Origin of the sequence: Phascolarctobacterium faecium DSM 14760, assembly GCF_003269275.1 — a bacterium.
GTDB classification, from domain to species: Bacteria; Bacillota; Negativicutes; order Acidaminococcales; family Acidaminococcaceae; genus Phascolarctobacterium; species Phascolarctobacterium faecium.
The window spans coordinates 1-57,671 of record NZ_QLTS01000011.1 but is presented as its reverse complement, the minus strand read 5'-3'; the positions used below and the strand labels follow the sequence as shown (position 1 = coordinate 57,671).

Sequence of the window (57,671 nt, the reverse complement as noted above, 5' to 3'; positions counted from 1 at the left end):
TTACAGGCCTTTTGTACTGTTGACGTAACTATCGTAGCATATGGATGAGTTGCATCAATCACACAATCCGGTTTATTTACTGTAATAAAATTCCGCATTGCAGCCAAATCCATACGCTCTACCATTACATGAAGATTAGTTTGTGCTTCAATCAGACTTGCACCATAATCAGTTGCCACAGAAACATAAAGGATTATATCAAGTTCAGCCATAAACTTAATCAGATTACGACTTTCACTGGTTCCGCCAATCAACCAAACTACCGGTTTCATTACAGTTTATAACCTCTAGGAGTTACTAATTTACCATTAATAACTTCTGTTTGCGAATTGCCGATGATAACAGTAGAAAACATATCTACTTCTTTATCACGTAATTCCTGTAAAGTAGTGATTTCATAATTTTCACCATCACGCCCAATGTTGCGTACAATGCCTGCAGGAACATCAGGACGTTGATTTTTCAGCATGATATCACAAGCTTTCTGTAGATAATCATGACGTTTAAAACTGGATGGATTGTATAAACAAATACAGAAATCTGCCTGTGAAGCACAATCTAAGCGCTTTTCAATTTTTTCCCATGGAGTAAGCAGATCGCTTAAAGAAATCAGGCAAAAATCACTGATAAGCGGAGCTCCTAAAACAGCAGCGCCTGAACAAGCAGCTGTAATACCAGGAACAACTTCAATTTCCAATTCTGGATGTTCTGCTGCTACTTGATACATAATCCCTGCCATGCCATAAACCCCGGCATCACCACTGGAAATCATCGCTACGGTTTTGCCTTTTAATGCTTCTTCTATAGCAAGCTTGCAACGATCTACCTCTTTACGCATACCAGTAGTAAAAAATTCCTTGCCTGTAAAATCATTTTTAATAAGATCGATATATACATGATAACCTGCAATAACATCACAACTTTCCAAAGCAGCTTTAGCTCTTTGGGTCATTTGTTCGATACCACCTGGTCCAAGACCGACAACATAAACTTTTTGCGTCATATTAATTCTCCTTCAAATATACATTCAAGATAATTTTTCAAAGTCAAGTACAATATCGGCTTCAGCAACAGCTAAGGTTACTCCATTCAAACTGCATTTTGATGAAATTATACTGCCGTTATTGGCCGCCAATACTGCTGAACGCTCGCAAACATTACTTACGCCTACAACTGATTTCACAAAATCAGAACTACTGAATTCACCTGCTGCATTTTGTAATTCTTCAGCAGTAAAAAAACTAATTTCCCAATTATATTTAGCTGCGAAATTCAACAGGCCAGCCTCATCTTTTTTTAAATCAACAGATGCCACACCAACGATAGTACGTAAGTCTATGCCAAGTTCTTTCAGTTTCGGTAAAACTAAAGTTTCTATACTTTCTAACGTTGTTCCGCGACGACAGCCGATTCCCAAATAAATATTTCTGGGCCAAAGCTGAACCGTTAAATCAAAAGGATTCACATTTCTATTTTTTGTAATAGCCAAACCTGTAATCCCTTTGTCTTTAAGAACAATCTGGCGTGGTAAGGCACTAATAATTGGATAATCGGTAAAAAGTCCAACTTCCTGTCCATCTACTAACGCAGCGGCAAAATCTTTCGCTGCTTTCATGCTGTTAATAATCATATTATTGCGTGCCGCCCACTCGTCTACAGCAAAAAGCTTATTCACATCTGTAGCTGTAGTAACTACGGGAGTAGCTTTTATTACTTTCGCTAAGACTTTTGCAAATCCATTAGCACCGCCGATATGACCTGATAATAATGGTATAACGAAGTTTCCGCCTTCGTCTACAGACAATACAGCAGGATCAACTAATTTATTCTTTATATATGGAGCTATCGTCCTCACTGCAATTCCTACCGCTCCAACAAATACAATCAGCTGGCACTCCTTAAACGCATACTCACAAGCTTTATTATGATCGTCCATCGCTTCCAAAAATATTTTTTCTTCAGCAAATTTTGGCATAGTTAAACATCGCACTTCAAAATCAAACTTTTGCAGTGCTTCACCAATATTTATACTTAGCATTGCTCCACGTCTGGTAAAGGAGTATACTACAGCCTTCATTTTATTTTACCTCTGGCTTTAAATCCAATTTGCTGGGATCAGCAGCACGATATCCATGTGCAAAAGTAGGATTATAGAGTTCGCTGCGGTCATAAATATTGCCTAAAAAGTTTCCTACTGTAATCAAAGCTGTTTTAGTAATATTATGTTCTTTCGCAGTTTCTGCCAAAGTTCCTACTGTGCAACGGCATACTTTCTCATCAGGCCATGAGGCTTTATAAACAATAGCAGCCGGAGTATCAGCAGTGTAGCCGCCTGCAATCAATTCCTTCTGCAATTTTTCTAACATACCGCTGGAAAGAAAAATAACCATTGTTGCTTTATGAGCTGCATAATCAGCGATTTTTTGCTTATTAGGTACCGGTGTACGTCCTTCCATACGGGTAATAATAACAGATTGACTAACATTAGGCAAAGTATACTCTGCATCTAAACAGGCAGCCGCCGCACAGAAAGAACTTACACCCGGAACAATTTCAAAATCAAGATTATAACTGCGCAAAAGATCTATCTGTTCACGATGAGCACCATAAACACTTGGGTCACCAGTATGCAAACGCACAACCAATTTACCGGCCTGTGCTGCCGGAACCATAGCTGCAATGACCTCTTCCAAAGTCATTTTAGCACTGTCCATAATAATGCATTCCGGTTTTGCATAGTTCAAAAGCTCCGGATTAACCAATGAACCGGCATAAATAATAAGATCAGCCTTTTCCAAAAGTTCTTTACCTTTAACAGTAATTAAATCAGCGGCACCAGGCCCTGCACCAATAAAATAAATCATTATTTGTCAAACTCCTTTTCTTTAACCAAGATTACAGAAAAATAGCTGCTGTTAGGATCAATCTCATTAAGATCACGGTACACTTTTTCTCCCGGTAAACCACAGCGTTCAACCATGGCTGCATTCTTAATCAACCCGCGTTCTTTTAATTCGTCACGTACTCTGGCAATTTCACTGGCAGATTTCATTAATACCTTATTACCAGGTCCATCAAGAAATTTAGATGCTTCTTTATAACTGCCAGGCAGCACAATAAGCGGTTCTGCCCTTTCACATAAAGACACATTCAGCTTTGCCGCGACAGCACAAATAGAAGTTACACCTGCAACCAATTCGGCATCATAGCCAGCTTTTAAAACAAGCTTATGCACATAAATGCAGGTTGCGTATACTGTAGGACAACCAAGAGTAATGAAAACAACATTTTTGCCTTCATCAAGCAATTTTATTACAGCATCGGCGCCCTCCTGATGAGCTTTATCCATTACTACCATATCTTTTGTCATCGGCATATAAATAATAAGCTGTTCTTTTTTATCAAGATCAACTACCTGATTGACAATATTTTTAGCAGTCATGACATCGGTATCACCTTTAGGCAAAGCAACAACGTCACATTCTTTGAGCAGACGCACTGCTTTTAAAGTCAATAATTCCGGGTCCCCCGGTCCGATACCTACACTGTACAATTTACCTCTCATGTTTTTCATCCTTCCTGTTTGTCCTTTAAATGTAATTTAATTAGTTCGTCAGCAGCTGCTGTTTTTCCTAAAATACCATATACGTTAGAAAACATCAGTGCTGCCGTTTTTATTTTACCATGCACGCGATGCTGCATGTAAAAATCAATACGTTCAGTAACACCACTTATTACTTCTTCAAAAATACCTTCACGCTGCAAAATCTTCACTACTTCATCTGTAGTCGGACAATCGATAATTTCTTTACCAACTTCCACTTTAGCACCGGTAAGCAGTGCCAAAAGAGCCATTAACTCTGTGCGGCAATCAGCATATTTTGAATGGGTATTCATCACACCTTGCCCTAGTTTTACCAGCTTTCCTGAATGGCCTATTAACAGCAAGGTCTCAAAACCCTTATAAACCGCATAATCTAAAAGTTCCCCAACAAAATTACTGCAGGTCACGGCATCATCAATATTAAGTCCCAGTACATCACGAGTAAAGTCTTCTCCATAATTGCCAAAAAACACCAGCAAATTTTTATTTCCAGACGCTGCCTGTGTATCAATTTCCACATACATTGTTTCTATCAAAGCTTTTTCACTCATTGGTTCAACAATTCCACTGGTTCCTAAAATAGAAATGCCACCTAAAATACCTAAACGTGGATTGAAAGTTTTCTTGGCAATTTCAACGCCTTCAGGAGCTGAAATAGTAACTTTTAACCCTTGTTCATATCCTGCAGACTTCATTACTTTTTCAAGTTCGTAAACAATCATTTTCCGAGGTGTCGGATTAATGGCAGGTCCATCAACATTACAGGCCAATCCTGGTTTAGTTACATAGCCAATGCCAATACCGCCTAATAAATTTATCCCCTTTTCTGCTGTTTTTTCTACAGTAGCATAAATCAATATCCCATTCGTATCATCAGGATCATCGCCACTGTCCTTACGAATAGCGCATGTTACGCTCATTTCAGTAATAACAGCATCTTCTGGTTCCAAATTAAGTATAATACCTTTTGGGGTATCTATCTGAACAAAATCAACACGTTTACCTGTCAGAAGCATCATTGCAGCAGCCTTGGAGGCTGCAGTCGCACAACTTCCAGTTGTATAACCACAACGCAAACGTTTCCCTTGAGAAATCTGATATTCTTCCATGCGTCAACCTCTTCCTGAACAAACATCTTGCTAAAGACATTCTGCCACCTAGTATTTTTTACTAATAATTAGAAAAGACTCCTGCCGTTTCCGACAGAAGTCACAAAGATACAAGCGCATACTTATCCTTAAAAGATACAGCTCTCTTGCCATCTCCATCACTCGTGGATACAGCTTTCACACATAGGCAGGCACCTGACTTAAACGCCTCAGCGTTATTACAGTGGCGGGACCGTGTCGGATTTACACCGATCTTGCCATTTACGCCCTCACGGGCACCTAATAATATCAAATTACCGTATCATTATAGCATAAAATTCAGAAAAAACCAATGGAGATTCTTATTAAGTTTTAAATTGATCTTAGCCTAAAAGTAATAGGAACATATGTATAGCAACGTATTTTTTGTCCAACACCATTTTTAGCACCGCTAAAACGCCAGCCATAGCATGCATCAACAGCAGCAGCATCTAAAGCAGCATTACCAGAAGATTCTGCGACAATGACAGATTCAACTTCACCATCGTAGCCTACCAAAATGCGCACTGTCGTCGTTCCTTCAATGCTGGCACTTCTGGCGCTGCTTGGATAGCTAGGTTGACGACTTTTTAACAAACGCGGAGGAATAGCAGGGTTTGCCGAAGGATCACCGCCAGCATAGCCGCCACCCTCTCCAGTACCCATTCCAGAACCTGTTCCGTCACCTATACCAGTACCCATTCCAGCACCATGTCCGCCGCCTGTTCCAGTTCCACTGCCAGAACCACTGCCACTTCCATATCCACTGCCTTGGCCAGTACCATAACCACCACCACTGCCAGTATTTTCTTTCACATCAGCACCGGCAATATTTTTACTTTGGGTCTGTAATTCCTCAGATACATTTTCATTGACTTGATTATTCTGCTGTTGTTGATACACTTGCTCCTGACGAGTAGTTTTTTCAATTATATCGTCAGTATTTATTTGGCCGGATTTTTTTATCTGCTGTTGTGGCTGCGAAGCACTATGCTGTTTATTTTGCAATGCATTCGCTTTCGCTGCTGCCAAATCTGCTTCTGTAGCATCGACTGGCTTCATACCGCTGCCGCCTCCTCCGCCGCCTCCTCCGCCACCGCCAAAAACTGCTATTTCGACGATCTTATCATCAACATGATTAGCAGCGAATAGACCGGCAAACGCCAAAACAAGAAATACAAATAAATGAAATCCTAATGAGCCAATAAAACCTATTTGGAACCTCTTTTTAGAGTCATCCATCATTCACCAGCTCCTACATCCGTTGCTAAACCAAACCTTTGAACTCCTGCACCTTTTAATCTATCCAGCAAAGTTATGACTTTACCATAATCTGCATCTTTGTCTGCCCTAATAACGATTGAAAAACGCGGATTGTTTTTCTGTTCCATTTTTGCCTGCATAGTTAAACTGGCAATGTCAGTCTGTTTATCACCAAGCCAAATGCTACCGTCCTTTTTTACAGAAACGGCAAAGGTTGTCTGAGTGTCAACTGCCGAAAATTCCGCTTTAGGCAACTTTATAGGAATTGTTTTTAAATCAACCATATACATCGTACTAAGCATAAAAAACACCAGCAGAAAAAACATAATATCGATCATTGGTATTATCATTAGCTCAGGTTGTTTAAGGCTTCTGCTATCACGCAGTTTCATTAGATGTCACCTCTGCTTTCAGCCTCCAGCAAAGCCGAAAAGCATTGTTCCATATTAGTTATGGAAGTATCCAGACGCTGCGCAAAATAAGAATGTGCACATAATGCTAAAATGGCCACACATAAACCGCTGGCAGTTGCAATTAAGGCTTCACCAATGCCACCCGTAATTGCCATTGGTTGTCCTTCCTGCAGATTAAAAATACTGAAAGAACCAATCATACCAATAATAGTACCTAATAATCCAAGTAAAGGAGACATTGTAACGATAACACCAAGATAATGCAGGCGGTTACGCAATTTAGCTATAACAAGCCCAGCTTGAGATTCCATATAGGCAGAGTGCCTTGTACAGTCGCCAGACAAAACCATAGTCTCACGAATAATACGTGCGCACTCACCAGCAGACGCTGACGCCAATTGTTCAGCACCTACTACATCACCTTTACTGATTAAAGTACAAAATTCCTGCGTAAATAACGAACCAGAATCAGCAGTTTTATAATACAAATACCGCTCTATAGCTATCGTAACAACTATTATTGAACACAATAACAGTGGCCACATTACCAGCCCGCCTTTATGAAAATACTCAACAGCTTCCTTAATTGATTCCATCAAAAATGCCTCCTAAAATTTTTATATTATTAATAATACCAAATTTGATCGAGTTTGCCAATGCTAACTTACTAAACGAATTAAAATTTTACATTTTATTAAAAAATAAAAACCTTTCCGCAAAACAGAAAGGTTATACCTACTTCATACTACCTGTTCCTGTCACTCGCTGGATTACAGTAGAAAAATCTAGGCAGTTCTTCTGACTCTGCTTCATTGCTTACCCCGCCTTCCCAGTTTCCCAGTGGCAATCATTGAGGTTTGCTCGACATTACAGCGGCGTGACCGTATTGGCTTCCAACCAATTTTTCTATTAAGTATTCACACCTAGATTTCCGCTTATTAAGTTTTATTACTGATTGGAATTATATCACGTTAGATTAATATTTGCAATAAAAACTATAATATATTCAACACTAAATATTTAAAAAACATCACTCTATTCCTCTTTTTTCATTTTCAGCAAATGACAGGCATAACTAAAAAATATGAGAAAATATATCGCCATAATAACCGGCCAATGCCATTCTACAGGCATTTTATTTGCCGCTGCTCTTAATGCACTACTAGCAGGAGTCAACGGTAAAATACTTAAAGACCACTTTATTATTTCAGGAAAACTGTCAGCTTTGAAAAATGTCCCACATAAAAAAGACATCGGCACTAAAACATACGTGCTAAAACTACTCATCTCTTCATGGCTGTCAATAGTCATTGCCGCCACTACTGCCAGTGCTGCAAACACAAAACAGTTAAGGACCAGCACTGGAATAAACCAGCCTCCCAAATATAAATGTACCCCTAATAATTCCGCAATAAGCACTATAATTACAGAAGAAATCAGTCCACGCACTGTACCTGATAAAACCTTACCAAAAACGAATGCAGCTCCTGAAATTGGCGAAATCAAATATGTTTCCAGAGTATGATGATAAATACGTGCCATATTAAGAGGAGCAGCAATAGTATTAAAAGAAATATTCATCGAATTAAGCGCGATCATACCTGGAATGAGAAAACTCAAATAACTCCCACCATCAACAGAAACATTTCTCCCCAACCCGATCCCAAATGCAAAAATATACAAAAAAGGCGTAATCATGCGCGAACATAAGAATTTAAAAAATATTTTTTTAAAAACCACCCAATCACGCCAAAAAACGGTATAGACATCATAGCAAAAATTACTAATCATTTACTCGCCTCCCCGTTAATTCAATAAAAACATCTTCTAAATTTGCTTCGCGCACAGTTGCATTAGAGTTTAATCCTGCCACATAAGATGCAGCCTGCTCACGATTATCAAAAAAATTATTAATCATGCCGTCTGCTTCCATATGTTCAACAACAACCCTGCCAACTTTTTCTTTCAGCTTCTGCGGTGTATCAACAGCTATAATACGACCTCTATTCATAATTGCAACACGCCTGCATAACTGATCTGCTTCTTCTATATAATGAGTAGTTAAAAGCACTGTCATTCCAGCTTCATTCATTTTACGGATCAAATCCCACATCTTACGCCGTACTTGTGGGTCTAATCCAACAGTTGGTTCATCTAAAAATAACATTTTAGGTTTATGCAAAAGTGCCATGCCAATCATCAAGCGCCGCTTCATTCCTCCTGAGTACCTTCTGGATTTGTCATCAGCCCTATCTGTAAGTTCCACAAATTCTAAAATTTCATTGATTCGCTGTTCCATAGCAGCTTTATTCTTCAAATGATGCAGCCTTGCCTGCAAAACTAAGTTTTCCCTTCCCGTAAGATCCTGATCCAAACTCATATGCTGCGGTACAACGCCAATTAGTTCCTTAATTCTCTCGCTGTCTTTTTCAATATCGTATCCGCATATTTTTACAGAACCGGATTTTTTCTTGGAAAGTAAGGTTAATATCCTGACTGTAGTAGTCTTCCCAGCTCCATTAGGTCCTAAAAGGCCAAATATCTCACCCCTTTTAATTTCCAAATCTATTCCTGCTACTGCAATACGCTCGCCAAAACGTTTAGTTAAATTTTCTATTTTAATCATCAAATCACCTATTTGTCATCAGTCTGTTTCTGAGCATTATATAGATTATAATACAGACCACCCCCTGACATCAAGGTAGAATGTGTTCCAATTTCTGCAACTTCACCATTATTCAAAACGATTATTTTATCTGCATTTTTTATTGTCGACATTCGATGAGCAATAATAAGAGTTGTTCTATTCTCCGCCAACTTGTCTAACGACTCCTGTATTAATTTTTCTGTATAATTGTCTAAAGAAGAAGTCGCTTCGTCTAGAATTACAATAGGCGGATTTTTCAAAAATACTCTGGCAATAGCAAGACGCTGTTTTTGTCCCCCGGATAGTTTCACGCCACGTTCACCAATTTCAGTAGCATACTTATTGGGGAGCTCCTCAATAAATTTGTCAGCCGCGGCCAGCCTGGCAGCGTTTTCTACTTCACTTTGCTCAGCTTCAGGTTTTGCATATGCAATATTATGCGTCACAGAATCTGAAAATAAAAAAACATCCTGCTGCACTATTCCTATATTACGACGCAGTTCCTGTTGTTTATACTGACGTATATCGATTCCATCAACTAAAATCCTGCCGCTAAGCGGATCATAAAATCTTAATAATAGGCTTGCAATCGTTGTCTTACCCGCACCTGTTTCTCCAACAAATGCTACAGTTTGGCCCGGAGCTATTTTTAAATTAAATCCTTTAATTACCTTTTTCTGATCAGAATAACCAAATACTAAATTATCAAATTCTATTTCTCCACGTATTTTTTTACAAACAACCGTATCTTTCTGATTGATAATTTCAGGTTTCATTTCCATAATTTCATAAAATCTCTGGAATCCAGCCATTCCACGTTGGTACATTTCAGTAAAAACCGTTAGACGTAAAAGCGGTTTCATAAATAAATTGACATATAACAAAAAAGCAACAAAATCACTCAACGACAGCTTATCCTTGGCTATTAACAACCCTCCACAAGCCAAAATAAGTAAGTTGGTAATATTTGTAAAAAAATTTACGCTGCCAGAAAAATAAGCCAAAATTTTATAAGATTTTCGTCTTGTTTCCAAAAAATCCAAACTTTTTTCCATAAATCTCGCCAGTTCATATTCCTCTTGAGCAAACGCTTTTACTAACCGTATTCCACCTAAACTTTCTTCCGCCCTGGCTGTTATTTCACCGCTTTTTATCCTGTTCTCTCTAAAAGCTGCTTTCATTTTTTTATTTACATACACAGTATGCAGCGTTTTAGCAATTAATAAAACAGCAATCAAAATCCCCAAGTAAACATTCATCCAAAAAAGGATGCCAATTGTACCAATCATAGTAATACAGCAAACAATGATGTCATTGGGTCCTCTGAATGACAATTCTCCTATTTCAGCTATATCACTGGTCAATCTTGACAACAGCTGCCCCGTCTTGGCATTGTCAAAATACTTAAACGACATTTGCTGCAAATGCTCAAACAAATCGCGGCGCATATCATTCTCTATCTTTGCACTCATCAAATGTCCATAGTAATTAACAAGATAGAGCAAACCGTAATTGCCCAAATATAAAATAAACAGTATACCTGTATCATGTAATAATCTATCAGTGTTTTTTTGTGGTAAGACTTCATTCAATATTTGCCGCACCAACATAGGAAAGACCAAATCCAGTAATGCAGCAACAAGGGAACCAATTACCACACCATAAAGTATGCTCTTGTACGGTTTATAATAATGTAAAAAATTATGAATCATGAAATACCCCTTTGTTTTCAACGCTGCCAGATATGCAGTCTATAGGCCCCAATGATCTTACCTTCAGGAGTTACAGCAGGAGCCTCTATTCCAGCTATCTTTTTTCCATTACTACTTATTGCAACTGCTTGTAATGGTCCTTCAGTATGAAAGAAATTCAATTCTGTCCCATCGTTTAAATCAAGCACTACCGCTCCATGAGCAGCGTAATTATGAGTTCTAACATTGCGTCCAACAGCACACGCCGCCATATTATTAGAAAAATCTATCTGCTCCATTGTCCCCAAGGCTCTATATTTATATTTAAATGTTCCATCATAATTAAATACGAACATACTATTATTACTTGGATGTTCAACCGGAGTCGGTAACTGCCAGTTTTCTCTATTAAATGTATTGATCGTTGTAAAAATAACGCCAGCCTCTGCAGCAAACCCATCTCGACCAGATGCATTAATCCAAACATTATCTATTTGAGCAGGTTTAGATAACTCACGCTGCCATAAAACTTTTCCAGCAGCATCAAAAAGCATTCCTCGTCCGTCACTGCAGGCTGCAGCCAAAAACTCTCCATCTTCAGAAAAATTAGGGCTGCCACGCATAACAGTGTTCTCGAACGGAGCAACAGGCGGTACTTCAATAGAATTAATCAGTTGACCTGTTTTTTTATCTATCAAATACATTGTATCACGGTATTTCATATCAGGTCTGATTTCATAAGCAGAAGTTGATAATACGACTTTATCGTTATTATCATTAACATCACACCAATTGATCCAACTATCAATATTTTCACTCTCTGGGAATTGCCAAAGCTGCTCACCGTTTTTATTAAAAGCAACAGCTTTACCATTATAGCCGCGCCCTCCATCTTTCGCTGTAACAAATCGATAAGCATTTGCGTAAACATTATCATCTTTATCAATACAAATATGTACGATGCTTGGATAAGAACGTTTGTCAGGTTCAACGCCAACAACCTTTTCAGCAGCAAATTTCCACAATATATCACCGCCATCAAGATCGATTGCATATAAGTTACCAGCCGGACTTTGCTCACCTACAAAAGTAATTTTTTCATCATGAGATACACACAGTGATACCAGTTTGCCAATCCCCAAAGAACGTTTCCATATCTGCTTGCCACTATTATCAAATAAAAATAATTCACCTCTATCGGTTCCAACTAACCATGCATTTTTAGAAACAATATATTCAATTAACCCTTTAGTAAAACCCATTCGATCATAATTTTCACTTGGAATATCACCTAAAAAAACACTTACTCCATCGCCCTTGTCTGTAGAAGAAAAAGCTTGCCATGGTGTTCGGTTGCCTGTTATCCAAAACATCAGACACCAGGAAATTATTAAAATGACAATTGCAATAATACTTTTTATTTTGCTCATAAATATAATTTCGTCCAATCATACACTATTCTTAAATTACCAAAATACAGACCTTGTTCAGAAAGTAAATATACTATTTTACTAAAAGTTATACCAATAGTAAAAATAATCAGTAAGCAACAGACAAATTTTTCTTTGGTGTGCCAAAACTCATCTTTCCGCGCTGTAGCCAGAAAGAACCCTCTGCTGACAACAGAAAGTGCCAAAGTCTGAGCTCTTCTAAGACAGCGAGCCAATAATGGTTTGGCAATATAAGGTAAATGCCTGATAATACTTTTGCGGCCAACTCTTGTATCAGAACGTAAACGTAAAGCGATAATAACCTCCCCTGCTTCAGCAGCCAGCACTGGCAAAAATCGTATCGCCGTCACAAGCATAAACGCTATCTGCGGAGATAGTCTCCAGGTGATAAGAGCTTTCAGCAATTGACGTGGATCGGAAGTCCAACAGACAAATAACCCTAAGGACAACATCATAGCTGACCTTAACCCCTGTACAGCTCCGTAAATAACCCCTTCGCGGTAAATATACAAACCGCCTGTTATTTGTCCTAAAACAGGCATAGTTGGTTCAATTATAACAAATAAAGGAGTCCTTGGTGTTTGCGCAAAAAACAGCGCCTGGCTAAACATAGACCCCCATAAACCCAGTAATAATAAAATTGCTAAAACCTGCCACTTATAAATAGATGTACGAGCTGACAAATGCAGTAATAACGTCGCAGTAAAAAGTAAAAACAATGTTCTGGGGTTATCAACAACTATAGCCAGTACCGCAACTAAAAACAAAATAAGCAATTTAGTTCTTCCATCCAATTTCCGTGCCCATACTGCAGCATCACAACCTTCCCATAACTGCCGTACTGACATAACGTCCAACCCCCTCTACTGTAATACATTTGGGTAATAACAACGCCTCGGAAACTTCTAATAATGGCGGAACAGTTAAACCGCCAGCTGACAGTATCCATCTATCAGATAGAATAACTTCCGGCGCTCCATTTGCAATAAGTTTACCGTTTGCCATAATAATCACTCTATCTGCAATTTCTGATGCCAACTCTATATCATGCGTACAAAAAAGAACGCAGCCGCCCATTTGAGAAAAATATGCTATGAGTTTTTTTATTTCTTCAAGACTTTGTTGATCTTGACCCGTTGTTGGTTCATCCAAAAGCAGTAGTTTGGGATTTCTTGCCAGCAAGGCTCCCAAAACTACCCTTAAACGCTGCCCTTTACTTAATGCGAGCGGAAAATCATTCGTATTATTTTCCAGTTTTAGTTTTTCAAGAAGCTCCCATACAACCTCTTTCCTAACTTTTTTATTTTTCCATGTTAATTCTTCCCAAACACTGTCAGCCAACAACATTAAGTCAGGTTCCTGACGTAAATAGCCTATTTCATATGCTCGTTCTCCAACCGTTCCACCCAACAAATCCAGTTCGCCTGACGACAGTTCTGCTAATCCACCCAACAAATTGATCAATGTGCTTTTTCCTGCACCGTTAAACCCCATCAGCGCTACAGTTTCACCTTTATAAAGCTCAAAATCTATACCTTGCAACGTATCGCTTGTAGAACCAGGATAACGATACCTTATGGCCTTGCCAGTTACGATTGCTTCACTACAAGCTTTTTTTGATCTTACGGTCAGTGCTGTTTTTTCTATTTTACATTCGCTTTTGATCAAATCAACAACTTTACTCGTTTCGTCTATCAGTTTAGACAAATGCAGAAACCGGCACAATTTAACTTTTTGCGGCTCTCTCAAACCATATTTCTCTGCAGAACCAATTTTTTGCCAGGCTAGTTCTATTGGACCATCATAAATAACTTCACCTTCAAACATCACTGCCAGACGCGGAAAATATTTTGCAAGTTCATTGACACGATGTTCAACTACAATGATAGTTATACCGTCTATACGATTTAAAGATACTAATAATTGCAAAAAATCCTCAACACCCTGTGGATTCATCTGACTTACCGGTTCGTCTAAAACCAAAAGCTTAGGTTTCGTGATGAGTACTGAAGCTAGAGCCAATCGCTGCCTTTGTCCTCCTGATAAAGTATGAATACTATTTTGTTCAAAACCGGCAAGTCCAACTCGCTCTAATACTTTTTGTACTTCAACTGAAATTATATTCTCATCAAGCCCCTGATTTTCAAGCGCAAAACCTACTTCGTCAGAAACAGTCATCGCAAAAAGCTGATCATCCGGCGATTGATAAACAGTACCAACCAATATTCCAATATCTTCAGGCGTCATCTCCGCTGTATCTTTATTATTCAGATAAATTTTCCCATCAAGTTCACCGGCGCCGGCAGTATTTAAAAGACCGCTGACAGCTTTAATGAGCGTAGACTTGCCGCAACCGCTGCAACCGGCCAAAAGCAGCATTTCGCCTTCTGTTACATGCAGAGACAAATGTTTTAATGTAGGAATTTTGCGTGTTTTATATCGGTATGAAACGTCACTTATTCTCAGCATATCATTCTCCCATAACCTGCTGCAATTTTATTCCAACCTTATAGCCAAGCCACGAACCAATACTGCTGTAGAGTAAACCGTTGATAAGCATATAAAGACCGATATACCAATCAGCATAATATAATCTGTAAAAAAACATCATTTGTTCTAAATTAATCATCGTTATAAATGCATCCGCAGTACCAATCAATATAGCAACTATAAAAACATATCCCGAGGTCAATTCTTGTTTTCTATAAAATCCACTGATATACAAAATGCTTTCCAACACAACTATATATACCATATAACTTAGTATACCAAGAGGAGTAAAGCGGCCAAACATAAGTCCTGCTAACATCCACTTCAATAAAAACATGAGTGCCACTATACCCGGCTTTCTGTAAATAACCAGTAAAGACATAACTAAAAGGTATAACAAAACCCCGTTCAATACTCCTGTAAGCAATCCGGAAAAAGGCCCTAAAAACACATGCAGCAAATCACCAAATAAAGTCGTCGGCACAACAATGCTGCCAAAAGCCACAGCCGCAAACAACGCAATAGTAATAGCGCCTTTAGCGCCAATATCAAAAATACATTTTTTTAATTGACCAATTGTTAAACAGACTAAAATAAAACAACCAAATGAAAAAGCTACAGCAAATAAACCCATACTACGTTTTTTAGCAATAGTTATGGGTACCTCCTGTATTTTTTCCTGCCCATTACCGAATACAGTCACACGTAAATTATATTCACCTTCCACAACTCTGAAATAATCTACATATAAGGGTATAATAAAAGCCTGACTTTTCTTGCCGTCTAATGATATCATCGCCGTAGACGCATCTTCTATTCCTGATTTCCCAGACCACCCATGCTCAGTTTCATTATCACTCTGACTGGCAGTACATAATCCAGTAGCTAGCTTGCCAGTAGCTTTATCTATCAACTCAGCTCTAAATTTCAAGATTCTTGTATCCTGCTGCGGATTACGCATCTCTAACAGCAGATGTGCTGCCGGATGATTAAAAACAGCCGCCCAATTAGTAGCACCATCCCCAGTCATTCTATTACGAAAAGATTCTAAGGCAGTGTCTTTAATATAAACAGTTCTCTCTTGGATACGATCATCTTTATTTCCCAAATTATCTACAGGCAAAGTAACAGATTGGATATACCAGTTAAATTTGGAACTGTCCAACTGTTTTTCTTGTAGGTTTATAGCATCTACGTTTTTTTCTCCAAATTCATGAGTAAAGGTAATATTATTATTCTTTTGCCAACTCTTGCCGCTAACTTTAACAACAATGTCATGTTTTCCTTCGGTAAGTTTTTCATTAGCCCTTAAATAAAGTAAATCAAAATTCTGTCCATAATTAGCTGGTAAAGTCCAACTTCTTTTAATAATCAGCCCTTTACCTGTTTTCACTTCCTGCCAGTCATCGTCTTCATTAAAAGTCAAACCTTCCGGCAATAGAATTTCTACATTGACATCCTGAGGTTCAGGTGCATCATAGCTTTCAATATTTATATAGAATGGATTAGTTGCACTCCCCACAGTTTTATAAATATTTTTATGTTCCAAACTATAAGGATAAACGGTTTCTAAATTTATACCTTCTGCAAACGCAGTCTGCGAAAGCATAAAAACAGCTATCACAATCCAACAAAAATTCCTTTTTATCATACATATCCCTTGCAGCAAATAAGTTCCAGCAATTCTCTATCGCGCTGGTATCTGCTGCTGTCCTCTTTTGTACTTATTTCAATTATCTCATTTGTGTTGTGGCTACGAATAACTCTGACTTGAGCATGATAAGCTTTACTCAAAACAGTCTCCGTAAATACATCGTCAGGCTTTCCGTCAGCAATAACAGTACCGTCTCCCAATAAAATTATTCTACTGCAGTATTTAGCAGCCAAATTCAATTCATGAACTACCATTAAGATAGTTTTTCCCATTTCAGTTAATGATTTACTAAAGCGAAAAATCTCTTCCTGATAAACCATATCTAATCCTGTTGTAGGTTCATCTAAAAATAAAATCGGCGTTTGCTGCGCCAAAACCTTAGCCAGCAAAATCCGCTGTTTTTGCCCGCCGGAGACTTCATTTACTGGCCTCTCTGCTAATTCTCTAGTACCGGTATATTCCATACATTTTAGCGCTAATTCTTCATCGGCGATACTTTCGCCTTTCCACCACTTCATATAAGGATAACGTCCTGCAAGCACTATATCTTTACCAGTATAGCCAAACCCAACTTCTACACTTTGCTGCAAGTAAGCAACCTCACGAGCCAGTTCTTTTTCAGCAAAGCTTTCCAGATTACGACCAAAATACAAAATATCACCGCTTTGCTTTGACAGCAAACCGCGGATCGTTTTCAGCAGTGTACTTTTGCCAGCGCCATTACAACCAATAATACCTACTATCTCGCCTTTATTTATCTTGGCATTAATATTTTGCAGAACTTTTTTATTTCCATAGCCAATCGATAAATCTCTCAGTTCAATAATAGTTTCTGTCATAATAGCCTCCTGATTTTATAAAACTATTTTAAGATAAGTTTATATTAAAAGTAAATCTCTGCTATTTCCTAAATCAAATGTTATATTAAAACTTATGTCTGAAATCAAGTTATATAGGCGGCTTTCAACGCCGCCTATAATATTTTAAAATTTATAATTATAGCTCAGCAAGAAATTGAAAGGAGTAGAATAATATTCTGATCCACTATGACTTAAATTGTCTTCTCTATTAAGCAAATTATCCAGTGTCAGCGAAATAGAGTTTTGTTTATCAGCATTATAGGTAGTTGTCAGACTTGTGAGAAAATAAGGTTTTTCACTAAACGACTGCTTACTGCTAGGAGTCTCAACCCTTTGAGCTAAATAAGTACCTTGTAAACTTGTTATCCATTTATCTTTTGTATAATTAATGCCACCATTCAATTGCCATCTTCCATACTTTCTATCCCAATAGGGCTTTTTAGTTCCCTTAACCTTAGGATCACCATAATTTATGCCCCAATTATAAGTAAATCCATCTTTACCAATAATATCACAAGTTATTTCCACACCTGTATTTTTAAAATCTTCATTAGTATATTTATATTCCGTTTTACTACTATCCCAGGTTGCAGTAATATTATCTGTGATATCAATATGATAAATAGCTGCTTTCCAACTATGATTGTCACTAACCCGCTTCCATCCTAATTCATAATTAGTTCCTTTTTGCGGCTTTAAATCGGGATTAGAGACAGCACTGTCACTAGCACCATACATTTGTGAAAAAGTAGGCATAATAAATGATTGTCCAACAATAGCATACAATGAATCATTTTCTGTTAATTTATGCAAATACTGACCAGACATACTAAAATTATCATAATTCTGGTCTTTATACCCACCAGTAGTCCATGTTTCACGTGCCCCAAAAATAAATTCATTTTTTTCATCAAATTTGTAGTCATATTGCCCATAAACAGCATAAATATTTCTTGACGTTACTTGATCAGGAGATTTATGGCCATCTTTACCATAATCATCATAAAACTCATTTTGATAACTGCTTCCCAAAATCAAATTGGCTTTATTTCCAAACTCCCACTTTTTTTGTATATCAGCTCCATATGTACGATTTTTCTCATCTGTATCATACATTTTTCCAGAATAAGCACCGCTTGTTGTGTAATTAGTATATCCATCTGCCATTAATTTATTCTGGTTATAATAGAAATTCCCCTTAACACTGTCATCTTGATATGTCATCTGCATTAAATTTTGCTTTGTTACATATTCTCTATTCTGTTGCAATGCTCCGCCTTTGGGAACGCTTTTATATCCATCATCAAACCATGTATCATATTTTACATTTGTTTCAAAATAATTATATAAAAAATTCCAGTTATCATTAATTTTATAGTTCAAAAATAAATTATTTTTATGAGAACTGTTCATATCTGTATGTTTGTCACCTTTATCATGTGAACGTGAAATTGTATCAACCTTTCCCCATTTTTCTAAGTTATAACCAACGCTTAATTTATCAGCATTAACAGTAGCATTGTATTTTTGTTGACCGTAATTACCAACTCCGGCAGTTACTGAATTTTTAAAATCTTGTTTAGTTATAATATTAATAACACCGCCCATTGCTTCACTACCGTAAAGCACGGATCCCCCACCTTTTACTATCTCAACTTTCTCAATACTATCAATAGGTATAGCATCTAAAAAATATTTTCCTCTCAAATTCATAGGAGATCCATTTAGCATAATCAAAGTACCATTACTTACACCTCTAATGGCTATTTCATTAGCCATTGTCCCCATAGCACCACCACCAGGTGCAAACGTTTTATAAACCAATCCAGGCACACGCCCCAAAGCAACCTGCAAATTCTGCGCACCTGTTGCTTTTAAATCTTCACTAGTCAGGATTGTAGTTGATGCAGGTACATCAACATCTCTTTTTTCTGTCCGTGTTGCAGTTACTACCATTGGATCTAACGTAAATACTTGATTTGGTTCCTCAGCACGTACTGCAGTACCCCCCCCAGATGACATTTCCAGTTACCAGTGCTATCATCAAAGCACTTATACCCATACTCTTTTCCAACATACGCTACTTCCTTTCAGAATTTTTTGTATTTATTGAAATAAAAGCATTTTCTATACCCATTCTTTAATGGCCTTATAGTATTTACTTTTATTAACAATCGGCTAATAAAAATAAAAATGCCTCCTGCTGAAAGCAAAAGGCATAAAACAGCTTAACTACAATAGAAAAACTGCTACATTACCTTACTGTCACACGCAGTAGTAACAAATAATCAGGCAGTTCTTCTGACTTAGGTTCAACGTTTATTCAAGCCTTCCCAGATATTTCCAGTGGCATAAATTTGAATTCACTCACCATTACAGCGACGGGATCGTATGGGATTTACACCCAACTTCTCTATTAAGACTAGCGTCACCTGATTTACGAAATATTTAATTTAATTAAGTATAATATAATTCTATTTATTTTTCAATATATACTATCAAATTCATATTGTGTCTTATTAGGGCAATATTTCTGTATTTATTTTCAAGAAATAAGTACTGGATTTTCTGCTGCATCGTTTTATCTACATTTTTTATATTAGTGGTTTTAAAATATTTTATTTATAGTTATAATAGGCAGCACAGTGTGCCGCCTATTAATTTTAGTTTTAGAAAGAATAATTGTAGGTTAGTGTCCAATTGAATGGTAATCCATAATTTTCATAATCGTTCACGACATCTTTTTTATCTAAAATATTATAGAAATTTAATGCTACAGAATTATTCTTATCTGCACTGTATTGTAATGTAGCATTCATTATATTTCTATTTGGAAGAGCATAATATCTATTACCACTAGAAGTAACTTCATGATAATAGCTATCATTCCTGTCTCCTAAGAAAAGATAGTTTAATCCTGCATTAAACTTATTCTTCTGATATCCAATTCCTGCCACAAATTGAAGTCTGGCATTGTCCTGTACCCATTCACCAGAATCATTTATTTCTGGATTAGAATAGGTAACACCAAGATTATATCGCCAATTATCGCCAACTAATTTTGTATATTCAACTTCAATGCCTGTATTCCGAAAATCGCCTTTATTAATTTGTATTTCAGCCTTAGTATTCGTACCTATACCTAATTCTTCTTCGCTTGCCCATCCAAATTTATTACTGATATCCATATTAAACACGGCAAGTTTTAAAGAACTCGAATTAGTTATCGTTTTCATTCCAGTTTCATACGTCCAACCTTCTTGAGGCTTTAACCCACGTGATTTTTTCAAGTTGTGTGCATCTTTATCTGTCGTATAGAATTGGCTGTTCATTGCAGGCATAATAAATGATTTACCTATATTTGTATACCAAGTCAAATTTTCATTAAATTTATATAATGTTTGTAATTGTGGCAAAAATACATTTTGGTCTGTATCAAAATCATTGATGGCTTCCCCACGCAATCCCAAAGTAGCACTAAATTTAGGTGCAAATTGGTGAGTATAAGACGTATAAAGTCCTAAACTTGTTCTATCAGACTTTTGAAAAGTATATTTATAATTTTGATAAAAATCACGTTTAATTGCAATACCCGCAATTAAGCTATCTTTATCTCCATTAAAAGACCAACCCTTCTGAGTATCTGATGTTATATTGAACATTTTATAAGATCCACCAGATACTGAAAATTCTTTTTCATTACTCTTTTTTTGATTTGAAGTAAACCAGCGGCTATTAAAAGAAAATACAGATTTTAATTTGTTACTTGTATCATCATAAACTAAACTAGCTGTGTCACGATTATCGTCATATTTATATGATGTTCCTAGCTTATCAGCAGCTGCTTTAGAACGAGTTATCTGAAATCTATTAAGATCTGATTTTGAATGGTTATAATTTAACGTCAAATTCTTCCCTATATTACCTGTAATAAAAATACTTTCTTTTCTGGATTTTCCTAAAGTATTATAATTATTTTTTTTGCTTCCTGATGAGCTTGCATATTCTCCATAAGGAAATTTACGGGTTTGAGGATTAACTTCATCATAATAATCTTTATCATAATAAACTGAAAAATATTCATTTTGATGGCCAACTGACCATTTATCTGTATAATTACCAATAGTTCCGGATATTGTTGTTTTTGCAGAACCAGAAGCTTTTTTTGTTATTATATTAATTACCCCACCCATAGCTTCGGCCCCATACAAAGTTGCATTAGAGCCACGAACAATTTCTATTTTCTCTATGCTGTCCAGTGGAATATTGGATATCGCATTATAATTTAACAAATTCATCGGAGCACCATTTACTAATACCAATGTGCCTTTATCCAAACCACGAATTTTTGTTCTACTAGCTGAGCCACCATATTCTTGCCCATTAGGACCATATGACATTCCATTAAACCCAATTTGTTGGGCTAAAAGAGTATCAACATTTACTGCACCGCTCTTTTTAATTTCTTCTGAAGAAATTACTGTTACAGCAGCTGGTGTATCTAAATCACGCGTTTCCATTCTCTGCGCTGTTACTATCATAGGATCTAACGTAAATGCTTGACTTGGTTCTTCAGCATGTACTACAGTGCCCCCCCATATGACATTGCCAGTTGCAAGCGCTACCATCAATGCACTCTTACTCGTACCTTTTTTCAACATACTCAACTTCCCTTCACAACTTTTTTATATTATTGAAATAAAGACGTTTCCTGTACCCTTTCTTTATGGCCGCACAGTACTTGGCCTTTAATTGCAATAAACAAATAAAAAATACCTCTCACCTAAGGCAAAAGGTATTAAACGACTTAATTATAAAAACAAAAGAAGCCGACACATTACCTAACTGTCTCACGCAGTAGTAAAGTAATCATCAGGCAGTTCTTCTGACTTAAGTTCATAGCTTATCCAAGCCTTCCCAGATATTTCCAGTGGCATTAGTTTGGATTCGCTCACTTTTACAGCGACGGGATCGTGTAGGAATTACACCCAACTTATCTATTAAGACATACGTCACCTGACAATAAGTATTTAGTTATGATACTAGATTATATATGATATTAAGTATTATTTCAAGTTAATGTACCAATTATTTTTCTTATTAATTTCATATTTAGTTTTTTGATATTTTATATCATTAATAGGATTTATATTTTAATTTTCGGATGTATTATTCACTGCTTGCAAACAAATTTCCAGCATCGCCTCTGCAAACGTTTTCTCTGGCACAGGGATAAGTTCTCCGTTATTTATTTTAGTTTCAAGTTTCGTTCCTTTGCTGCCATAAACGTCCATTTGTTTTACACCATAGGTTTTATCTGCCACATTAAATTGCATCAGCATTTCACAATACTGAACTTTTTCTTTTTTCGCCAGTTTTTCTGCATAGGTTTTATTCATTCTTTTTAGTAATTCTTTGTCTGTAAAAACAGTTTTCACAATAACATTAACTAAATCTTTGTTTACAACCCCGTTTTTTTCTTCTGGGAAATACAGTGAATCCATGTCATATGCATAAACGCCCATAGTGTTTTCTAAAACAATTGACCAACGTGCTGCTTCTATTTCCTCAGCCGTAGGCTTGGGCATCATGCTAATTTCCCAATTGATAGGTGGTGCTTCATCATTCTTTTCTGCAGCACTGGCTGAAACCGCCAATAAGCACATCATGCAAATTGTCAGCAGCATTATTAACTTTTTCATCATATTACCTCTTACCTCCTGTTTAAACATCTAAATTACGTACTATTCTTAAAATCTGTTCCTGAGATAAACTGCGAAGGCTATAATAAGTTGCTCCCATTGCTTTGGCAACAGCTTTGGCCACACCCAGTTTAATAAAATCTGTTTCAGTATCGATAACAACGGAGGTAATTTTAGCCTTCCGAATTTTTTCAGCCATTTTTAAGGCACTCTCTACCGGATCACCACTGTTTTCTTCTATGGCATTAGCTCTGCCATCAGTTACTAAAATCAGAATCGGTTCTAACTCGCTGTCTTTTTTATTCAACATTCCCAAAGTTACCAACGCAGTTGATAAACCGTCTGCTAAAGGAGTTTTGCCGCCAGTAGGCATTTCTGCCAAACACTTTTGTGCAAGATCAACGCTGCGTGTTATAGGCAGCAATAATTCAGCCTTTTGCCTGCGAAAAGCAACCATACCAACACGATCACGTTTCTGATATGCTTCCTGCAGCATATAGAAAATAGCGCCTTTTACGGCCCGCATCCGTTCACGAGCTCCCATTGACCCACTGGCATCAACTACAAATAAAAATGTATTGCCAATACGTTTTTCGCGTACTTTTTGCCGTAAATCTTCACTCTTAATATTCAGGGCGCAACCGTTATCTTCACGCAGACGCTGAAACGGCGCCGCAGCCCTGATTGTAGCATCAAAAGCCAAATCTTCCACTTTTATTTTCGGCATTTCAGCCCTAACATAACGCCCTTGTTTAAGATCTGTTTTAGTCGTGCTGCGTTTGCCACTGCCACGCCGGACATTGCGATCTTTGCCTAAATCCAGAACCATTTTAGGAAACTTAAAATTTTTATCAATATCTGCAATCTGTTCTTCCGGTGCTAACTGATTTTTGTCATTGTCAGGACTCTGCTCTTCTTTTTCTTTGTCGTCATCCTGATTCTCATCATCGTCACTGTTATCTTCCTCATCACCATCGTCTTCATTATCATCAAGCGGTGGTGGCGCCAACGGTGACTCCTTTGAGTCTTCATCATTATCCTCGTTTTCATCTTGATTCTGCTGTTCATTATCATCAGGCTGTTCTTCTTCCTGCTGCTCCGGATTTTCCTGTTGTTGTTCTGGTGGCTTCCGCATACGATGCGGCAGCACAAACATGGCAGCTTCTTCCACATCCTTAGGTAAAACATAATTTCTTTCCGCTAAAGCGGCTATAGCTTTAGCGGCTTCCAAAAGATAAATTTCCGCTCTATGACCGGCACAAAAAGCCTGTGCGCACATTTGTGCCGCCAGCTGCATCATGGCTTCTGATACTTCAATTTCTTCTACAATGCTCCTTGCCAAAGCAATCTTTGCCGCTAATTTTTCTGTTTCATTAAAATAACTGTTTCTGAAGCTTTGTATATCAAAGCCACAGGCAAGAGAACGTCTAATTATTTCTGTGCGTATTACCACATCTTTCTCACTTTGGGCATCAACATACATACCAAACCTATCTAATATATGACCTGGCAGAACTCCTTCTTCGGGGTTCATTGTTCCAATAACAGTATACGATACAGAATGAGTAAAAGAAATGCCATCACGCTCAACCTGATTGATACCAGAAGCGTTAACATCCAAAACTGCAGTCAGCAATTCCTGCCGCAATAAATTTGCTTCATCAATATACAAAATATTACCTGTAGCTCTGCTTAATATCCCAGGCAAAAATCTGCGTTCGCCTTTACTAACAGCATATTCAATATCGATACTACCAAAAAGCATATCTTCCGTAGCATTAAGCGGCAAATCCACTATCTTCTGTGTGCCAATAATCTCTTTAGCAGCGCGTACCAAGGTGGATTTAGCAGTCCCTTTTTCACCGCCAATCAAAAGGCCACCTGCCTTTTGATTTACTAAAGCGATCTGCAGAGCTTTTTTTAACTGCTCCTGCCCAACTACTGCCACAAAAGGATAAATAGCATTAGTCAGCATTTATAACGCTCCTTTAGCCCCAGAGGACAAAATACTTTCAACCTTATCCCAATCCAATTGTCCTTCTTCAAAAGGACGACGACGCATACGATGCGGCAATACTAATTTGGCAGCATTTTTTACGTCTTCCAGTTCCACTTCTTTGCGTCCATTAAAAGCCGCCAGTGTCAAAGCTGTTTTAATTACAGTAATATCGGCGCGATGCCCGTCAACACCAAGTTCTACAGCTAATTTAGCAACAGTTTCCAAAAGTTCCTCGTTGATATCTACCTGAGGTAACAAACTGCTGGCTTGTGTAATTTTTGCAGCCAGCTCTTCCTGATCATGCTGATAACCGGCAATAAAAGTATCGGCATCCTGCTCATAAGCCAAACGACGTTTAATTACCTCAACACGCTGCGCGGGATCATGCTCACCTGTAACAACTACTGACAAGCCAAAACGATCCAAAAGCTGCGGGCGGATATCACCCTCTTCAGGATTCATTGTACCAACCAAAACAAAACGAGCCGGATGAGAATATGAAACGCCTTCACGCTCAACTGTATTGATTCCCATTGCTGCAGCATCCAACAATACATCTACAACATGGTCATCAAGCAAATTTATTTCATCCACATACAAAATATTACGATTGGCTTGAGCTAAAATACCTGCCTCAAATTTTTTCTCGCCATGCTTAATCGCATGTTCAATATCCAAAGTACCAACAACGCGATCTTCAGTCGCGCTTACAGGCAACTCGACCACACGCATTTTTACGGTATCGGCAACTAATTTATTATCCTCAGTATATTTAGATGCACAATCTTCGCATAACAGATTGGGATCTGCCGGATCACAATGAAATTTACATCCATGTACTGCTTCCATAGCCGGCAGTAATTCGGCCAAAGCACGTACTGCTGTTGACTTGGCAGTACCTTTTTCACCTTTTATTAAAACACCGCCTAATGACGGGTTTATTACATTTAATATTAAGGACATTTTCATATCATCCTGTCCTACAATAGCTGTAAATGGGTATACTGACATTCTTTTCACTATAACTCCTCCTAAAAGCACAATAATAGCAAGAAATATCCATAAGAATTTCATTACAATTAAATTACTATATCATATTAAACTATATACCAAGTATATAGTCAAATTTTAAATAAAAATAACTTCAAATTTTTTTGATATAACTATTCCTGTAACTTCATCCCACTCGAATAATAAAACTGCCTGTTTCCCATTATAACTAAATTTTACTTTGCCATGCTCTATAACGACGCTTTGGCCAATAGTCATATCCATCCATTCAGTTTTTCCGGTTTGATTGCAAACCAGCACTGGTAATCCTGTAACAGAGGAACATTTTTCCCATGCTCCTAACGGATTGCCACAAACTTCCGTTGGAGGCCACGCTGCTATATCAATAATTATCTGTGCGCCTTTTTTCTGCATCTTTTTAGCATGTTCACTGTACCATGCATCTGCACATACAAGCACTCCAACTTTAATATTCAAACAATCGATAGGTTTTAGTACATCTGCAGTTCTCGCCCAAGACTCAGCACCGATACCATGAGAAATAATTTTTCTATGTCTGCCGCATATTTCTCCACTTGGTTCAAATACAATACAAGAATTAAAATTACAGTTCAATTCGCTATCGTATTCACCACACCCCAAAAACAAAAATAAACCATAGTCTTTAACTAATGATAATAAGAAACTTAATTTAGAAGACGGTTGTTTATCTACTTTTGTTTCTGGCTCTAATTTATAAAAGTAATACCCCTGCACTGCTGTTTCCGGAGTAATTACCCAATTAGCTCCTTTTTCAGCAGCAATTCGAACTGCTTTTTCCAATAGTTCTATATTTTTCTGCTCAGGACCATTGCTAAGTTCTAAATGACATAATGCTACTTTCATAAAAACTCCTTCAAATTATATATGAACCGAAGCTTATGCTCCAGTCCATATATTTGCGTTTCATTATTTAAAATGCGTATTCCATACCGATAAGGAAAGAGCGTCCTGGCATAGGAAAAGAATACTTGCCATTAGAAACACCACCTGTTTCAGCATAAGAAGCATTAGTTAAATTATATGCTTTGGCATAAATTTTATAATCTTTTTGAACTTTATATTGCAAAGAAAAATCTAAAGTCAAATACTTAGAATCTACATATTTACTTTTATCAGCACCACTAGCTCCACGTCCATATAATTCTGCATCCCATTTATCTTTATTAAAGCTTATGCCTATTTTATACTGATTAGGTGATACATTAGTATCGCGTTTAAATCCATTTCCATCCTTATTATCTTCCTCAACTTTTACATAGGTATAACTGCCATTTATTGAAAACTCATCCGTTAACTTATGTTTGACATTAAACTCCATACCACGTTTTTTCTGTTTAGCAACATTAGCAACTGTCCAATCACTTAAAAAATTATTTGGATCTAAAGCTGCCCAGTTTATTGCATCATCAAGTTCACTGTAAAATGCATTGATCCCCAATTGTATTTTATCGTTAAGTTTTGTATCATAGCCAATAGTCCAAACTTCACCAGTTTCAGGTTTTAATTTGGCATTACCTATCATCGCGCCTGACACCCCAGGGATTGATGGCGAATAATAGAATAAATCATTAGCCTGTGGCGCATTAAAAATTTGCCCCCAAGAAAGATATGCATGACTGTCTTCACTAAATTTTTTATTTACTGCTACACTTGCCGTAGTTTTATTTCCAAAAAAATTATGTTTATCATACCGAAGCCCCGCATTTAAAAGCCAAGAATCGGCAAAATCCCAGCTATCCTGTACATAAATAGCCTTATTGTTGATTTTAGCAATTTTACCGCCATATGTACCAGGATTATTTACCTCAGATTCTCGCCAATCAGCACCAACAACTACTTTATTATTTTTTGATAATTCCCAAGTTTGTTGAATTTCTACACCATCTTTAGTTTCATAATAATTGCTGTCACTATTATTATCATAAAAATTGCCACTATAATAATTTCTATATATTTGTATAAACCCAGTATTTTTTTCTCCACGTCCCCATTCAAATTTTCCTGAAATATTATTGTTCAAATCAGTACCAGATGCTCCTGGTTTAATAGTATTCCACCCACCTAAACCCGTAGCATAATAAGGTTTGCCACCATCTTTAAATGAGTGCTCAAAATATAACGTTGCTAATTTATCATCGTCAAACTCCTGATCAACTTTAATTGTGGCGCCTATAATATTATTAGAAGAATTAGGCCACTTAACATTATCCCCGGAATCAGCTTCTTTGTATTTTACATAATTTTGCTTTTGTTTGTTTATCGTTGTGATTACGCCAGTTTTACCTTTTTTCACACTTACTAAAGCACTGTAATTTTGCGAACCCCATGAGCCGGTATTTATATTTATTTTTGCATAGTTCTTATTGGCACTTTTGGTAATAATATTTATAACACCACCTACTGCATCTGAACCATATAATGATGATCCTGCACCTTTCAAAATCTCTATTTTTTCAATAAAATCAGGAGATGGCAAATTAGTTATATCAAAACCAGAACGTCCAGAAGTTCCCTTATCCTGGTTAAGTCTTCGCCCATCAACCATAATTAATACTCTATCATCACCATTTAAATAAATATGTTGATCTCCACCTAAAAATCCACTGCGTTTTACAATAACACCAGGAACATTTTCTAAAGCTTCACTTACGCTTTGATAGTTTCTTTTTTCAAACTCCTCTGATGTTATGACCGACATATTGGCAGGAGTATCAACTAATTTATTTTCCATTCTTGTAGCCGTTACAACATACTCATCCAATAAAAACTGCTGCGGTTCCTCCGCGTGTACTACCGTGCCCCCCAGATGACACTCCCAGTTATGAGTGCTGTCATCAGTACACTTTTACCCAAACTCTTGTTCAACATGCTCAACTTCCTTTCCCAAATTTTTTTATTATTTTTATAGAAGCAATCATCTGCGTCCAGTCTTTCATGGCCGCGCAAATAATACCTCTAACAAAAATGCCTTTCTCTGCAAAAAGAGAAAGGCATAAAAGCACTTGGTAAAAACTCAAGCGTAACCTTCCTGTCGCTCGCAGGAATATCACTTTATTCAAACAGGCAGTTCTTCTGGCTCAGGATTCAACGCTCGTGCTGCGCCTTCCCAAGATCAATCTCAGTGGCATTTGCAGCAGGCTCATCTTTACAGCGGCGGGACCGCATCGGCTTATACCGATTTCTCTATTAAGCTTACGCACCTGTTTTTATTAAATTATTAAAATTAAATTCTACTTATCTATAATTTTATATGATATAATATCTTATATAATTCTATGGTAAACTATATAGTAAGTATATTGTCAATAAATAAAGGAGTAATTTATGAGTAAATCAATAGAAGATTTTTTTACAGCCGGAGAATTAGCGACTCTTTTTAATATTCCTAAACAAACACTGCTTTACTATGACAGAATAGGGCTTTTAAGTCCTGAATTCATAGCGGAAAATGGCTATCGCCACTATTCTTTAACACAATATTTAATTTTAGAAATCATAGTAAATTTAAGAAAATTAGATATTCCTATTTCACAGATAAAAGATTATCTTAACCATAAAAGTTCAGATAAATTTAACGAATTGATACATAAAAAATCTTGTGAATGTGATGAAATAATCAATAAGCATATTAAAATTAAACATAGTCTGGCATTTGTTGATAAGCTTTTAAGCAATATTGAAAACTTAGCTTTAAATCAGATAACGCTAGAGCATCAATCTGAACAGATAATTTTTATAAGTGATTTGTCTTCTGTCGCCGTTGGTAAGAAACGTCTCGAAATAATGGCAAAACACAACCAGAAAGCTTTTAATAAGCAACATTTTAAAGAAAAAGCTGTAGGTTGGATCGTTGATCAAAAAAAATTTTTAATGGGAGAAAAAAGTTATTCACTAGCATTTTTTACAACTGTTGGTCATCCTCAAAATATTAATAAAAACCATATGATATTACCAGAAGGACTCTATTTAAATATATTTTTTAAAGGTACTTATCACAAAAATTCAAAATCTATTTCAAAAAAAATTGCCTCATTTCTCAATAGTAATGAATTGCAGCCATTAAGCAATATTTATGTTATGCCCTTAAAAAATCATTGGTTAACATCAGATCCAGATGAATACATAAATAAAATTTCATTACAAGTAACATATATAAATCAAGAGACCTTGTAAAATACAAGGTCTCTTTTATTTTTCAACTTCTGCAACAACTGAAATATGACAGTTTTCAGGCTGATCAAATAAACTGCCATACGCAGCACGAGCTACTTCCTGTACACCAAATACTATATCCTGCGAAGAATTATAAATATAACCCTCCCGCGGATAGAAAAACCGCTTTTCTTTTACTGCATTTAATGTTTTCAATGCAGGATCCTCTAAAAATTCTTTGTTATATTTTTCAATATCAAAAGTTTTGTGATCATTGTAGACAGGCATAATCAGAAGATCAGGATTAATATCAACCAACATCTCTTTTGTTAAAAGCTGTCCATTATGCAATCCGGCATCAGAAACGCCATTTATAACACCTGCATACTTACAAATATCATCAAAAGTACACCCCTTACCGCCATAAGATGTCATCAATGATATCAAAACGAGCTTCTTCCTTCGTTCAGGCTTAATATTATCCACCTTTTCTTTGATTTCTGCTAATTTATCATCCATTTTTGCAATCATAAGATTACCTTTATCTTCCTCGCCTAAAGTTTTTGCTATCAATTTCACATTCTCTTTAACATCAGCAATACTTTTAGGTCCCTTTACAACAACTACTTTAATTCCCAGTTCCCGTAAATTATCAACCATTTCGGCTTTGCCCCAATTATAAATAAATACAACATCCGGCTTTAAAGATAAAATTTCTTCAGCAGAAGGATTTTTTATTTTTCTAGTAATTCCATTCGCCTTATCTACGATATTGGAGCTTACAGGATCATCAGCCAAAGAATTAATTGCAATCAATTTCTCTTCAGGGAGTATCCCTAACACAATACTGTCTGTTCCCATTGCCAACGTCAGTATTCTTTCCGGTTTATGCTCTAATTGGATCATGGCCCCCTGATCATCAATTATTTCGTAAGCGACTTTTTTTACATTGCCACCATTAGAGCTTCCACAGCCAGAAATAAAAAAAACTACTATAAGCAGCATCACTGCCAAAAAAGTTTTCGAAGCCATCTTTCTCATTATCTTTAGTTCCTTTGAATATTATCTGCAATAATATTCACAAACAACTCACTCCAGGCTTTCATCATAGCTTCTACCGAAACCTCATTCAGCGCGATACTTTCTGTATCATATTCTCCCGCAATGTCACTCAATAGCTTTTCTGCTGCATTCATGACCTCATCTTTATCAAGTAATCCCCATAAAAACTGGTCCAACAAATGTATATATAAAGAAGTATATGTCAGCATTACAGGTTCTTGTGCAAGCTTTTCTGCCGCTTCTAAGAAATCAGGCTTTAAGACAGCTAACTGCTGCTGGAATAAAAGCCAGATACTTTGCGTTGTCACTTGAAAACGTTTTAGGCGTCTAAACACATTGTGCTGTGTTCTAGGATTGAGTCCAGACTGTTTTGATAATGCCGCTTTAACTGCTTTAGTAACGGTTTTTCCAATAAGCTCACCCATTTTAGAATGTTTTCCGGCTCCTTCAAAATACAGCTCAGAATCCGAATTAGCAACAATTATTGTTTGGTCCGTCCCTGATCCTGTCGCAAGTCCTGTAGAATAGTTACTGCCAGCCAGCAGTTCCTGAATTGCAGCCGTCTTTGCTTCAGTACATGTAACCAATGCTCTGGCCAGCGTTCCAGGAGGCATATCTGCGTCTAGTATCAAAATAATGTTAATAGTACCCAATTTATCTGGTTTTTCCGCAGGTTTATAATAATCGGCAGGATCACCGACACGTCCTCCATTTGTTTCAATCCCGCCTGTTACTATAGCAGTAACAGTAAGTTCTTTATAATTCAAGGATTCTATAGCCACATTTTCCATATCAGCAGCAGTTCCCATTCCAGTTACAAGCTCTGGCTCTAAGCCTATACGCTTGGCTAATATCCGCATATGTTCGGTATAAGTATCAGCTAACATCTCACATGGCATCCCTGAACCAACCTTACCATCGTGGTTAAATACAGCTTTATAATTTTCATGATAACCGCCATTAAAAACCGAAGTGCTAAGTACTTTACGCGCACCCTTAAAAAACACTACGATACTTTTTTCATAACGATAAGCTGTATCGCCTGTAGACACTGTATATAATTTCATTCTAACAACTCCCGTAAAAAAAGTGTCCTCCTGCCCAGGCAGGAAGACACTAATGTTTTTTATTCCGATCATATCGGTCATTAATCTCAATCCTATCGCTCGTAGGTTATCCAGAGATCGAAAATGGCTGTTTCCAGGGATTAAATAAATACCCAGCGACGGGATCGCGGCTTAACGCACTTCTAACAACCAGATTATGAAATTTTAATGATGACCGCAACCGCCGGTTGCTTCACCAGCCATGATTTTTCTGTATAATTCATGCGCTTCTTCGCTACTTTTACCAGCAGCAATTGCTTTTTGAGCATGGATAACGGCACTCCTATATTTGGCATGCGGTCCATCAGCAGGTAATTTTTCAACATCTTTGATGTCAAATTCCATTACTTTTTTGAAAATAGCATGAATTTCTTCAGAAGATTTGCCAGCAGCTTTAGCAGCCTCTACATGCTTCATAGCGCTTTCATAACGATGTTTGGCATGCGGAGTATTCGGCAATTCATATTTAGGATGTTCTTTACAAGTCATTTTAATCACCTCTTAAAATATTCTTATTTTCTTTCATTATCATTTTAGACTATATACCTGTCATATGGTCAAGCATTTTCTATATTTTTATTTGTTTAATAGATACCTGTTTTAATACACATTCGCTGAGATATGCTTCTTTAACTCCACTGCCATACCAGCGGGCAAAACAGCCGCCACCACACAATTTAAAATCTTCACACTGCTTACAAAAAAACATTGAAGTTCTGATTTGCTCCTGGACTTTCTTTACCAATATAGTGTCCAGCCCATTTTTTACATTACCAATATAAAAATCTTTATTACCGACAAGGGAGGAACAGGCATAAATATCGCCTTTGGCATCAATAAAAGCTGCTTCTCCATTCATCGCATAACAGTGGCCAAATTCATGGGAAGAATCAGCACAAAGTATTTTAACTCGTTCCTGTTGGGCAAAATGAATTTTATAGCCTGTTAAATATGCTAGCTGACGTGCTTTTTCGTAAACCTGTTCCATTGCCTTACGCATAGCTGTTTCGGAAGGCGGTTTGAGGACAGCTCCTCTTCCCTGCCCTCTCAACAGGTCAAAGCCTATCCTGCGTATATTCCCTATAAAATAAGCAAATTCTACTATACCGGCCAATTCGCTGACATTTTCGTCTGTAACTACGCAGGTAATACCAACTGCTATATTATTACGCTTTAAAACTTCTAAACCATATAAAATTGAACTTGTTGCTCCATCTCCGGCTTTAGTCAGGCGCAGCTTATCATTGATATTCGGTCTGCCGTCTAAACTGACACCAATTGCAACTTTATTTTTGAATAAATATTCTGCTATTTCATCCGTCATCAATGATCCATTTGTTTGTATCTGTAAAACAGCAGGCAGGTTATTATCCTGAACATATTTAACAACAGCTTTCAAACATTCAAAGTTCAGCAGCGGCTCACCACCGCTGAACTGAATAACAAATTTTTCTCCGCTGCCTGCCGCCAAATTCACAGCTTTAATGGCATCATCAACTTTAAGCATACTGCCGTCATGTTCTGCTGCATAACAGTACTTGCAGGCAAAATTGCACTGACCGGTCAAGCTGAGAACAAGCATCTTGATTTTAGGAATGTTCATCACTGCGTTCCTCTAATTCGCCTTCTACTGATAAATAGATCTTTTGCAATTCTGCTTTGGTTTCAGGTTTCGCCTGCCACAGACCACGCTGATCCGCTTCCAGTAAAATCTCCGCCATGCGCTGCAAAGCCCATGGATTAACATCACGCAGCCATTCCTGTACTTTGGGGTCGAATGTATATTTTTCGGCATATTTTTCATACATCCAATCTTCCATCACAGAGCTTGTAGCATCCCACTGGAAACTGTGTGCAATATAGTTAGCCATATCGGCAGCACCTTTATATCCATGCTTCATCATACCCTCGATAAATTTAGGATTAATAGCTTCACTGCGGAAAATACGTTTAGCCTCTTCCTGTACACTGTGCATGACGACCTTGCTTTTATCAGTACTGTCGCCGCAGTACGAACGCGGGGCAGAACCTTTGATACTGCGTACTGCAGCGATCATACCACCATGATACGCGTTATAATCATCTGAACTGAGCATATTAGTTTCATGATTATCCTCGTTTTTAATTGTTACGTCCAAGCTTCCCATTCTTTTACGGAACTGCTGCGGTAAAAACTTACCCTTGACCTTGCCGCCATAAGCATGCGCGCCCCAACGAACATACACCTCGGCAATATCATCAATACTTTCCCAATTTTTTGCCTCTAAAAGCGCTGCTACGCCAGCGCCATAAACACCCTGCTCATCTCCAAAAATACGAAAAGCAGCCTGCCGCCAAGCATCTTCTTTTGTTAAACCCTCCGCTTCTAGTTCCAGACTATCAACAAGTAAATGCTTACGAACGTAATTTTGCTCTTCATCTTCTTCAAGTTCCCCTACCAGTAAAACAGCTTTGTCCAGCAAATTCATTACACTGGGCATAGTATCTCTAAACAAACCACTGATCCTGGCAGTGACGTCAATACGGGGACGTTTCAATTCCATCAGCGGTATGACTTCAAGACCGATTACTCTTTGACTGCCATGCTGCCATTGCGGCCGTACGCCCAAAAGATATAAAAATTCTGCTACGCACTGACCGTGACTGCGCATATTGGCACCTGACCATAAAACTATACCAACACTTTCAGGGTATCGTCCTTCTTCACTGATATACCTTTCGATTACCTGATCGCCCAAAGTTTTTCCTATTTCCCATGCAGCAGGAGTTGGCAGATTTCTCGGGTCAATACCATAAAAATTTCGTCCGGTAGGTAAAAGATCAGCACCGCCGCTGCTTGGAGCTCCTGACGGTCCCGGTTCGATATATTGCCCTTCCAATCCTCTTAGCAGGTTTTCTCTTTCCTGTGAAGTAAGCATCAGATTGGGATAAATATTATTACAAATATAGCAGCAGATTTGTTTGAGCGCTAACTTAAATTCGCTGCTTCCATCACATACCCACTCAAGATTTTCTAAATTATACAGTTTTTCTTCATCAAAACCGTGCTCAATCAAAAGTGCTATGATATTGCGGCTGCGGGCACGTAATTTATCTATTAAAGCGCCATAAGTAATATTTAAAGGTTCGTAAATTAAGCCGCTGTTTTCCAACAGGTCATAATAGTCAAAACCATAATGTTTTGCCAATACCTGCATCAAAGACGGAATATCACCATTTTCCAGCCGCGTCAACAGCATTAGATACTCACGCAGATTTTCGTCCTGAGGCGGTTGTCCCAAAATATGTAAGCCTATCCTAACCTGCATATTTTTCAAATCAGTAATATAGTTATGCAGACCCATGACGTAATCATTAAAAGGCTTTTCTTCATCAAAAAAAACTTCATCCTGCAAATTTGCCTGCACTACTTTTTCTAAAATCAAGCTTTGAAGTTTTTCTAAATTTTCCGGCTGAGTAGTCTCAAAATGACAATATTCATCCATCAGTTTTTCAAGCTCTTCTAATTCGTCGTAAACACCGGCATCAGTCATAGGCGGCGGCAAATGTTCTATCAGACAGGCAGCACCACGTCTTTTGGCCTGAATACCCTCACCGGTAATCGTGATAAGATAAGGATAGATATTAGGCAGATCGCCCAAAGAAATATCCGGATAACAGGTATTATTGAGTCCGGCATTTTTACCAGGCAGCCATTCAAGGGATCCATGAGTACCAACATGCACTACCGCATCAGCCTGCCAGATATCGCGCAGCCAGTGATAGAAACCCAAATAATGATGCGTGGGAGCGCAGAAAGGAGAGTGATAAATTTTGCTTGGATCTTCACCAAAACCACGCGGAGGCTGCACTGTAACAAATATATTTCCGTTCATTGTTCCGGGAATAAGTAAATCGTCATCATAGTTCATAACTTCACCCGGAGCTTCGCCCCAATCTTTTACCAGCTGTGCTTTTACGCCCTCCTCCTGCAATTCAAAGAATTTTCTATAATCAGCACCACTTAACTTATTGGCAGCTGCCAGCTGCTTTTCCGTAAGCAAAGCTCTATCATTAGTAGCATTTGCCGTCAATTCATTGATAAATTCTTTCCCGTCTTCAGGGATAGTATCAACTTTATAGCCACGTTCTCTCAGCGCCTGCAAGACAAGTCTGATACTTTCTATAGTATCTAACCCGACAGCACTGCCAATATTAGAATTACGCGGTGGGTAATTGTGAAAAATGATCGCAACTTTTTTATCAGCATTCTTTTTTCGCCGCAAAACAGCCCATTTCCGTGCTTTATTTACCATACGCACAATGCGCTCGTTGATAGGCAGATAACGTACATCGCCATTTTCCAGTAGTTTTTTATTAGCTATAGGCACACCATGGATCGCGCCGTCAAATTCCGGCATCGTTACGCTGATAGAAACTTCCATAGCATTCATGCCTTCAAAATCATCACGCCAGTTTTCGTAGGGTGTCAATAAAGTATAAGCCTGTAAAACAGGTACATTAAATTTCTTCAGAAAATCTAGCGTCATTGATCGTGCACCTGTCAACGAAAATTTCATTGTATTGATAAAAACATCTATTGACGGCACACCATTTTCACAAAAATAATCTTCAAAAATTTTGATCAGGCTTGGCATTCCTAATTCTAAAACAGGCATACCGTTACTAAATACGCAAACAGCATTCATTCCTTGACGTTCTATTTCTTCAATCAATGCCGTTTGATAGACAAGGTCATCCCATACCCATTCGTCACGATAAAATAAAATACCAATAGTCGGTTTTGCAGCATCGCAAAAATCTTTTTTATATGCTGCCAGATCTGTATAAACAGTTTTAGCTTTCGGATGATAAATCGCGCTCCAATACATAGGATCTGGTAGTTCGATATCCGTTTTACCGGTCAAAATACCATTAGCATATAAAAACAAATTACGATAATTTTTCATACCGCTGTACAAAGCATACGCTTTTAATTTTTCTAAATCATTTTTTTCTATTCCGCTTACCAGTTCTTCCTCTTCAGTACCGGCAGCGTCAATATAATATCGCAGTTGATGTTTTTTAATAAATGGCAGCAGTTTTTTGAAAAAATGGGTGTCAAGTCCTGCTCCCATCCATTTAAGCAATAGAATATCTGCATCTTCTAAAAGCTTCTGCCATTCGTCATTCCAGACAGTATTATCGGAAAGCTTAACGCAAACAGAATCATTACTCAATAAATTTTCCTGCTGCAGCTGCTGCAAAGCAACCTTCATCATTGCAAAACGTCTGTCGACATTACTTAAAAATACTACTTTGCTCATTTTCTTCCTCCATATTTCTCACTTTAAAATACCTGTTTCTGCATTCTACGCAGCAAATAAAGGAAATAAGGCGTTCCTAAAAGGGCAGTCATAATGCCTACCCTGACTTCTGCAGGTGGAATAATGATACGCCCTAAAGAATCACAAACAACCAAAAATGCAGCTCCCGCCAAAGCACTGGCAGGTAACAGCACGCGGTGATCAGGTCCAACCAGCATACGCATCATATGTGGAACAACTAATCCTACAAAACCTATATTTCCACTGACACAAACAGAAGTGGCAGTTGTCATAGCTGCAACAAACAGTAAACCCATTCTAAATGGTAAAACAGGCATACCAACTGCTCTGGCTTCTGTTTCTCCAAGTACCAGAATATTTAGATGTCTTGATAAAGCAAGCATTATTATCACACCAATACTTACAGGGCCAATTGCCATATAAACATGTTCCCAGCGTCTGTAGTCAAGACCGCCAACCATCCAGAACAGATACTGCTGTAATTTTTGTTCATTCATAAATGTCAACAATCCAGATGTCACCGCACCAAGCAGCATCCCCACAGCGACGCCGGCAAGCAGCAAAGTCATAACAGGTATTTTCCCATTACGCATTGCTAAAAATACTGTTAAGGCAACAGCACAAACAGAACCGCAAAAAGCAAAAGCAGGCATCACAAACATACTTTCCGTCGCCCAGCCCAATGCTATCGAAAGTACTGCCCCTGTCGCAGCGCCACTTGAAACGCCTATAATACCAGGATCTGCCAATGGATTACTGAAAATCCCCTGCATAACGGCTCCCGATATACCTAAAGCGGCACCTACCAAAAGTCCCACGACCATACGGGGCATCCTTATATACCAAACAACCGCCATCTGCTCCTGTGTAAAATCGTTTTTATCAAAAAAAGGCAGACCTAGCTGATAGCCAATGGCTGATAAAGTATTATGCAACGGTATTTTTATCTGCCCGCAGGTCAAAGATATCGCCGCTACAATCAGCAGACCTATAAATAATAAGAAGATAAACTTTTTGCCGGATTTTCGATTAAACAAACTTATTCCCCCTTGGCAAACAATTCAGGATAAACGACCTTTGCAACAGCTTCTATACTATCTGTAACATGCTGTGACGCAACATAACGATAACGGTCAGACACAAACTCAAGCCTGTTGTTTTTTATCGCTTTGATATTCTTAAAGGCAGGATCAGCAGCCACCTGCTGTGCATATTTTTGCACATCATTATTAGAATCAAAATTCCATGTTGGTAATAAAAATACATCAGGATCAATCTCAATGATACGTTCCTTGGATAATGCATTGCTGCCCTGATCAAGTCCAGCTTCCGCCGCACCATTACGAACATGAGCATACGAAAAAATATCATCAAGCAAATTATCTTTGCGCCCAATAGCGCCGATAAATGAAAATGCCATTACAACCTTTTCCTTATCTTTAGGAATTACTTTCAGCTTACTTTCAAGTTCAGCCAGTTTGTTATCCATAGTATTTACAAGTGCTTCACCCTTAGACTTTTCACCAGCAGCAGCAGCTACGCCCAAAACCTTTTTGCGCATAGCTTCTATTGTTTTAGGACTTCCGGCAACATATACAGGAATTTTCATATCTTCCAGATTTTTCACCAAAGAATCTGGAGTAGCCGTAGAAACAAAAACCAAATCAGGATTTAATGCTACGATTGCTTCAGTATTTTCACCAACCTTATTACCGACACGGTCTGCCTGCTCCTTAGTTATAAATGTTATTTCAGGATCACCAGCCCATTTACTAAAAGCCTTAACCCTATCAAGGGTTACGATCTCAGCTAAAATTTCATCAGTCCCATAAGTTGCAGATACTATTCGTACCGGTTTACCTGCAATTTTTATCTGCCGGCCTTTATCATCTGTAACAACATAAGCAGCGGCAGAATTTGCTTTAGGAATATCTGTATTTTGACCGCAGCCACTGGTTATAAGCAATAAAACAGCAAATAAAACCAACAGTATCTTTTTCATTAACCTTCACTCCTAATAGGGCAGCTGTGCTTTTATTTTTAAATTCCACAGCCGCTGCAGCATATGCCCGGCGCCACGAATACCTGCAAACGGAGCTGTCGTCAGCAGTACCTCATCTTGTACGGGATACGCAATATTACAACACCAAAATTTTTTCCCTTCACGCAATAAAACAGAGCTTTCACTACTGCTTCCAAGAATAAGCGTATTATCAGACTGCTGCAATATCTGTTCAATTTTTTTACTGTTTTTTTCTGCCAGTAGAATTTCATCTGCTTCCACAGGCCCCCGTAAATCTTTAAGAGTGTTTTGACAGATAACAGTCAATTTTTCTGTATCCGCCCATTCTTCGCGCAATGTTTGTGCAATGCAAAAAGCAGTTGTTCCAGGAGCGGCAACAATAATTTTATCAAACCATAATTCGCCCCAGGTGCATCTGGCTTCATTAACTGCAGCCAGTAATTCTTCCTGAGTTTTTACGCATTCTTCTCGGACACTTTCCAAATCACTGGGTAATACTTCTGCAATTTTTTCCAGCCAACGCAGTGTACCTTTTAATCCATAAGGTATCCCTGCTACAACATAAGGAGTGCCATATCGTTCTTTAAGATATTTAGCCGTCTCTAGACCTAACTCCTCATTGATAACGATGTTCAACTGAGCAGCAGGAATTTTTTGCAATGTCTCAAGTTCACTCCCGGCTCCAGGCACCGCAATAACTCTATAATTTGCAGTTTCTAAAATCCTTTTAATTTCTTCAAGATCGTTTCTGCCGTTAAAATAAGCAGTAGTCGCTCCTAATAAATTAACGCCTAAACGACATTTTATTTTGATATCAGGTAAATCCAAATATTGCCAAAGCCTGATGCTGGCTTTGCTGTATCCTTCAGCAAAACCGCCGCGTAGACCGCCGCTGTCCATTCCTATTACAGAAAAAGGCAGCTTTGCTTTAGCGGCAATGCCCTCAATATCATCACCAATCAAACTGACGCTGCAGCTGTTTTCAATCAAAAGAATTGAAGGTGCCCTATTTTCCCTAATATAATCCAAAGCATCTGTTAAACATTCTTCTGTTCCATAAACGACCGCATTATTATCCGGCTGCGAGCCATGAAAGCGTTCTCCCAACCTGCTGTTAGATTTTTCAAGGTGGCGCAGGGCATAAAAATAGCACCATAGCGGCCCGTTAACCAACACCTCCGCACCTTTAATACCAGTAAAAAAAGCTGCTGCACCAGTTAAAGCACAGGTGTCGACTCGACTGCACACATTGCCCCACTCGGCTGTTTCAGACATAGACTATACCTCCTTTTTCACCACGGCGACATAAGGTTTTATAAATACAGTCCATAAACTCAATCTCTCCACTTGTACCTACAAGTGGGAGCATCGGTAAAAATATCTGTTTAATATCCTGGTTATTAGTTATTTCATGAGTTGTAAGAACTAAATCAACTGTTTCCAATAGTTGTTGACCTGCTGTCTGATCAATGATTGGGGCCTGACATTGTGCTGAAACAGCTTCGACCATTAATTTTCTTTCTTTCGTGTTATAATTGTCAAACAAAATAATCGCTTCCACCTGCATCTCTAATCTGCGTAATGTTTCCAGAATCCCAGCCGGATGGAAATACATCAGCATCCTGCCAATACAAACGACACAACGCTTTCCCTGAGTTATTTTTTTTACTTTATCGGCAAAAGCAAATAATTTATCCTTTTCCTGTACTACAGCCTTTTCTGCCAAATCTTCCTGATGCAAAAAAACTCCCAAATTTCTCAGCCAGTCGACTGTATTATCCCATCCTACAGGATATCCATCCTGTAAATAAGGAACCTCATAATTCATTTCTAACAGCCTGGCTATTTTAGTCAATCCGTTATAAGTCTGTCCGCGTCCACCGAGAATAATACTAAAAGACGCAGCTGTAATCTGAGGTAATTCATTTATAGGAATATATCCCGGAAACTGTCCAATAACCTTAATCGAAAAATATGCCAGTAAACGTTTTACCTCTTTGGCATAATGTCCCCAAGGGCCTCCATTGTCACCAATAAGCAACGCAGTATTCTCCAATTTTGTCTGTTTATGGAAAAATCTTTCAGCAAGTTGTTCTGCTACCGCAAAATATCCTTGATAATATTCTCCATCCAAAAAACCATAACACGGAACAGTAAGAACAGGAATACCATATTTAACTTCGCTTTCCTTTCCTACTGCTTCGACATCATCACCAATAACTCCGGCCACACAAGAATTGGCAATTATCAGGCACTTCGGCCTATAAGTATTTACTACATCTTCAATGCAGGCACGCAAACGATCTGCACCACCAAAAATAGAATGTTTTTCCTGCAGCATACTTGATACCACTGGTATAGGCTTCAAATTTTCAGCAGCTCCATTAGCCAAAGCTCGATATTGTGCGCTGATATCCATACTGCGCGCAACATGAGCACATGCTCTGGGACTATGAAAAATAACAGCCGCACCACTGCAGTAAGCAGCAGCCCGCCAAACTCCGGGCATACTACAGCTACAGCTTTTTGTTTTAGAGAGCATTCTTTTAGTCTTGATTGCCATAGCTTGCTACTAAATCCTCCAGTTCCTCAAATTTCAGAGGTGTAGGTATAGACAGTTCTGTATTTTTCAATATATCATCGGCTAAGTTTCTATAGACCTGTGCCTGCTCAGAGTCTGGTGCATATTCTATAACAGTCTGTCTATTATTTTCAGCTTTGTTTACAATCACATTGCGGGGAATAAAGGCGATCAATTTAGTATTCAGTCTTCTGGCAAATTCTATCAATAACGCATGTTCATTGGGAGTATTTCGGCTATTGCCAATAATACCGCCAAGCCTTACTTCACCTCTTGCGGCAAATCTTTTAACGCCTTTAGCAATGTTGTTTGCTGCATACAACGCCATCAGTTCACCAGAAGAAACTATATAAATATCAGTAGCATAGCCTTCTCTAATAGGTACGGCAAACCCACCACAGACGACATCGCCCAGAACATCATATAACACTAGATCCTCATCGTTTAAAACCTCCAGTTCTTTCAATTTTTCCAAGGCAACGATGATGCCACGTCCCGCACAACCTACTCCAGGTTCCGGTCCTCCTGCTTCAACACATTTGATTCCGTTAAAACCTGTATGCACAATCTGTTCAGCTTGAATATCATCTTCAGCATCGCGTACCAGATCCAGCACTGTCTGACGACAAATTTGTCCTAATAGCAATCTGGTAGAATCATTTTTAGGATCGCAGCCTATCTGACATACTTTTTTTCCCATTTTACTGAATGCGGCAGAAACATTAGCTGCTGTAGTAGATTTTCCAATACCGCCTTTACCATAGAATGCAATTTTTTTCATCATCAATTACCTCCGTAAAGTTAAAAATAAAAAAGAACAGACTATCCCCTAAGGGAAAGCTGTTCTTAAAAATATTGGTACAAATGCCAAATACTTTACCGACGCCTTCCCATCTCTCGTGGGGAACGTACAAAGATCTGGCAGTTCTTCTGACTCTGATTCATTGCTCGCCTTCCCTTCCCAGGTTTCAACCCAGTGGTTTTTAAGGTCCGCTCATCATTACAGCGACGGGATCGTATCGGAGTTACACCGATTTCTCTATTATACGCAGAAAGCGCACCAGATCCAACAATATAAAGTTTTATTTTACCAGGTCTACCGGAAGCAATGCCGGCATACCATTACTGCAGATAAATTCATCAGCCTCAACTTTAAAAACATCTTTCAGAAGTTGTGCTGTAACTATTTCCTGCGGCTTGCCTTCAGTTACAAGATAGCCTTCTTTTATAACAGCAATATGATCGGAGTACTGCACAGCATGATTAATGTCATGGATAACCATAACTACCGTTAACTGTAATTCACGATTAAGCTTTTCTAAAAGCTGCATTACCTCCAGCTGATGACAAATATCCAAATAAGTGGTAGGTTCATCAAGTAAAAGCACTTGCGGACGCTGCGCCAAAGCCATCGCAATCCATGCCCTTTGTCTTTCCCCTCCAGAAAGTGTGCTTAGCAGACGATGCTGCATCCCCAGCATATTAGTTTGCCCTAACGCCCACTCTACATGTGCATCATCTTCCATACTTTTGCGGCCAAACCAGTTTCGGTGTGGAAAGCAGCCCATCTCTGCTAAATCTTTGACTGTCAAATCTGCCGGAGACTGCGGAGCCTGAGTCAAAATTGCCAGTTTTTGAGCAAATTCCCTGTGACTGAACTTTTTAATATCTTCACCATTAAAGGTTACATTGCCTTTATAACAGGGCCATATACGTGCTAAAGCTTTTAATGTAGTGCTTTTTCCGCAGCCGTTAGGTCCGATGATGGATGTTACCTTACCTTCCGGTACTGATAAACTCAAACCATGAATGATTGTCTTATCAATAATACGAATCGTAATCTCGTTTGCCTGCAAAATACTCATCAGATTTCCCTCCTTAGCAGAAATAAAAAGAAGGGAGCACCAATAAACGCCATAATTATACCTACCGGTAATTCAACAGGTGCAAAAACCACACGTGCAAAAGTATCACTAAGCGTTACCACAGCAATACCTAAAAGCCCTGAAGCCGGCATCAAATAGCGGTAATCTGACCCTATTATCAGCCTGGCTGCGTGCGGAACAATCAACCCCACAAACCCTAAGAGGCCAACGACACTGACAGCGCTTGCCGCCAATAACGCCGCAACGGCAGTCATGGCAATACGCGTAACCTCAACATTAACACCTAGCCCACGCGCCATTTCGTCACCAAGCTGCAGAATATTGAGATAAGCGGCACCGATAAAAGCCAGCAGAACACCTGCAATAGCATAAGGTAAAATAATACTGACATGCGGCCAGCTGCGGGCAGCCAATCCGCCAACCATCCACATTAAAGCTCCATGTACACGGTCACTATAAAAAATCATCAGTCCAGAAATACCAGCGCTTAAAAACGCAGATACGGCAACACCAGCTAAAATAATCCGTACAGGCTTGATACCATTTTTCCAGGCCAAAATATAAATACAGACCGCCGCAAGCATTGCACCAATAAATGCAGCCGGTGTAATCAGGTATTCCAGGGTAGGAAATAAAATCATAATCGTAACACCAGCCAAACCAGCACCACTGGAAATACCAATAATATGCGGATCAGCCAGAGGATTTCGCATTACCGCCTGCAATACGGCACCTGCAATTGCAAGATTTACACCCACTAACGCACCAACTATTGTACGCGGCATCCTGATATTCCAGATAATCTGACTTTGCGGTTCTAATGTTGGATTAGATAAAATATTAATGATCTGCGCTAAACTAATATCGGCCGAACCTTTTGTTAAGCTTAAAAAAGCACCTAAAAATGCCAGCATGGCAAAAGCAGCCATGACACTAAGCCGCCAGGCTGTACGCGAAATGCCAAATCTTTCAATTCTTTCCAAAGTATCCGCCTGATTATTTGTCATCCTTAAAAACCTCTGGATATACAGTTTTAGCCATGTATTTTACAGCATCCGGATAGTGCAAACCAGGATTGAGCAAAAATAATCTTTCAGGCAGTAAATATACTTTGTTATTCCGTACTGCTTCTAAAGATGCCCATGCCGGATTACTTTTCACATCAGCACGCAGCCTGTTTTCTATCTCTTCACTGTCGCCCATAAAAGTAATAAAAATAATTTCCGGATTCTTTTCTACTAAAGCTTCCATACTATACGGAGTCTTCTCTGGTTTTCCTTTAATAGGCGTTACCCCTACAGCAACATTTTGAAATCCCAGCATTTTGGCAACGCAGCCGGCAATGCTGTTTTCCAGCTCAACTGTCACATTAGAAGGAGTTGCATGCATAATAACAATACGTTTTCCATCCTTCGGTAACTTTTCCGTCACAGCTTTAACCTGCTGATCCAGTTTCGCAGCAGCAGCTTCACCTTTTTCTGGTACACCATAGATTTTTCCCATTAAAATAAGTTTATCTTTTACCTCATCATATGTTTTTGGATTGATTGCAATAACAGGTATTTTATTAGACTCCAAAAGCGGAAGAAATTTCTCATGTTGATTTTTATTAGCAATAACCAGATCAGGCTTTAAGCCTATAAGACTCTCCATATTAATATTATAAACAAAACCGACCTCAGGTACATTTTTCATGGTTTCCGGCATTTCTCCTATTTTTGACGACGCACGTCCAACGATCTTACCGCCTACAGCATCAATCATATTCAGGTATGAAGTTGCCAAACTTACAACTCGTTCAGGTTTTTCAGGCAGTACTACAGTACGCCCTGTATCGTCAGTAATAGTTAAAAATGCTTTATCATCACTGGCAGGTTTAGTATTTTCAGCGTTTGGACCACAACCGCTAAAAACAGTCAGACACAATGCAGCAGCAAACACTGCCCTAAAAATTTTCATTATTGCTCTCTCCCTGCAAAATTAAGAAAGCCTCCCAACGTCAGTTATCGTCAGAGGCACTCGTAACGTCTTATTGATTACCGTTTCATAATAGCATAGATTCCTACCAGCGTCAAGGAAGTTCGCTTGTTCTGGGCCTCTAACTTTGCTATAATGCATAGAGGAAACGGAGGTATTTTAAGTAATGGAAATTAATGAGATGATTGCCCGCATTAACATTTTAGCCCGGAAAAAACGCAGTGAGGGTTTGACAGAAGAAGAACAGTGCGAACAAAAAGCATTATATAAAGAATATTTAGGCTTTATCCGCGGACAGGTCAAGCAACAGCTCGATAAAATAGAAATAGTCGATGAACTGCCGTCACAGCACTGATATGGAGTTTAATTTTTCATATACTGTTTTTTACGAAGACGAATATCTGCTGATCGTCAATAAACCAGCCGGAATGCTGGTCCATCCGACAGTAAAGGAAGATGGCAGTACTCTGTATAACTATGTTGCACATTACTATAAACAACAGGGATTATTACACAATATCCATCCTGTCTCACGTTTAGACCGCAATACTTCAGGTCTTGTCATTTTTGCAAAAGAACCACGAATCCAGTTTCTGCTTTCCCAGCAGGAGGTCATAAAAAAATATTTAGGAATCGTTACAGGAACATTACCAGCTGACAGTGGCATAATAGAAGCTCCAATTGCCAGAAAGGAAGGCAGCATTATTGAGCGCTGTGTTTCTCCAAACGGAAAATATGCCCGTACTGATTATAAACTTATCAGCCGCCGGGAACATCTCAGTTTGCTGGAACTGCAGCTGCACACTGGCCGTACCCACCAGATACGCGTACATATGGCACATATCGGCTGCCCGCTTTATAATGATAACCTTTACGGAACACCAGGACCGCAAAGCCGCCACGCTCTGCATGCTTATTACCTGGGCTTTAACCATCCTGCAACCGGTATTTTTTTAGAAATATCCTGCGCCTTACCCAACGATCTTTTCAAAATTATATACTATTAAAGTATAGAGTATGCTATAATTAATTACAACAAAAGACAAAAAGGAGGCTGTCCTATGCCACTAGTAACATCTGCTGAAATGTTCAAAAAAGCTTATGAAGGCCATTATGCTGTAGGTGCTTTCAACGTCAACAACATGGAAATAATTCAAGGTATCGTCGAAGCTGCACGTGAAGAAAAATCACCTTTGATTTTACAGGTTTCGGCCGGTGCCCGCAAATATGCTAACCACATTTATCTTATGAAACTGGTTGAAGCCGCTATCGAAGATACTGGTTTGCCCATTTGCCTGCATCTTGACCATGGTGAAGATTTTGAAATCTGCAAAGCATGCGTAGATGGAGGTTTTACCTCTGTTATGATCGATGGTTCCAAACATCCATTTGAAGAAAATATTGAACTTACTAAACGCGTTGTAGAGTATGCTCATAATAAAGGCGTTGTCGTTGAAGCCGAGCTGGGACGCTTAGCAGGCGTCGAAGATGCGGTTAAAGTAAACACAAAGGACGCTACATATACAGATCCCGATCAAGCTGTAGAATTTGTTGAACGCACTGGCGTTGACTCTTTAGCAATAGCAATAGGAACCAGCCACGGTGCCTATAAATTTAAAGGTAATCCTGAACTTGATTTTGCCCGGTTGGAAAAAATCACTAAATTACTGCCAGGCTTCCCTCTGGTTCTGCATGGCGCCTCTACCGTTATCCCCTCCTTTGTTGAAGAGTGCAATAAATACGGCGGTAAACTTGACGGCGCACAAGGTGTTCCTGAAGATATGCTCTTGAAAGCCGGTACCTTTGGTGTCTGCAAGATCAATATTGATACCGATTTGCGTTTGGCTATGACTGCCTCTATTCGCAAACATCTTGCTACTAATCCAGCTGATTTCGATCCGCGTCAATATTTAAAACCAGCACGCGAAGCAATCAAACAAATGGTAGCTCACAAGATGCGTGATGTTCTCAACAGTTCTAACAGACTGTAAATATAGCCGTTATCTACCCCTGCAGAAAATCTGCAGGGGTTTCTTTTTTAGTAAAATAAAATCCCGCTCTAAAAAAGAGCGGGATTTTATCTGTTGTTAATCGATCATTGGAACAGTATTTGCAGCATGCTGCATAATATTGACTGTATAATCCTTTAGTCCGCGTTCAGCCAGTTGTTTTTGGGCCAGTGACCAGGCTTCTTCTAAAGTTTCTACCGGTATCTGACCAGTCTTTTTCACTGTATCAAAGTTTTCCTTTCTCGTTACGATATAAACCGTGCTGTTTTGACATAACAGGAACAAACGATATGCAATAAAAAAGGGAATCGTAAATTTATTCCTTACAGCTTTTTCCATCTCAATTACATCATTGAAATGAAAGCTCTGCATATATTCAGGCGGATCATTGATTTCACGAGCTTCCAAAAGAGAAATAACGATACCGCCAGGTTTAAGTGCCATTTCTGCCGTATCATAGGTTTTAGAGCCCTGATAAAGATTGATATCCTTCGGAAATCCTCCTGGAGAAGCAATAACTACATCAGCCTGTCCCTTGACCTTAACTCCCTGGATCTTCATAACCTCTTTCGTTCCTTCCAGCCAGGCATCATACCAATGACCGGCAACAATACGAGCGAAATCACCATTCGTATCCATTACAGAATTCACTAGAAAACAAGGATTTACCAAAGCTGCTGCTTCGCACATATCATCGTTCAACCGATTATGATCGATTAAAGTCGTCCTTGTTTCCTGACTGATACCGGCACCTACCTCATCAGCCAATGCCAAAGCATGATTTTTCTGTATTGTTTCATCACCAGCAACTCCAGGCAGGATACTCTTTCGTCCACCGCCAAAACCTGCCATCAGATGTACAGTGATACCGCCGGTAATAATTACTTTATCTGCATCAGCAACATGTTTATCTATCCACACTGGTGTACCACGGCTCGTATCACCTACATGCACCAGGTCCTCCGCCAGACAGTCGTGCTGATATATTTTGATACGGTCTGCAACTTCCTTCCCGCAGACTGCAATATCCTCTTCTCTGGTTTGAGCACGATGTGTACCTTGTGCAATAACGATGCAAATATCTTCATCAGGCACGCCGCCTAAATTAATTTCGTCTATTACATATTTTAAAAATTCAGGAGTACGAATCCAGCCGCGTGTAATATCACTGACAATGACAGCGACTTTTTCGCCTTTGCTGATAACCTCCTGCAAAGGCTTGCTGTTGATCGGATTACGCAGTGCTTCAATAGTTGCTGCCTGAACATCATCCAGTTTAGGAACTTCATTCCCTTCAATTACCTGCAAAATATGTTCTTCCGGCAAGGAAATTTCCTGATAACCCTCACCGATACCAAATTTAAATGTTTTCAATGCCATTTCTTTTCCCTCACTTGTTTTTATTTGAACATTGGCACGGTATTTACTCCGTGCGGCATAATGTTGACTGTATAAGTTTCTGCCTTGCCCTGTGCCATTAATTTTTTCTGTGCCAGCGTCCATGCTTCCGCCAAAGTTGCCGCAGGAATCTGACCTGTTCTGCGCACTGCGTCAAAGTTTTCTGGCCTGGTAACCATAATAACAGTAAACTGCTTCGACATACAATACATATAGAAAGCAATATAAAATGGTATCGTAAAACCAGCCCGCAGTTCTTTTTCCATACTTAATTCATCATTAAACCGAAAGCAATCAAAAAAAGAAGGCGGTTCATAAATATCAGGACAATCCAAAAGAGCGATAAAAATACCATTTGGCTGCATTGCCATTTGTGCCGGTGCATAAGATTTCATTCCCTGATACAGGTTGATATCCATAGGATAACCGCCAGAAGAACCAATAACGACATCAGCTTTGGCTTTTGCTTCCACTCCCTGCAATTTCATCACTTCCTGAGTACCGGCATACCAGGCATCATACCAGTGGCCGGCAACGATACGGACAAAATCTCCTTCAGCATCCATAATCGAATTTACCAAAAAACAGGGGTTTAAGAAAGCGCAGACCTCACACATATCTTCACTGACACGATTTCCTTCTATTTTAGTCAGATAGGTTTCCTGATTCACACCGCCGCCAACTTCATCCGTCAAAGCCAGCAAATGATTATGTTTGATAGTTTCCACACCGGCAAGCCCCGGCATAACACTCTTGCGCCCGCCGCCAAAACCTGCAAACAGATGCGTTGTAATACCACCTGTTAAAATAACCTTGTCTGCTTCCACAGCTCTCTTATCGATATACACCGGCGTGCCTCTGCTTGTAGTTCCTAAAAAAACGTTTGCCTCAGAGCCATACGCATCATGGTCAAAAACCTGTAGCCTTGCAAATAAAGCATCACCTAAAATTAAACGTTTCTCTTCATCGTCGTTGTCCCTGTGTGTGCCAGTGGCAATAATTACAAAAATATCTGCATCAGGAATACCACTGTTATTTAGCTCTTCTACAACGGCCGGCAGATAATCTTTAGTACGCGACCAGGTGCGCGTAATATCACTGACGATAAGCGCTACCTTATCTCCCTCATGCACAAGTTTGCTTAATGCCTGTGTCCCGATAGGATTGCGCACTGCCTCCAGCGTAGCATGTTTGATATCGGTAATCTTAGAAACGCTGCCGCCGTCAATGACCTGCACTACATGCTCTTCCGGCAATTCAATGCTTTCCATACGCTTACCGATGTTTAAATCGTATCTTTTTAAAGCCATATATGCTCTCCCTCAAAAACGGTTACGCTTCCAATACAGGCATTGTCGCCGAAGCATGTCCCATAATCGTAATTTTATAATCATCCTTACCCTGTTTGGCAAGTTCCTGTTGAGCAAGCAGCCACGCTTCTTCCAGGCTGGCAACAGGTATTTGACCGGTTTGCCTTACGAACTCAAAATTTTCCGGTTTGGTAACTAAATATGTAGTTAATGAATTTACGATACAGCGTGTTTTAAAAGCAACAAAAGCAGGTATAGAAAAATCTGCCCGTACATCTTTTTCAAACTGCAACACATCTGATTTTGAAAACCAATCTGTGAAAATAGCCGGTTCTTTAATGTCAGGGCATTCCAGTGTCAGTATCATGATACCGCCCTTTTTTACAGCAAAAACAGCATTCATATGAGCTTTGCAGCTCTGGTATAAATTCATATCCTTAGGACTGCCACCTGCCGAAGCAAAGACAACATCGGCCAGCTCCTTAATAGGTACGCCAGCCATAGCAACAAGATCCTTACAGCCTTTTTCCCATGCCTTATACCAGTGTCCTGCAACTACTTCATGCAGCTTGCCTTCAGGTGTGAAAACCATATTCACTAAAAATGCAGGGTCTAATTTTTTCGTTACCTCTACCATATCTTCATGTAAAGGATTACCCTCCAATATACCTGTCTCACAAAGAGGATTACAACCATCGCCAACTTTAGGAGCCAGCGCAATAGCATGATTGTGCATAATAGTAGCATGCCCGGAAACACCTGGCATAACAGCCTTACGGCCGCCGCCAAAGCCTGCCATAGGGTGCAGTGAAACTGCACCTGTAATAATTACCTTATCTGCTTCAGCCACATAAGAATCGATCAGGATCGGTGTGCCAAAGCTGGTCACCCCCAAATCTGTCAACTCTTCGTTGTTCCTGCTGTCATGCTGATGGATTTTGATCCTTTTTACGATATCTTTACCGCAAACAGCGATATCTTCATCATGTGTATGTGCACGATGAGTACCAGTGGCAACAATAATAGTAATATCTTCGTCCGGGACACCCGCAGCATTAATTTCGCTGATAATTACAGGCAAAAACTCAGCTGTGCGAACAAGTCTTGTAACATCACTGACGATGACAGCAACCTTATCACCTTTCCGGACAACTTTTTGCAACGGCTGGCTGGCAATTGGACAGCGCACAGCGGCCAAAGTTGCAGCAGCGATATCCTCCTGTACATCTGCCTTGTTGCCATGTATATCATACAGTACTTTTTCTTCAGGTAATGTAACTTCTTGAAATCCATTTCCATAAGGGAGTTGATATTTCTTCACTTCAATTTTCCTCCTCTATTTTTACACTAGTAAATTTATTATACTCCTATTTAAGTAAAAATAAAAGACAGATGTTTACAAAACATCCGCCTTTTACCAGTTTCTATTGCTGCTCCAAAACTCCGATCGCAGCAATGCCAGCATTGTAAATAATTCCAACCGTCCAAGCAGCATCGTTACACAAAGCACAAGTTTACCAAACCAGTTAATATCAGCATAATTACCGGTTGCCCCTACTGTTCCAAAAGCAGGGCCAACACTGCTCAGGCAGGATGCGACGGCAAAAATTGATTCTTCGATTCCAAGTCCAGTTGAAACCACCAGAAGCGACATAACGGCTATCGTCATTATATATACAAAGAAGAATCTGCTGATTGCTGCGACTACTGCAATCGGCATCACTCTGCCGTTAAAATTGACTGTTAAAAGCATCTGCGGGTGAATAGCTCTGCGCAATTCTGCCGCAATGGCCCGGCTCATTACTACAAAGCGTCCTACTTTAATACCACCTGCCGTAGACCCTGCACAGGCTCCGACCAGATACAACAGACACAGCAGCAGCTTAGAAAAAGTTGGCCAGGTATCATAATCATAAGACACATAACCTGTTGTAGTCGCAAATGAAACTACCTGGAAAAATGCGCAGCGCAAACCTTCAAAAAACTGCAGCCCACCGCTGAAAAACAGATTCAGAGTAATCAAAAGTGTTAAAACAGCGATGATCATCATATAAGACTTAAATTCACTGTCACGCCACAGTGTTTTAATCCCTCTCTGTGTAACAGCATAATACAGAGCAAAGTTACCGCCGCCTAAAAACATGATCATCGCTAATACTACTTCAATCGACACACTATTGTAATGCATGGCACTGTTATCATAAGTAGAAAATCCACCTGTGGCTATTGCCGACATCGAATGATTGATCGCGTCAAAATTAGTCATTCCGCAAATAACCAAAAAGCCAGTACCAATAACGGTAAATAAACAATAAATAAAAAATAATGCTCCCGCTGTTGTTCTGATACGCGGCAGCAGCCGTTCCTGCCCAAAGCCGCTTACCTCTGCATTAAAAAGATGTACAGATCCGCCTGCTACCTGAGGCAGTAAAGCAATAAACAGTACAATGATACCAATACCACCCAACCAATGCGTAAAACTGCGCCAAAATAAAACTGTTTTTGGTACAGCTGCCAGATTAGTAATAGCTGTAGCTCCAGTAGTAGTGAGACCAGACATACTTTCAAAAACAGCTGAGATAGGGTCCAGGATCTGCAAAAACGCATATGGCAGAGCACAGATAATACAAGTCAGAATCCAGGAAAACACAACTGTCGCAAAACCTTCACGCAGTGATATATTTTCTTTTTCATCAAACTTTCCATATTGGACAAAGCCCAACCCTACAAAAAAAGCTGTAAAAGAAGTAATAGCAAATTCCACAAAAGAACCGTCTTCATAAAAAATCGCCAGTCCCACAGGAAGCAACAATATAGCACTCAGCGCCAAGCTGAGCCTGCCCAATAAAAAAGCTATCAGACTGAAATTCATAAAAAATACAGCCTCCAAGGACCTGCCTTTACCAGTTGCGTTTTACACGCCAGAAATCAGGTCTCATAATAATGAGTAATGTAAAAATCTCTAAACGCCCTAAAATCATTGCTGCAATAACTACTAATCTTCCAAAAGTAGATACATCTGCATAAGTAGCCGTAGGGCCAACGATACCAAAAGCCGGGCCGACACTGCTCATACAGGCAGCAATAATACCCATAGAATCAAGCATCGAAAGTCCAGTCAATGAAATCAGCAGTGTCAATGTCGAAAAAACTATCATATACAAATAAAAAAATCTTGTAACATTGCCTACAACCACAGGCGGAACATTGCGTCCACCCATTTTTATACTGTAAACCAGTCGTGGATGGATCGTCCTGCGCAGTTCTGCCCATGTTACCTTCAGCAAAATCACAAAGTGGGAAACTTTCATACCGCCTGCAGTAGAACCGGAGCAGCCTCCGACAAACATTAAAAGTAACAGTACATAACGGCTGAAATCAGGCCATAAATTAAAGTCACTGGAAGCAAAACCAGTTGTACTGGCTATTGATACGGTTTGAAATAACGCATGTCTGAAACTGGTAGCGGCATCAAAATAACCGGTATAATACAAATTCCAGGTTATCAAAAATGTGGCGATACCAATAATCCAAAAGTATGCCTTACGTTCTGTATCAATCCAAAAAACCTTAAAATTGTGCTGATATATCTTATAATAAAGAGCAAAATTCAAACTAGCGGCGACCATAGCAATAATAACGATCATTTCGACATAAACAGTTTCAAATTCCATCAGACTTTCGTACTGATATGAAAATCCTCCTGTAGCTACAGATGCCAGCGCCAAATTCATTGCCATAAACCAGCTCATACCTGCTACCTTTAAGGCGACTGTTGTAATAATAGTAAAAAATATATAAACAGTAAAAATAACGAAAGCCGATTCCTTGATTTTCGGAAGTGTACGTTCTGCAGCCGGACCGGGAATTTCAGCGTTAAATAAATAATTAGCGCCGCTGCCTACCTGAGGCATAATCGTAATAAATAACATAATAACACCGATACCGCCAGTCCAATGCGTCATACTGCGCCATACCAGCAGGCTGTCAGGAAAGTTGCTCAACGATGATAAAGTAGTTACACCAGTAGTCGTAAATCCTGAAGTGCTTTCAAAAATTGCACCTACAGGGCTGACAAGTCCAGACAGATAATAAGGAATAGCCCCTAAAAAACAGACCAGCAGCCAGCCGCAGCCCACTGTTGCCAAAGCCTCGCGCAAATTAAGATGAGCACGTTTGTTCTTTTCACCATTACCTATCAGCGCACCACCAATAAATGCACAGATCATAAAAGAAAAGATAAAGCCCAGGAACATGTATTCCCCTAACAACAGGGCCGTTATCATCGGCACGACCATTGCTACGGCACAGGCGATGCTCAGCTTACCCAGCAGATACATCACAAGCCTGATATTCATTGATTATCCTCTACTTTCAAAAAACGGCATAACGCGTTTTACAAATTCACTCTTGACGAAAATAATAATTCTATCTCCGGCATATAATACCGTATTACCATTAGGAACTACGGCTTCATTATCGTGAACTACTGCACAGACCAGACAAGCCCGCGGCAGCTTGATATCCTTCAAACTTTTACCTATGACCTCACAGTCATCAGGTAGAATAATTTCCAACGCTTCTGCTTTTGCACCTTCCAGCAGTGAAACAGAAACAATACCGCCTTTGCGCACAAAACGCAGCACTTCGCCGGAACTCAGCAAACGTGACGAAAGTACGATATCGACACCGACCTTCTCCATCAGCTCCACATATTCGTTACGGGCAACACGGACGATAGTTTTTTTTGCGCCCAGGTGCTTTGCCATCAGTGCCAACAGTAAATTCAGCTTATCATCTTCAGTAATGCAGATAACGACATCAGCCTCGGCAATGCCTTCTTCTGTCAATAAATCAATATCTGTGCCATCACCACACAAAACAATACCATTTTCCAGCTTTTGCGCAATCAGCTGACAGCGGTCTTTATTCTTCTCAATAACTTTAACGAACAGTCCCTGCTCTTCCAGCATAGGAGCCAAAAATCTGCCGGTGCGTCCAGCACCTATGATCATAACCCGTTCTATTTTTTCATAAGTATTAACGAAAGTTTCCTCAAATTCCTTAATAGCACTTTGCTGTCCAACAAAATAAACATTATCACCAGGCTCCAGCATATCATCGCCATGAGGAATAATCATCTTATGCCGGCGAAACAGCATAGCAATCAGTATCTGCTTGGGAATTTCCAAATCTTTCAGAGGTACACCTACATACGGAGAAGCGTCGCTCATCCGCGCCTCAAACATCCTTACCTTGCCCTCGGCAAAATCATCTACATCCAAAGCAGAAGGCGTCATTAAAATATGATTTATTTCAGTAGCAGTAATGCGTTCCGGATTTAAGATCAAATCAATATTCATTCCCTGATTAAGTAAATCCTTCGCAGTCAAAGCATACTCCGTATTTCTGATACGGGCAACGGTGTGCTTGACGCCATAGTTTTTAGCCATCATACAGGTAACCATATTGACTTCATCACTATCCGTAGATGCGATCAGCACATCGGCGTCTCTGATATCCGGATCGTCCAATGTATTAGGACTGCATCCATTGCCGCCAATAGTCAATACATCCAAGGAATTTTTTACTACCTCGCGACGTTTTTCATCGATTTCAACGACTACCACATCATACTGATCTTCGGCCAGTAACTGAGCAATACTGTACCCCAGTTTGCCAGCTCCGACTATTACTATACGCATATAAATTCACCCTTATTTCCGACATTCATATAACTAGAGCAATTATATCACAAGTTTGTCAAAAAAACACCTAAATTACCTATACATACCCGTGCTGAAAGTCTTAGACACAAAGAAATCCCTGAATTCAGCAATAGAATTCAGGGATCTTTCATTTATTATATTCCACTATCTGCTTATTATTTTGCACTAAAGCTTGTCATAATATTTTGATAGGCTGGAATGTATTTTCCAAGTAAAGCAGCCAGCCCTTCCATATCGTTACGCCAATCGCGATGTAACTCACAGGCGACGCTAAAGAAGTTTACCAGCTGTACGCCCGCAGCTTCCATACGTCTCCACGCAGCATCACGTACTTCTGCATTAAAGGTACCGGAAGCGTCTGTTACTACAAAAACTTCATAACCTGCTTCAACAGCTGATAAAGCTGCAAAAGCCACACAGACATCAGTTACGATACCAGCTATAATCAATTGTTTTTTACCAGTCTTTTTGACTGCCGCAACAAACTCTTCATTGTCCCATGCATTAATCTGTCCCGGACGTCTGATAAGAGGAGCTTCAGGAAACATTTCTATAATTTCAGGAAGTAATGGACCATTAGGGCCATTATCAAAACTAGTAGTGAGAATAGTAGGAAGATTAAAGAATTTAGCACTGTCCGCAAGCGCTAAAACATTATTCTTAAATTGAATCGGTTCAAAATCCCGAACCAGATTAAACAATCCGGTCTGATGATCAATGAGCAAAACAGCAGCATCATTTTTATCTAATCTTTTGTATTTAAATGACATATAAATCACTCCTTAACGGTCTTATTAATATTTTTATTTCTTTCAAAGATCTTTTACTACAGCGAAGGGATCCTCTTGCTAAGATTAAGATAACATATCCTGATAAAATGTACAAACGACCATAGTTAAATTAATATGTCATTTAAGAACTTATCGATAACAATAAGTTTTTAAAGTATAAGTAAGGGTTAAACAATAAAGTTTCTCCATAAAAATAAATATTCCGTTTATTCAATTTCAGTATTTATAACATGACAAAAGGACCTATACCATAAGGTATAGGTCCTTTTACTAACCGGCAGCTTTCTATCCTCCCAGGCCGCTTCCAGCCAAGTACTTTCGACGTTTAAGGGCTTAACTACTGTGTTCGGGATGAGAACAGGTGGA

The 57,671-nt window shown here is 38.9% G+C and carries 48 protein-coding genes, 1 rRNA gene and 6 riboswitches (1 of these 55 running past the window's edge); of the genes, 4 read left to right on the top strand and 45 right to left on the bottom strand.

Annotated elements, in window-relative coordinates:
• The 24 genes from cobK to C8D73_RS10185 form a co-directional block, all read right to left on the bottom strand.
• On the bottom strand, positions 1–272 hold the start of the coding sequence (gene cobK / locus C8D73_RS10300; protein WP_021718587.1) for a precorrin-6A reductase. Its footprint begins 496 nt before the window's first position; the window shows 272 of its 768 coding nt (coding positions 1–272); the start codon lies at positions 270–272; its stop codon lies off the left edge, out of view.
• Positions 272–1,003 carry a precorrin-3B C(17)-methyltransferase gene (gene cobJ, locus C8D73_RS10295; RefSeq protein WP_113078144.1) on the bottom strand — a complete coding sequence of 244 codons (732 nt, stop codon included), beginning with the start codon at positions 1,001–1,003 and terminating at the stop codon, positions 272–274. The genes cobK and cobJ overlap by 1 nt, the downstream gene beginning before the upstream one ends.
• A 24-nt stretch (positions 1,004–1,027) precedes the next feature.
• Positions 1,028–2,077: a cobalt-precorrin 5A hydrolase gene (locus C8D73_RS10290; RefSeq protein WP_113078143.1), complete on the bottom strand. Its 1,050-nt coding sequence runs from the start codon at positions 2,075–2,077 to the stop codon at positions 1,028–1,030.
• A 1-nt stretch (position 2,078) separates the two neighbouring features.
• Positions 2,079–2,864: a precorrin-4 C(11)-methyltransferase gene (gene cobM, locus C8D73_RS10285; protein ID WP_021718590.1), complete on the bottom strand. Its 786-nt coding sequence runs from the start codon at positions 2,862–2,864 to the stop codon at positions 2,079–2,081.
• Positions 2,864–3,565: a precorrin-2 C(20)-methyltransferase gene (cobI, locus tag C8D73_RS10280; RefSeq protein WP_113078142.1), complete on the bottom strand. Its 702-nt coding sequence runs from the start codon at positions 3,563–3,565 to the stop codon at positions 2,864–2,866. The genes cobM and cobI overlap by 1 nt, the downstream gene beginning before the upstream one ends.
• A 5-nt stretch (positions 3,566–3,570) precedes the next feature.
• Positions 3,571–4,713 carry a cobalt-precorrin-5B (C(1))-methyltransferase CbiD gene (cbiD, locus tag C8D73_RS10275; protein ID WP_113078141.1) on the bottom strand — a complete coding sequence of 381 codons (1,143 nt, stop codon included), beginning with the start codon at positions 4,711–4,713 and terminating at the stop codon, positions 3,571–3,573.
• Between the two features lie 169 nt (positions 4,714–4,882).
• Positions 4,883–5,011, bottom strand: a riboswitch (cobalamin riboswitch).
• Between the two features lie 53 nt (positions 5,012–5,064).
• Entirely contained in the window at positions 5,065–5,976 is a 912-nt protein-coding gene (locus C8D73_RS10270) for an energy transducer TonB (protein WP_113078140.1), read from the bottom strand.
• Positions 5,973–6,386, bottom strand: coding sequence for an ExbD/TolR family protein (locus C8D73_RS10265; protein WP_021718594.1), 414 nt, complete (start codon positions 6,384–6,386; stop codon positions 5,973–5,975). Before C8D73_RS10265 ends, C8D73_RS10270 begins: the two co-directional genes overlap by 4 nt.
• Positions 6,386–7,003 carry a MotA/TolQ/ExbB proton channel family protein gene (locus tag C8D73_RS10260; protein WP_021718595.1) on the bottom strand — a complete coding sequence of 206 codons (618 nt, stop codon included), beginning with the start codon at positions 7,001–7,003 and terminating at the stop codon, positions 6,386–6,388. Before C8D73_RS10260 ends, C8D73_RS10265 begins: the two co-directional genes overlap by 1 nt.
• A 175-nt stretch (positions 7,004–7,178) precedes the next feature.
• Positions 7,179–7,349: riboswitch (cobalamin riboswitch) on the bottom strand.
• Between the two features lie 93 nt (positions 7,350–7,442).
• Positions 7,443–8,198: an ABC transporter permease gene (locus tag C8D73_RS10255; RefSeq protein WP_113078139.1), complete on the bottom strand. Its 756-nt coding sequence runs from the start codon at positions 8,196–8,198 to the stop codon at positions 7,443–7,445.
• The gene (locus C8D73_RS10250; RefSeq protein WP_113078138.1) at positions 8,191–9,033 is read right to left on the bottom strand and encodes an ABC transporter ATP-binding protein; all 843 of its coding nucleotides are present in this window, start codon (positions 9,031–9,033) and stop codon (positions 8,191–8,193) included. The genes C8D73_RS10255 and C8D73_RS10250 overlap by 8 nt, the downstream gene beginning before the upstream one ends.
• An 8-nt stretch (positions 9,034–9,041) precedes the next feature.
• On the bottom strand, positions 9,042–10,766 hold the full coding sequence (locus tag C8D73_RS10245; protein ID WP_113078137.1) for an ABC transporter ATP-binding protein: 1,725 nt from the start codon (positions 10,764–10,766) through the stop codon (positions 9,042–9,044).
• A gap of 17 nt (positions 10,767–10,783) precedes the next feature.
• Entirely contained in the window at positions 10,784–12,175 is a 1,392-nt protein-coding gene (locus C8D73_RS10240; RefSeq protein WP_113078136.1) for an outer membrane protein assembly factor BamB family protein, read from the bottom strand.
• The gene (locus C8D73_RS10235; protein ID WP_021718600.1) at positions 12,172–13,044 is read right to left on the bottom strand and encodes an energy-coupling factor transporter transmembrane component T family protein; all 873 of its coding nucleotides are present in this window, start codon (positions 13,042–13,044) and stop codon (positions 12,172–12,174) included. The genes C8D73_RS10240 and C8D73_RS10235 overlap by 4 nt, the downstream gene beginning before the upstream one ends.
• A complete protein-coding gene (locus C8D73_RS10230) occupies positions 13,013–14,665 on the bottom strand; it encodes an ABC transporter ATP-binding protein (RefSeq protein ID WP_113078135.1) in 1,653 nt (550 codons plus the stop codon). Before C8D73_RS10230 ends, C8D73_RS10235 begins: the two co-directional genes overlap by 32 nt.
• A gap of 1 nt (position 14,666) precedes the next feature.
• Positions 14,667–16,337 (bottom strand): hypothetical protein, encoded by a 1,671-nt coding sequence (locus C8D73_RS10225; RefSeq protein ID WP_113078134.1) that lies wholly within the window; start codon positions 16,335–16,337, stop codon positions 14,667–14,669.
• Entirely contained in the window at positions 16,334–17,179 is an 846-nt protein-coding gene (locus tag C8D73_RS10220) for an ABC transporter ATP-binding protein (protein WP_113078133.1), read from the bottom strand. The genes C8D73_RS10225 and C8D73_RS10220 overlap by 4 nt, the downstream gene beginning before the upstream one ends.
• Positions 17,180–17,323: 144 nt before the next feature.
• Positions 17,324–19,222: a TonB-dependent receptor plug domain-containing protein gene (locus C8D73_RS10215; RefSeq protein WP_113078132.1), complete on the bottom strand. Its 1,899-nt coding sequence runs from the start codon at positions 19,220–19,222 to the stop codon at positions 17,324–17,326.
• Between the two features lie 252 nt (positions 19,223–19,474).
• Positions 19,475–19,651: riboswitch (cobalamin riboswitch) on the bottom strand.
• Positions 19,652–19,869: 218 nt separating this feature from the next.
• Positions 19,870–21,861, bottom strand: a complete 1,992-nt coding sequence (locus C8D73_RS10210; protein ID WP_113078131.1) for a TonB-dependent receptor plug domain-containing protein — start codon at positions 21,859–21,861, stop codon at positions 19,870–19,872.
• 197 nt (positions 21,862–22,058) lie between these two features.
• A riboswitch (cobalamin riboswitch) is annotated at positions 22,059–22,235 on the bottom strand.
• A 118-nt stretch (positions 22,236–22,353) separates the two neighbouring features.
• Positions 22,354–22,905: a hypothetical protein gene (locus C8D73_RS10205; protein ID WP_113078130.1), complete on the bottom strand. Its 552-nt coding sequence runs from the start codon at positions 22,903–22,905 to the stop codon at positions 22,354–22,356.
• A gap of 19 nt (positions 22,906–22,924) precedes the next feature.
• The gene (locus C8D73_RS10200) at positions 22,925–24,877 is read right to left on the bottom strand and encodes a VWA domain-containing protein (protein WP_113078129.1); all 1,953 of its coding nucleotides are present in this window, start codon (positions 24,875–24,877) and stop codon (positions 22,925–22,927) included.
• The gene (locus C8D73_RS10195) at positions 24,878–25,921 is read right to left on the bottom strand and encodes a magnesium chelatase ATPase subunit I (RefSeq protein WP_113078128.1); all 1,044 of its coding nucleotides are present in this window, start codon (positions 25,919–25,921) and stop codon (positions 24,878–24,880) included.
• 108 nt (positions 25,922–26,029) lie between these two features.
• Positions 26,030–26,797, bottom strand: coding sequence for a carbon-nitrogen hydrolase family protein (locus C8D73_RS10190; protein WP_113078127.1), 768 nt, complete (start codon positions 26,795–26,797; stop codon positions 26,030–26,032).
• Positions 26,798–26,864: 67 nt separating this feature from the next.
• Complete coding sequence (locus C8D73_RS10185) at positions 26,865–28,715, bottom strand: TonB-dependent receptor plug domain-containing protein (RefSeq protein WP_113078126.1); 1,851 nt, start codon at positions 28,713–28,715, stop codon at positions 26,865–26,867.
• Between the two features lie 284 nt (positions 28,716–28,999).
• A riboswitch (cobalamin riboswitch) is annotated at positions 29,000–29,173 on the bottom strand.
• A gap of 105 nt (positions 29,174–29,278) precedes the next feature.
• Here C8D73_RS10185 and C8D73_RS10180 point away from each other — a divergent pair.
• Complete coding sequence (locus C8D73_RS10180) at positions 29,279–30,127, top strand: MerR family transcriptional regulator (RefSeq protein WP_113078125.1); 849 nt, start codon at positions 29,279–29,281, stop codon at positions 30,125–30,127.
• Between the two features lie 15 nt (positions 30,128–30,142).
• Here C8D73_RS10180 and C8D73_RS10175 read toward each other — a convergent pair whose 3' ends face one another.
• From C8D73_RS10175 to C8D73_RS10115, 13 genes are all read right to left on the bottom strand, one after another.
• Complete coding sequence (locus tag C8D73_RS10175) at positions 30,143–31,111, bottom strand: ABC transporter substrate-binding protein (protein WP_249033597.1); 969 nt, start codon at positions 31,109–31,111, stop codon at positions 30,143–30,145.
• 41 nt (positions 31,112–31,152) lie between these two features.
• Positions 31,153–32,235, bottom strand: a complete 1,083-nt coding sequence (locus C8D73_RS10170) for an adenosylcobinamide amidohydrolase (protein WP_113078123.1) — start codon at positions 32,233–32,235, stop codon at positions 31,153–31,155.
• Between the two features lie 204 nt (positions 32,236–32,439).
• A complete protein-coding gene (locus tag C8D73_RS10165) occupies positions 32,440–32,763 on the bottom strand; it encodes a hypothetical protein (protein WP_021717125.1) in 324 nt (107 codons plus the stop codon).
• Positions 32,764–32,842: 79 nt separating this feature from the next.
• Positions 32,843–33,877: a radical SAM/SPASM domain-containing protein gene (locus C8D73_RS10160; protein WP_113078122.1), complete on the bottom strand. Its 1,035-nt coding sequence runs from the start codon at positions 33,875–33,877 to the stop codon at positions 32,843–32,845.
• Positions 33,864–37,580: a cobaltochelatase subunit CobN gene (gene cobN, locus C8D73_RS10155; RefSeq protein WP_113078121.1), complete on the bottom strand. Its 3,717-nt coding sequence runs from the start codon at positions 37,578–37,580 to the stop codon at positions 33,864–33,866. The genes C8D73_RS10160 and cobN overlap by 14 nt, the downstream gene beginning before the upstream one ends.
• A gap of 23 nt (positions 37,581–37,603) precedes the next feature.
• Positions 37,604–38,638 carry a FecCD family ABC transporter permease gene (locus C8D73_RS10150; RefSeq protein WP_113078120.1) on the bottom strand — a complete coding sequence of 345 codons (1,035 nt, stop codon included), beginning with the start codon at positions 38,636–38,638 and terminating at the stop codon, positions 37,604–37,606.
• 2 nt (positions 38,639–38,640) lie between these two features.
• Complete coding sequence (locus C8D73_RS10145) at positions 38,641–39,603, bottom strand: ABC transporter substrate-binding protein (RefSeq protein ID WP_113078119.1); 963 nt, start codon at positions 39,601–39,603, stop codon at positions 38,641–38,643.
• A gap of 12 nt (positions 39,604–39,615) precedes the next feature.
• Positions 39,616–40,899 (bottom strand): nitrogenase component 1, encoded by a 1,284-nt coding sequence (locus C8D73_RS10140; RefSeq protein ID WP_113078118.1) that lies wholly within the window; start codon positions 40,897–40,899, stop codon positions 39,616–39,618.
• Entirely contained in the window at positions 40,892–42,133 is a 1,242-nt protein-coding gene (locus C8D73_RS10135) for a nitrogenase component 1 (RefSeq protein WP_170123208.1), read from the bottom strand. The genes C8D73_RS10140 and C8D73_RS10135 overlap by 8 nt, the downstream gene beginning before the upstream one ends.
• A 37-nt stretch (positions 42,134–42,170) precedes the next feature.
• Complete coding sequence (nifH, locus tag C8D73_RS10130) at positions 42,171–42,986, bottom strand: nitrogenase iron protein (protein ID WP_044491531.1); 816 nt, start codon at positions 42,984–42,986, stop codon at positions 42,171–42,173.
• A 122-nt stretch (positions 42,987–43,108) separates the two neighbouring features.
• Positions 43,109–43,285, bottom strand: a riboswitch (cobalamin riboswitch).
• A gap of 2 nt (positions 43,286–43,287) precedes the next feature.
• Positions 43,288–44,070 carry an ABC transporter ATP-binding protein gene (locus C8D73_RS10125; protein ID WP_113078116.1) on the bottom strand — a complete coding sequence of 261 codons (783 nt, stop codon included), beginning with the start codon at positions 44,068–44,070 and terminating at the stop codon, positions 43,288–43,290.
• Positions 44,070–45,020 carry an iron chelate uptake ABC transporter family permease subunit gene (locus C8D73_RS10120; RefSeq protein ID WP_044491532.1) on the bottom strand — a complete coding sequence of 317 codons (951 nt, stop codon included), beginning with the start codon at positions 45,018–45,020 and terminating at the stop codon, positions 44,070–44,072. The genes C8D73_RS10125 and C8D73_RS10120 overlap by 1 nt, the downstream gene beginning before the upstream one ends.
• A 67-nt stretch (positions 45,021–45,087) precedes the next feature.
• Positions 45,088–46,050 (bottom strand): ABC transporter substrate-binding protein, encoded by a 963-nt coding sequence (locus tag C8D73_RS10115; RefSeq protein ID WP_113078115.1) that lies wholly within the window; start codon positions 46,048–46,050, stop codon positions 45,088–45,090.
• A gap of 184 nt (positions 46,051–46,234) precedes the next feature.
• On the opposite strand from C8D73_RS10115, the gene C8D73_RS10110 reads away from it, so the two are divergent.
• The 3 genes from C8D73_RS10110 to fba are packed head-to-tail and all read left to right on the top strand — an operon-like array spanning position 46,235 to position 48,059.
• Complete coding sequence (locus C8D73_RS10110; RefSeq protein ID WP_021717136.1) at positions 46,235–46,423, top strand: DUF896 domain-containing protein; 189 nt, start codon at positions 46,235–46,237, stop codon at positions 46,421–46,423.
• A gap of 1 nt (position 46,424) precedes the next feature.
• On the top strand, positions 46,425–47,075 hold the full coding sequence (locus C8D73_RS10105) for an RluA family pseudouridine synthase (RefSeq protein ID WP_021717137.1): 651 nt from the start codon (positions 46,425–46,427) through the stop codon (positions 47,073–47,075).
• A 54-nt stretch (positions 47,076–47,129) separates the two neighbouring features.
• Positions 47,130–48,059 carry a class II fructose-1,6-bisphosphate aldolase gene (gene fba, locus C8D73_RS10100; protein WP_046431370.1) on the top strand — a complete coding sequence of 310 codons (930 nt, stop codon included), beginning with the start codon at positions 47,130–47,132 and terminating at the stop codon, positions 48,057–48,059.
• A gap of 96 nt (positions 48,060–48,155) precedes the next feature.
• Here fba and larAH10 (C8D73_RS10095) read toward each other — a convergent pair whose 3' ends face one another.
• From larAH10 (C8D73_RS10095) to rrf, 8 genes are all read right to left on the bottom strand, one after another.
• Positions 48,156–49,457, bottom strand: a complete 1,302-nt coding sequence (gene larAH10, locus C8D73_RS10095; protein WP_113078113.1) for an NPN-dependent 2-hydroxyacid racemase, LarAH10 family — start codon at positions 49,455–49,457, stop codon at positions 48,156–48,158.
• 20 nt (positions 49,458–49,477) lie between these two features.
• Complete coding sequence (larAH10, locus tag C8D73_RS10090; protein ID WP_113078112.1) at positions 49,478–50,785, bottom strand: NPN-dependent 2-hydroxyacid racemase, LarAH10 family; 1,308 nt, start codon at positions 50,783–50,785, stop codon at positions 49,478–49,480.
• A 22-nt stretch (positions 50,786–50,807) separates the two neighbouring features.
• Positions 50,808–52,106: an NPN-dependent 2-hydroxyacid racemase, LarAH10 family gene (larAH10, locus tag C8D73_RS10085; RefSeq protein ID WP_232036405.1), complete on the bottom strand. Its 1,299-nt coding sequence runs from the start codon at positions 52,104–52,106 to the stop codon at positions 50,808–50,810.
• Between the two features lie 93 nt (positions 52,107–52,199).
• On the bottom strand, positions 52,200–53,657 hold the full coding sequence (locus C8D73_RS10080) for a TrkH family potassium uptake protein (RefSeq protein WP_021717142.1): 1,458 nt from the start codon (positions 53,655–53,657) through the stop codon (positions 52,200–52,202).
• A 28-nt stretch (positions 53,658–53,685) separates the two neighbouring features.
• On the bottom strand, positions 53,686–55,143 hold the full coding sequence (locus C8D73_RS10075) for a TrkH family potassium uptake protein (RefSeq protein ID WP_113078111.1): 1,458 nt from the start codon (positions 55,141–55,143) through the stop codon (positions 53,686–53,688).
• Between the two features lie 3 nt (positions 55,144–55,146).
• Positions 55,147–56,490: a Trk system potassium transporter TrkA gene (trkA, locus tag C8D73_RS10070; protein ID WP_021717144.1), complete on the bottom strand. Its 1,344-nt coding sequence runs from the start codon at positions 56,488–56,490 to the stop codon at positions 55,147–55,149.
• 179 nt (positions 56,491–56,669) lie between these two features.
• Entirely contained in the window at positions 56,670–57,284 is a 615-nt protein-coding gene (gene ycaC / locus C8D73_RS10065) for an isochorismate family cysteine hydrolase YcaC (RefSeq protein ID WP_021717145.1), read from the bottom strand.
• Positions 57,285–57,577: 293 nt separating this feature from the next.
• Positions 57,578–57,671 (bottom strand): 5S ribosomal RNA (rrf, locus tag C8D73_RS10060); the annotation flags it as partial.

Bases quoted from the DNA above. Each gene is read 5' to 3' on its own strand.
- C8D73_RS10290 (WP_113078143.1), bottom strand. From the start codon at position 2,077: ATGAAGGCTGTAGTATACTCCTTTACCAGACGTGGAGCAATGCTAAGT.
- C8D73_RS10235 (WP_021718600.1), bottom strand. From the start codon at position 13,044: ATGTCAGTACGGCAGTTATGGGAAGGTTGTGATGCTGCAGTATGGGCA.
- trkA (WP_021717144.1), bottom strand. From the start codon at position 56,490: ATGCGTATAGTAATAGTCGGAGCTGGCAAACTGGGGTACAGTATTGCT.
- C8D73_RS10175 (WP_249033597.1), bottom strand. From the start codon at position 31,111: ATGCTGCTTATAGTAGTTTTTTTTATTTCTGGCTGTGGAAGCTCTAAT.
- ycaC (WP_021717145.1), bottom strand. From the start codon at position 57,284: ATGTCATTTAAATACAAAAGATTAGATAAAAATGATGCTGCTGTTTTG.
- cobM (WP_021718590.1), bottom strand. From the start codon at position 2,864: ATGATTTATTTTATTGGTGCAGGGCCTGGTGCCGCTGATTTAATTACT.
- larAH10 (WP_113078113.1), bottom strand. From the start codon at position 49,457: ATGGCATTGAAAACATTTAAATTTGGTATCGGTGAGGGTTATCAGGAA.
- cbiD (WP_113078141.1), bottom strand. From the start codon at position 4,713: ATGGAAGAATATCAGATTTCTCAAGGGAAACGTTTGCGTTGTGGTTAT.
- C8D73_RS10225 (WP_113078134.1), bottom strand. From the start codon at position 16,337: ATGATAAAAAGGAATTTTTGTTGGATTGTGATAGCTGTTTTTATGCTT.
- C8D73_RS10180 (WP_113078125.1), top strand. From the start codon at position 29,279: ATGAGTAAATCAATAGAAGATTTTTTTACAGCCGGAGAATTAGCGACT.
- C8D73_RS10145 (WP_113078119.1), bottom strand. From the start codon at position 39,603: ATGAAAAAGATACTGTTGGTTTTATTTGCTGTTTTATTGCTTATAACC.
- C8D73_RS10190 (WP_113078127.1), bottom strand. From the start codon at position 26,797: ATGAAAGTAGCATTATGTCATTTAGAACTTAGCAATGGTCCTGAGCAG.
- C8D73_RS10230 (WP_113078135.1), bottom strand. From the start codon at position 14,665: ATGCTGAGAATAAGTGACGTTTCATACCGATATAAAACACGCAAAATT.
- C8D73_RS10165 (WP_021717125.1), bottom strand. From the start codon at position 32,763: ATGACTTGTAAAGAACATCCTAAATATGAATTGCCGAATACTCCGCAT.
- C8D73_RS10170 (WP_113078123.1), bottom strand. From the start codon at position 32,235: ATGAAATTATATACAGTGTCTACAGGCGATACAGCTTATCGTTATGAA.
- C8D73_RS10265 (WP_021718594.1), bottom strand. From the start codon at position 6,386: ATGAAACTGCGTGATAGCAGAAGCCTTAAACAACCTGAGCTAATGATA.
- C8D73_RS10115 (WP_113078115.1), bottom strand. From the start codon at position 46,050: ATGAAAATTTTTAGGGCAGTGTTTGCTGCTGCATTGTGTCTGACTGTT.
- larAH10 (WP_113078112.1), bottom strand. From the start codon at position 50,785: ATGGCTTTAAAAAGATACGATTTAAACATCGGTAAGCGTATGGAAAGC.
- C8D73_RS10125 (WP_113078116.1), bottom strand. From the start codon at position 44,070: ATGAGTATTTTGCAGGCAAACGAGATTACGATTCGTATTATTGATAAG.
- C8D73_RS10245 (WP_113078137.1), bottom strand. From the start codon at position 10,766: ATGATTCATAATTTTTTACATTATTATAAACCGTACAAGAGCATACTT.
- C8D73_RS10135 (WP_170123208.1), bottom strand. From the start codon at position 42,133: ATGCCCGGAGTTTGGCGGGCTGCTGCTTACTGCAGTGGTGCGGCTGTT.
- C8D73_RS10120 (WP_044491532.1), bottom strand. From the start codon at position 45,020: ATGGCTGCTTTTGCCATGCTGGCATTTTTAGGTGCTTTTTTAAGCTTA.
- C8D73_RS10220 (WP_113078133.1), bottom strand. From the start codon at position 17,179: ATGACAGAAACTATTATTGAACTGAGAGATTTATCGATTGGCTATGGA.
- C8D73_RS10160 (WP_113078122.1), bottom strand. From the start codon at position 33,877: ATGAACATTCCTAAAATCAAGATGCTTGTTCTCAGCTTGACCGGTCAG.
- cobN (WP_113078121.1), bottom strand. From the start codon at position 37,580: ATGAGCAAAGTAGTATTTTTAAGTAATGTCGACAGACGTTTTGCAATG.
- nifH (WP_044491531.1), bottom strand. From the start codon at position 42,986: ATGAAAAAAATTGCATTCTATGGTAAAGGCGGTATTGGAAAATCTACT.
- C8D73_RS10260 (WP_021718595.1), bottom strand. From the start codon at position 7,003: ATGGAATCAATTAAGGAAGCTGTTGAGTATTTTCATAAAGGCGGGCTG.
- C8D73_RS10205 (WP_113078130.1), bottom strand. From the start codon at position 22,905: ATGATGAAAAAGTTAATAATGCTGCTGACAATTTGCATGATGTGCTTA.
- C8D73_RS10250 (WP_113078138.1), bottom strand. From the start codon at position 9,033: ATGATTAAAATAGAAAATTTAACTAAACGTTTTGGCGAGCGTATTGCA.
- cobJ (WP_113078144.1), bottom strand. From the start codon at position 1,003: ATGACGCAAAAAGTTTATGTTGTCGGTCTTGGACCAGGTGGTATCGAA.
- C8D73_RS10240 (WP_113078136.1), bottom strand. From the start codon at position 12,175: ATGAGCAAAATAAAAAGTATTATTGCAATTGTCATTTTAATAATTTCC.
- C8D73_RS10110 (WP_021717136.1), top strand. From the start codon at position 46,235: ATGGAAATTAATGAGATGATTGCCCGCATTAACATTTTAGCCCGGAAA.
- C8D73_RS10215 (WP_113078132.1), bottom strand. From the start codon at position 19,222: ATGTCATCTGGGGGGGGTACTGCAGTACGTGCTGAGGAACCAAATCAA.
- cobI (WP_113078142.1), bottom strand. From the start codon at position 3,565: ATGAGAGGTAAATTGTACAGTGTAGGTATCGGACCGGGGGACCCGGAA.
- C8D73_RS10255 (WP_113078139.1), bottom strand. From the start codon at position 8,198: ATGATTAGTAATTTTTGCTATGATGTCTATACCGTTTTTTGGCGTGAT.
- C8D73_RS10075 (WP_113078111.1), bottom strand. From the start codon at position 55,143: ATGAATATCAGGCTTGTGATGTATCTGCTGGGTAAGCTGAGCATCGCC.
- C8D73_RS10080 (WP_021717142.1), bottom strand. From the start codon at position 53,657: ATGAATTTCAGTCTGATAGCTTTTTTATTGGGCAGGCTCAGCTTGGCG.
- C8D73_RS10140 (WP_113078118.1), bottom strand. From the start codon at position 40,899: ATGTCTGAAACAGCCGAGTGGGGCAATGTGTGCAGTCGAGTCGACACC.
- C8D73_RS10210 (WP_113078131.1), bottom strand. From the start codon at position 21,861: ATGTTGAAAAAAGGTACGAGTAAGAGTGCATTGATGGTAGCGCTTGCA.
- fba (WP_046431370.1), top strand. From the start codon at position 47,130: ATGCCACTAGTAACATCTGCTGAAATGTTCAAAAAAGCTTATGAAGGC.
- C8D73_RS10105 (WP_021717137.1), top strand. From the start codon at position 46,425: ATGGAGTTTAATTTTTCATATACTGTTTTTTACGAAGACGAATATCTG.
- C8D73_RS10270 (WP_113078140.1), bottom strand. From the start codon at position 5,976: ATGATGGATGACTCTAAAAAGAGGTTCCAAATAGGTTTTATTGGCTCA.
- C8D73_RS10200 (WP_113078129.1), bottom strand. From the start codon at position 24,877: ATGCTGACTAATGCTATTTATCCTTTTGTGGCAGTAGTTGGGCAGGAG.